Genomic DNA, 57,671 nt, shown 5'->3' on the forward strand with positions numbered 1-57,671 from the left:
GTAACATTTTTTCCCTTTTCATCAACTTCGTAGTCTTTCCACATTTCTTCAGGGAAATTCATTTCTTTTTTCTTTTTAATATCAGTTATTTTTTCAGTTTCTCTACTTCTTTCAAGCATTGTTGCTATTTGGAAGAAAGTCTGATAAAGTTTTGCAGTATTTGCAGCAGCACCTGAAATAATAAGAGGTGTTCTTGCTTCGTCAATAAGAATTGAATCAACTTCGTCAACAATACAGAAGTTTAGTTCTCTTTGAACTTTGTCTTCAAGTCTTGGTACCATATTATCTCTTAGATAATCAAAACCAAACTCAGAGTTTGTTCCGTAAGTTATATCAGCCTGATAAGCTGCTTTTCTTAAGTCATTATCAAGTCCGTTAATAATAACTCCAGAAGTAAGACCTAGGAAAGAATATAATTGTCCCATTTGCTCTCTATCTCTTTGAGCAAGATAATCGTTTACTGTGATTACATGAACTCCTTTTCCTGTAAGAGCATTTAAGTAAATTGCAGTAGTGGCAACAAGAGTTTTTCCTTCCCCTGTTTTCATTTCTGTTATTTTTCCCTCGTGAAGTACAATTCCTCCAATAAGCTGTACATCATAATGTCTCATTCTAAGAACTCTTTTTGAACCTTCTCTTACAACAGCAAAGGCTTCAACAAGAAGATCATCAAGAGTTTCTCCTGCTGCAAGTCTTTTTTTGAACTCATCAGTTTTTCCTCTAAGTTCTTCGTCAGAAAGTTTTTCATATTCAGGTTCAAGAGCGTTGATTTTTTCAACAGTTTTTCTCATTCTCTTTACTTCTCTGTCATTTTTTGTTCCAAAGATTGCTTTTAATAAACCCATTTACCTGTTCCTCTCTATATTTAGTTATTTATTTTATACAACTTTACATTCTAAATACTACCATAAAGTAAGCTCTTAGTCAAAATATTTATTGCTTGTTATCCTTGTATAAGCTGGAAAAATTCTTCTTCTGATAATATTTTTATTGTACCAATATCCTGAGCTTTTTTTAATTTGCTTCCTGCATCTTTTCCAACAATAAGATAATCAAGATTTTTACTTACAGCAGAAAGATTTTTTCCTCCAAATTTTTCAATTTCTTCTTGAATTTCTTTTCTTGAAAATCTTTCTAGCTTTCCTGTAACAAGGAAATTCTTTCCTTGAAAAATATCTTTCTCAATTTTAGACTCTTTAAGAAGAGAAAAGTTTACACCAAATTCTTTTAAACGATTTATAGTTTCTATATTATTAGAATCTCTCATAAAAGAAAAAACAGATTTTGCAACTTTTTCTCCCACTCCATCTATCATAAGAAGTTCTTCCTCAGACATTTTCATAAGTGTATCTATGTTTTTACTTTTTTCAGCTAGAAGATTTCCTAAGAATTTTCCTACATAAGGTATTCCTAGTGCATAAAGAGTTTTTGAATAATCTCTTTTTTTACTTTCTTCAATGGAATTTAAAAGGTTTTCAACGCTTTTTTCTCCCATTTTTTCTAAGCCTGCTATATCTTGTCTGTAATTTTTAAGATTGTATATATCAGTTATATTTGTTATAAATCCAAGTTCAAGAAATCTTTCAATAATTTTTTCTCCAAGTCCTACAATATTCATTGCATCTCTTGAAACAAAATATTCAATTCTTCCTTGTACTTTTCCCATACAATGTTTATTTGTACATTTTAAATCTACAAGTCCCTCTTCTTTTTCAAGCAGAGAACCACATACAGGACAATTTTCAGGAGGAACAACAATTTTTTCTTCTCCTGTTCTTACTTCTTTAATAGATTTTACAACCTGAGGAATTATTTCAGCAGCTTTTTCTATTATCACTCTGTCACCAATTCTTATATCTTTTCTTTTAATTTCATCAAAATTATGAAGGCTTGCTCTTTTTACTTTACTTCCAGAAACTTCAGCCTCTTCAAGCTCAGCAACAGGAGTAACTTTTCCTGTTCTTCCTACCTGCCATGTTATATCAAGAAGCTTTGTAGAAACTTGTTTAGCAGGAAATTTATATGCTATTGCCCATCTTGGACTTTTAGTAGTACTTCCAAGAATATTCCAAAGATCAAGGCTATTTACTTTTATAACCATTCCATCTGTTTCATAATCAAGTTTTTCTCTTTCATCTTTCCAAAACTCTATTCTTTTTTCAAGTTCTTGAACAGAGTTAATGACTTCTCCTATTCCTGTGGTTTTAAGACCAAGTTTTTCAATATAATTAAGTGCTTCTCTGTGAGTTGAAAGATTATATTTCTCGCTGTTTACTATAAAATAGAAATAGCAGTCAAGTCCTCTTTCTTTTACAATTTCAGCATCTATTTGTCTTAAAGTTCCACTGGCAGCATTTCTTGGATTGGCAAAGGTTTCCTCCCCTGCTTCCATTCTTTTTTTATTAAGTTCTTCAAATCTGCTTATAGGAAGAACAATTTCTCCTCTTACTTCAATATCTATATTTTCCTTTAAAAACTTAGGAACAGATTTAATCTGCATAACATTTTCAGTAACATCTTCTCCAATAACTCCGTCACCTCTTGTTACTGCTTGAACAAGTTTTCCTTTTTCATAAGTTACACTTATAGAAAGACCATCAAGTTTAACTTCAAGGACATAGTCAATTTTATTTTTAACAGAGCTCTCCTGAGAAATTATTTTTTCAGCTCTTTTTATAAAATCTTCAATATCTCCTATATTGTAGCTGTTTGAAAGGCTAAGCATAGGGCTTTTATGTGTTACTTTTTCAAATTTTGTATCTTTTAAACTAGAACCTACATTCATGCTTGGAGACATATTATCTGCAAATTGTGGATATTCTTTTTCAAGACTTTCAAGCTTTTTTAAAAGTTTATCGTATTCAATATCAGATATTAAACTTTCATTTTTAGAATAATAATAGTAATTATATCTTTCCAGTTCTTCTCTTAAATTTTTAATTTGTATTTCTATATTTTCCATTAAATTAACACTCCCGAACTTTTATTTTTTCAAATTAATTATAACTTTTTTATCTGTAAAATGTCTATGATTTGTTTTATTAAGAAAGTTTTTTGACAAAAAATAAAAAAGGCTGCTTTAAAATTATTTAATAAAAATTTTTATAATTTTTCAGCAGCTTTTATTTATTAATTATTTTTTTTACTCCAGAAAACAAGAGAAACAGCTATAACAGCAAGACATATTCCAAAATAAATAATTGTCATAGGATTTTGAAGACCTCCTATTATAATAAGAAGAGATCCGATTATAGCAAGGACAGGAATAATTATTCCTCTTATTTTTCCTTCAACCTCTCCCTTTAAATATAACTGTATAACACAAACATAAAGAATTATATAAAGTATATAACTTGCTACTATAGGAATTTCAGAAACATCAGAATTTGGTATAAGATTATTTTTCTGAACATAATAGTTTATATATTCCCATACACAAGCAATAATAAATGCAACAAGTGCAGAATATTCAGGAAGATGTGTTTTTTCATTTACTTTTTTTAATTTTTCTTCCATAGGGAACATACCTCTTAAAGCAAGAGAGTAAGGAAGACGGATAAATCCAAGTATAAATCCATTAAGAGTTCCAAGAACAGAAATAATTACAAAAATAAGAATAATTTTTGCTCCCATTTCTCCAAATAGTTTTAAAGCTGCAGCATTAACATGCTGATCTCCCATTTCTATAATTTGAGCAGGTCCAATTAAAAAACTTATTCCTGTAAAATAGAATATATATGCAGCAAGAACAAATATAGGTCCTACTATAAGTGCAATGGGAAGATTTCTCTTTGAGTTTTTAATCTCATGTGCTATTGAAGTGGAAACAACCCATCCGTCATAAGAAAAGGCTATAGGCCCAAGTGCTGCAAACCAATTTATTGAAGAAGGAACTGAAGCTGTTTTTTCAGCTATAGGCATTGCTGCATATGGATCTCCATAAATAAATCCAGCTGCTGCTATTATTATAAGTGGAATCATTTTTATAATTGTTGCACAATTTTGAAAATATCCTCCAAGAGTTGCAGAAAGGGCATTGATAATAAAATATATTATTGCTGCTATAAGTCCTATAACTCCTATAAGTTCAGGTGCAGCATTTATACCAAAAAGCATACATATATATACTCCAACTACCCAAGAAACCACAACAGTTACAGCAGGATAATATATAAATACCTGAAACCATCCAAAAGCACAGGCAGTTTTCTTTCCTGAAAATTCATCAGCATATGTGATAAGTCCTCCAGCTTTTGTAGTTTTTGAAGCAAGAACTCCAATGGCAAGACTTCCAAAGATAATTCCTATAGCTGCCAGAGAAAATAATAAAATACCATCTCTGATACTTCCATTAGTATATACTAAAATATTGTCACTCTTAAAAAATATTCCCGAACCTATTACTGTTCCAACTATCATAGCAATAGCGGTGAATAAACTATATTCTTTTTTCTGCATATTGTCTCCTTGTTTCTATACATTATATATAGATTAAATTTTTTAATGAAAATTTTTTGATACGATAAATTATACAATATAATTTGAATTTTGAAAATGAAAAAATAAAAAAATCGGAACTGTTAAATTTATATTTACAGCACCGATTTACTTTCAATTATAAAAGTTTTTAAATATTAATAAAAATTCTTTTTAAGTTCAGAAATCCAGTTCATAACTCTTTCAGGAGTTTCGTCATCCTGATTATTTTCATCAATAGCAAGACCTACAAATTGATCTCCTATAACAGCATTACTTTCTTCATAACGATATCCTTCATTTGAAGTGAAGCCAATAACTTCTCCACCATTTTTTATGACAACATCATAAAGGACTCTCATTCCTCCTACAAATGATTCCCCAAAAGCAAATTGATTTCCAAGACCAGCAACAGCTACTTTTTTTCCAGTGAAATCAATTTTCTCAAGTTGAGGCATAACAGCTGCCCAGTCTTCTTGAACTTCTCCCACACCATAAGTAGGTGTTAAAAGTATAAGATTTTTAAATTCCTCTATCTTATCAATACCATCAGCTACATTTATAGTTTCATAATTATCTTTTCTAAGATTGAATTCTATTTCTTCAGCAATTGCTGCTGTTTTACCTGTGTTTGAACCGTAAAATATTCCTATTTTTTCCATGATTAATTTCCTCCTGAATTTTTTAAACCACATATGTCTTTTATTACTTCTCCACCTATAATAAGTCCAGCAACAGAAGGAACAAAAGAAATACTTCCAACATTTTTTGACTTTTCTCTGCTCCCATCTTCATTTAATGGTTTCATAGGCAGTTCTTTTGAGTAAATAACTTTAAGTTTTTTTATTCCTCTTGTTTTAAGTTCTTTCCTCATAACTTTTGCCAAAGGGCATACTGAAGTTTTAGTGATATCACTTACTTCAAGCATAGTGGGATTAATTTTATTTCCTGTTCCCATAGAAGAGATTACAGGTATATTTTTTTTAACAGCTGTTTCTATTAAATCAAGTTTTGATGAAACAAGATCAATAGCATCTACAACATAGTCATAACTTTTACCTTCAAAGAAGAAATCTCTTGTTTCTTCATTATATTTTTCCTTATAAGCATGAATTTTTATATTTGGATTTATAGAAAGAGCTCTTTCTTTTATAAGTGTAACTTTATCAAGACCTATTGTATTTTGCAGGGCAATTATCTGTCTATTGATATTTGTAATATCAACAGTGTCATAGTCTACAACAGTAAGTTCTCCTATTCCTCCTCTTACAAGAGCTTCAACAGTAAAACCTCCCACTCCTCCTGTTCCGAAAACAATGACATGAGAATTTTTTAATTTATTAAGATTTTCTTTACCTATTAAGAGTTCTTCTCTTTGGAAAATCATAAATACCCCCGCTTATATTTTTTACTAAATCAATAAAGAAATTATAACCTTATACAGATTAAAAATCAATATTTTTTTATTTTCTCAAAATCTCTGTATCTAAAATGTACACAGAATTTTATAAAAAACTAGTTAAAAAAATACAAAAAAATGAATAAAAACCCTTGACTTATAAAGTAAAGTATAGTATTATATTTTAAGTTACGCATGATGAAGGTCGTCAGCAACCTGTCATCAGCGATTAATACTTTTGGAGGTGTTAGAATGTACGCAGTTATAAAAACTGGTGGTAAACAGTACAAAGTTGCAGAAGGTGATGTTTTAAGAGTAGAAAAGCTTAATGCTGAAGTTAATGAGACTGTAGAATTAACTGATGTTCTTTTAGTAGCTAATGGAGAAGATGTAAAAGTTGGAACTCCAGTAGTAGAAGGAGCTAAAGTTGTTGTAGAAGTATTAAGCCAAGGTAAAGGGGCTAAAGTAGTTAACTTCAAATACAAGCCAAAAACTGGAAATCACAGAAAAAAAGGTCACAGACAACTTTTCACTGAGATTAAAGTTACAGCAATCAATGCATAGTTAAATGACAGAGATTGAAGTTTTAAGAAAAAACGGCAGAATTATAAAATATAAAGCTGCTGGTCATGCAGAATATGACGAATATGGATCAGATATAGTGTGTGCAGCGCTATCTACAGCATTACAGTTTCCTCTTGCAGGATTTCAGGATGTTTTAGATATCTATCCAAGATTTGAAATATCATCTGAAGGTCTTTTATCAGTAGATTTAGCTGATATGGACTTGAAAGGTAAAGAAAGAGAAGTGCACACTCTTTTGGAAAGCATGTTGGTAATTGTAAGGCAATTATCAAAAGATTATCCTAAAAATATAAAGCTTGTAGAGAAGGAGGAAATTTAAATGTTATTTACATTAAATATACAATTATTTGCCCACAAAAAAGGACAAGGTTCTGTTAAAAACGGAAGAGACTCTAATCCTAAATACCTAGGAGTTAAGAAATATGATGGAGAAGCTGTTAAAGCTGGAAACATCATCATCAGACAAAGAGGTAACAAATTCCATGCTGGTGTAAACATGGGAGAAGGTAAAGACCATACATTATTCGCTTTAATAGACGGATATGTAAAATTTGAAAGATTAGGAAAAGACAAAAAACAAGTTTCTGTTTACGCAGAAAAATAGTTCTTTAAACTAAGAAATTAAAAGCCCTGAATTTTCAGGGCTTTTTTACTTTAACATATCTATTTTTATTTTAAAATAATTTTATCAATATCAATTCTATTTTCTTGTAAACCATTTTTTAAGAGAAATTCCTGTGTATTTTTTAGTTCAGCTATATCTTTTTCAGTTATTTCAGGAGAAAAATCATAAATTTCTTTTAATTTTTTTATATCATCTTTTGAAAGTCCTGTTTCAGCACTTACAATTTCAGAAGTTTTATCAAAATTATTTTCAATAAAATCAGCAGTTCTTTTATTAAGATTTATAAATCTTTTTACCATGTCTGGATGTTTTTTATAAAAATCAGAACTTACAGCAGTAACAATTACTCCTTGTATAAGCCCTTCTCCTGAAGTAATAAGTTTTGCTCCATGTTTTAAAGAGTTTTCAGCAGCAGGACCTGTAAGAAGAGCAGCATCAATAACCCCCTTTTCAAGAGCAGCAGCACAGTCATTCACTTTCATATTTATAAATTCAACATCATTTATATTCATATCTTCTTTTTCAAGAGCAGCAGCTAAAAGTTGATGAAGAACAGTTCCTTTAGGTCCTCCCACTTTTTTTCCTTTTAAGTCTTTTGGAGAATTAATTTTATCAGATTTTGTAACAAGAATAAATCCTTTTGGAGAACGGCTGTAAATATTTGTAATAATAAAATCAGCTCCATTTGAAGCAGAAATTATTGCAGAAGTCCCTCCAAAAGCATGAAGGATATCTAAGTCTCCTGCCATAAGAGCCTGAACTTGCTGAGGACCTGAAGTAACATCATGGAAATTTACTTTTACTTTATCGTCTTTAAACTCTTCCTGAGCAAGATTAAGATTTTTTATAAGTATTGAAGGAATATTTAAAGGTCCTTTAGCATAACTTATATTTATTTCTTTTAACTCTTCTTGTTTACTTTTACAGCCTGTGAAAGTAAAAACAGTAAGAATTAAGCTTAAAGATAAAAAAATTTTTTTAATATTCATTTTTAACTCCTTATTTTAATGTTTTAGTTTTATAAATCTTCCATTCTATATGAAAGGGCTTCTAAAATATGTATTTTTTCTATATTTTTTGAATTTTCTAAATCACTTATTGTCCTTGCTGTTTTAAGAATTCTATCAAAACTTCTAGCTGAAAGATTAAGAGTTTTAACTGCAGCTTTTAAAATATTTTTACATTCTTCATTTAAAATACAAAATTTTTCAATATCGTTTCTAGTCATACTGCCGTTTAATTTGTCATAACCAAATCTTTTTCTTTGTATTTCTCTAGCTTTTATAACTCTTTTTTTAATTTCAGAAGATGTTTCACGAGGAGGGTTTCCAATAAGTTCATCTTCACTCAGTCTTTTTATTTCTATTTTTAAATCAATTCTATCCAAGATAGGCCCTGATAATTTTTTCATATATCTTGAAATTTCTCCTGAAGAACAAGTACATAAATCTCCTGGCTCAAAAGCATAACCACATTTACAGGGATTACATGCTCCTATAAATATAAGGTCAGCAGGAAATACAGCTTTATAAGAGGCTCTTGTTACAGAAACCTTTTTTTCTTCCAGTGGTTCTCTTAAAGCTTCCAGAACATCTTTTTTAAATTCAACTATCTCATCAAGGAAAAGCACTCCTTTGTCTGCAAGTGAAATTTCTCCAAGAGAGGGATTTTTTCCTCCTCCTATTATTGAAACACTGCTGCTTGTATGATGAGGGCTTCTGAAAGGTCTTTTATTAATTATAGGATTTTTTTCATCAAGTTCTCCTGAAATACTGTAAAGTTTTGTAACTTCTATTTTTTCTTCTTCACTCATTGGAGGAAGGATTGTCATTATTCTTTTTGCAAGCATTGTTTTTCCAGAACCTGGAGTTCCGACCATAAGGAGATTATGTCCTCCTGCTGCACAAATTTCTAAAGCTCTTTTAGCTTTTTCCTGCCCTTTTACATCATAAAAATCAATTTCTACTTTATTGCTTTCGTCTTCTTCAGGAAGTTTGTATTTTTCATACTCTCCTGTTTCAAGGAATTTTACAGTATCTTTAAGATTTTTTACAGGAATTATTTCAATTCTTTTTATAAGACTTCCTTCTTTTAAATTTTCATATGGAATTACAATTCCTTTATACCCTTTTTCTTTTGCAAGAATTGCACCATTAACAATTCCTTGTGTTCTTTTTATTTCTCCAGTAAGAGAAATTTCTCCCATAAAAAGATAATTTTCTAAAATATTTTTTTTAATATTTATAATTTTATTTCCTTCCATTATTCCAACTGCAATAGGAAGATCAAAGTGAGTTCCCATTTTTTTTACATTGGCAGGAGTAAGGTTTACAGTTATTTTTTTAGGTTCTGATTTGTAACCACTGTTTCTTATTCCAGCTCTTATTCTTTCTTTGCTTTCATTTATGGCAGTATCTCCCAAACCTACTATATTGAAAGCAGGAAGTCCTTTTGAAATATCAACTTCAACATCAACCAAGAATGGTTCAATACCAAAGTATCCAAGACTTTTAATTTTTGTTATCATATCCCGTCACCCATAAATTATTTTTAAAAATATTAAATTAATAAAAAAAGATTTTATAATCCTCTATAAAGAGATTGTATATTTTTATTAAAAAACTGTAAAGTGTTAAATAATTCTTTTTTCTATGATAAAATGATTTTATGAAATATTTTCTTATGAAAGGAGCAGTTTATGAAAGCAGATGAAAAAATAGAAAAAATAAGAAAATTAATGGCAGAAAATAAAATAGACATTTATATTATTCCTTCATCAGATTATCATCAAAGTGAAGATGTAGGAGAATATTTCAGATGCAGAGAATTTGTTTCTGGATTTACTGGATCAGCAGGAACTCTTTTAATTACGAAGGAAAAATCATATCTTTGGACTGATGGCAGATATTTTATTCAGGCTGAAAAAGAGATTTCAGATACAGAAATAGAATTATGCAGAGCAGGTACAGAGGGAGTTCCAACAATTACAGAATTTTTAAAAAATAATTTAAAAAAAGATGAAGTTTTAGGATTTGATGGAAAAACAGTAGCATGCAGAGAAATGCTTAATTATAAAAAAATATGTGATGAAAAAAATGCAAAGTTAAATACAGAATATGATTTTGTAGGAGAAATATGGGATAAAAGACCTTCTCTTTCAAAAGAAAAGATTTTTCTTTTAGATATAAAATATTCAGGGGAAAATACTCATAATAAACTTAAAAGAGTCAGAAAAGCAATGAAAGAAGAGGGGGCAGATATCCATATTATTTCATCTCTTGATGATATTGCATGGCTTTTTAATATAAGAGGAAGGGATATTCCATGTAATCCTGTTGTTCTTTCTTATGCTGCAGTTACTGAAAAAGAAGCTTTTATATTTATAGACAGAGAAAAAATAACAGAAGCTGTTGAAGAATATTTTAAAGAAAATAATATTGAAATAAAAGAATATTCAGAATTTTATGATTTTCTTAAAAATATAGAAAGAGGAAAAAAAGTACTTCTTGATTATGAAAGAATAAATAGTTCTGTATATATGAGTATTCCTTTTTATTCAGAAAAAATAAACAGAACAAATCCTACTCAGGAATTAAAAGCAGTAAAAAATGAAACAGAAATAAAAAATATTATAAATGCTCATATAAAAGATGGAACTGCTTTTACAAAATTTATGTATTGGCTGAAAAATAATATAGGAAAAGAAGAAATAACAGAAATAAGTGCATCTAACATGATTGAAAAATTTAGAAGAGAACAGGAAGGATTTATTGAACTTAGTTTTGATACAATTTCAGCTTATGGAAGTAATGCTGCTATGATGCATTATACAGCTGGAGAAAATTCAAATGCTGTTCTTAAACCTGAAGGACTTCTTCTTGTAGATTCTGGAGGACAATATTTTCAAGGAACAACAGATATAACAAGAACAATAGCACTTGGAAATATAAATGAAGAAATAAAGACACATTATACAGCAGTTTTAAGAAGTCTTATTGCTCTCTCAGATACAAAATTTCTTTATGGAACAAAGGGATATAATTTAGATGCTATTGCAAGAAGACCAATATGGGAAATAGGACTTGATTACAGATGTGCTACAGGACATGGGGTAGGATATCTTTTAAATGTTCATGAAGGGCCGAATATTTTTAGAATGTCAGCTCCTTTTGTTATGGAAGAAAATATGATTACAACAATAGAGCCAGGTATATATATAGAAGGCTCACATGGAATAAGAATAGAAAATGAAGTTTTGAGCAAAAATTGGATAAAAAATGAATATGGTCAGTTTATGGAGTTTATTCCAGTTACTTTTGCTCCTATTGATCTTGATGCAGTTGATGTATCAATGCTTTCAAAAAGAGAGAAAGAATGGCTTAATAATTATCATAAACTTGTTTTTGAAAAAATTTCACCATTTTTAAATCAGAAAGAAAAAGAATGGCTCAAAATTTATACAAGAGAGATATAAAAATATAAAAGATATAAAAATCCCTGAAATAAATCAATAGCTGATTTTTCAGGGATTTTATTAATAATTTGCAAGAGCCTCAAGAAAATCTTTTTTCATTTCCTCTCTCAGTTCTTTTGGTTCAAGAATTACAGCTTCCTTTGAAAATTGCCTGAAATAAAGTTTTGCATTTTCATTTGAAGCTTCAAATATATATATATCCTCATTTTTTTCTATAAGTTTAGGACGATAGTTTGTAAGCCCTTTTATCATCTTCATTCCCTCTTCTGTAAGACGGACTTTTATAAAATTTCCATTTCCAAGAAAGGGATCAAAATTTTTTCTTACACTTTCAATATATTTTTTATCTTTACCCTTTATTTTTTCATCAAGGATAGAAATAACTTCTAAGTCTTTAAGTTTATAATTATAATAAGTTTTTTCAGTTTCACAGTAACAGAAGAGAAAGTTTTCATCTCCCTGTTCATCTCTTTTTATAAAATAAGGTTCAACAGTTGTAAGTTTACTACCATATTTTAATTTTATTTTTTTCTTTTCTCTTGTTGCCTCAAGAATTTGTTTCACAGTATCCTGAAAGACAAAAAGTTCTCTTATATACTTAAATTTTGAGCAGTATTTTTCAAAAAGATCTCTGAAAAATTCAGCCTCCACATCAACACCATTGTCACGAAGAACATCATAATATATTTCTTTGTTTGAAACATTAAGATCAAACTGAATTATTTTTTTTAAAGGACGCCCCTGACTTTCAAGTTCTTTTTCAACATCAATTTCTTTTCTATATTTTAATTTTTCAAGAATATAATTACATAATTTGTTATTATTTATCCCGAATTCTTCAATATCGTTTTTCATCATACGCCAAATATCTTCAGGGACTGTTACTCTTATCTTTTTCACTTTGATTCCTCCCGAAAGTCTTTTGGCTATTATATCACAAAACAGTAAAAAAATCTAAGCTGCAAAAATATCTTTATCGTTTATATTTCCTTTTACTGTTTGGAATTTTTCTAAAAGTTTTTCAGGAGTAAGGTGTTTTTTTTCTTCACCAGCAACATTTAAAACTATATGTCCATTATGAAGCATTATTATTCTATCTCCATAAGTAATAGCATCTTGAAGATTATGAGTAATCATAAGAGTTGTAATATTATTTTTTCTTACTATTTCATCTGTTTTATCCATTATTATTTTAGATGTTTTTGGATCAAGTGCTGCTGTGTGTTCATCTAAAAGAAGAAGTTTAGGTTTATTTAAAGTTACCATAAGAAGAGCAAGACACTGTCTTTGTCCTCCTGATAAAAGACCTACTTCTGTATCCAGTTGTTCTTCAATTCCAAGTCCAAGTTCTTTTAAAAGGCTTCTGTAGTATTCTTTTCTTTTTTTATTAAGCCCAAGTGTGAAGTTGAAACTTTTTCCTTTATTGTCAGCCATAGAAAGATTTTCAAAAACTGTCATTGAAGGAGCTGTTCCAAGAGATGGATTTTGATATACTTTTGAAATGAAAGTATTTTTTTTATAAGGTTCAATATTTGTAATATCTTTGTTTTCAAGAGAAATTGTTCCACAGTCAGGCTCTATGCTTCCCATAACAAGATTTAGAAGTGTAGATTTTCCTGCTCCGTTGCTTCCTATAACTGTAACGAATTCTCCTTTATTAACTTGTAAATTTAAATTTTTAAAAACTTCTTTTTTACTCCCAAGTTCTGATAAAAAAGTTTTTCCTATACAATTTAAGCTAAGCATTTTTCTTCACTCCTTTTCTTAATTTAATGAAATTTGTATTTTTAACTGCAAGTATTCCAACTACAATTATAGATGTTATAAGTTTTAAATCACTGGCATTGAATCCTATTTTAAGTGCTGCTGTGATAACTGCTCTATATAAAATAGTTCCTATTATAACTGTTGTTGTCATTGCAAGCATTCTTTTATTTCTTATTATTGATTCACCTATTATTATTGAAGCAAGCCCTGTAACAATTATTCCTGTTCCCATTCCCACATCAGCAAATCCTTGATACTGAGCATAAAGTCCTCCAGCAAGAGTGACTATTGCATTTGAAATCATAAGTCCATATATTTTTAATCTGTCTTTATTTACTCCAAGAGAAACAACAAGAGTTTCATTATCTCCAAGAGCTTTTAAAACAAATCCAAATTTTGTTTTAAGTAAAAAATCAAGTACGATTTTACAGATTATTACTGCAATCCCAATTATAATTATAGGTTTTATTCCTGAACTGAAAAGATGATCTGTTTTGAATAAAGATATATTTGATCTTCCCATAATTTTTATATTTATACTGTAAAGACCAGTCATAACTATTATTCCAGCAAGAATATTTGCAATTTTAAATTTAACATGAATAAATCCTGTTATAAATCCAGCAAGTGCTCCACCAAGACATGCTATTGCAAGAGCAAGTACAGGATTTATTCCTTTTATAAGACAGCTTGCAACTATAGCTGCTCCCATAGGGAAACTTCCATCAACTGTCATATCTGGAAAATCAAGTATTCTAAATGAAATGTACACCCCCATAACCATTATGGCAAATATCAGGCTTTGTTCTATAGTTCCTAGTAACATCTGTAAATCCCCCTCTTCTGTAAATCTTAAATAAGTTCAGCTCTTTCTTTTAAATTTTCTGGTATTTCTATATTTAATCTTTCAGCTGCTGCCTTATTTATCATTAATTTTGTATTTTTTAGTGTCTGAACAGGAATATCTTTTGGTTTTTCACCATTTAAAATTCTTACAGCAATTTCTCCTGTTTGGTATCCTAATTGTTTATAATCTAAAGTTTCAGTAGCAAGAGCTCCTTGTTTTATTTGATCATCAATACATCCTATAACAGGTATCCCTGCTTCATTTGCTTTTTCTAAAACTATAGGTGTTGAAGCAACTATTAAATTATCAGTAGGAGTATAAAGAACATCAATTTCTTTTAAAATAACATCAAGAGCATTTCCTACTTCATTAATATTTGTTATTCCTTTTTCAATAACTGTATAACCATATTTTTTACTTTCTTCTTTTAATTTTTCAACAAGAACAAGGGAATTTTCTTCACTTGTATTGTATACAACTCCGATTGTTTTTGTTTCAGGAAGAAGTGTATTTATAAGTTCAACCTGTTTATCAACAGGAGCCATATCACTTGTTCCAGTAATATTTTCTCCAGTAAGTCCTACTGAAACAGGATCTGTAACAGCAGTGATAAGAATTGGAATATCTTTAGAAGCATTATACATTGCTTGTGCTGAAGGTGTTGAAACAGCAAGAACAATATCTTTTTTACTTTGAGCATAAGAAGAAGCTATTGTTTGTGCAGTTCCGAAATCTCCTTGTGCATTTTGATATTCTATATTAATTTTATCTTCTCCATATCCTTTATCTTTAAGAGCTTCTTTAAATCCTTCAACTGTTGCATCAAGAGCAGCATGTTCTATAATTTGAGTTATTCCTACATTTACTTTCTCTTCTTTTGTTCCTCCACAGCCAGTAAGCATTAAAGCTCCCACTAGTAAAATTCCTAATTTTTTTATGTTTATCATAATCTATCATCTCCCCTTTTGTTGAAACTTTATTTTGTATGTGTTAATGATATCACTTTCCCAAAGAGTTTTGTAGATAACAATAAAAACATTCTTTTGTTCCTATTCAGACATATGTAATTTAAAAAAAGCCTTGTATTACAAGGCTTTTTGTTTTTAGAATTTGTTCGGTGCAATATTCTTTTTTGTTCTTTTTTTATTTTAATCATGAAAAATTGCTTAAAAAATAACTTTAAATTTACAGAACAGCTATCATTTTTAATGATTTTTCTTTTTATATTTTATAAAAATTTTGTAAATAAAAAAGGAACTGTCTAAGCAGTTCCTTTATGTTTTAGTAGATTATTTTTGGCTTAATTCAGCAGAAGGCATAAATTCTACTTTTTCAAGAATAGTTGCTTCTCTTGCAACTTCTGATAAGCTTTCTTTTGAATATCCACTGATATTTAATCCATAATTTTCAGCTTTCACTGTTTCTGTTCTGTTTTTTCCTTGTAAACTCAATGCTAGTACTAAAAGACCGATAACTACTGCTACTTTGTTCATAAATAAACATCTCCTTTATATATCAAAAATTTTTATAAATAATAGAATAAAGACTAATCTTTTAGCCCAAGAACAATTATAGCACTTTAAATATAAAAGTCAACAAAACGGGAGTTTAAGATGGAAATAAGAGGTTTTTTGTTCAAATTACAAATGTTGTATATATTTTTCAATCAAAAAAATAAAAAAAGATGACTTAATTTTTAGTAAGTCATCTCTATTTTGTATAAAATTTAATTACTGCTTTCAATCCATTGATTATTTTTATAAATTTTAACTTTTGGAATATAACCAGTTGAATCAGTTTCAACCTTATGAGTTTGTATAGTATTTTCTTGCTCTATAAAGTTAAGATAATCTTCATTATTTACAATAATTTCTATTTGATCAGTATCTTTTTCAATATCTCTGAATCTTTTTAAAAGATATTCTTTATCTTCATATGAAAGTTTTTCATTTGAATTTATTTTATCTAAAATTTTAAGTGTAGGTTCTGCGTTTAAAGCAGCATAGAAAAGACTTCTTTGAATACGGTGCAAAATATTATTTTTTGCAGTTGTTTCAGTAAAATATGAATTATCTATAATATTTAATTTAACTTCTCCTACAGTTTTAATATCATCTAAAAGGAAAAGAGAGATAGCTTCAGTGTTTGTTATATATTCTTCAATATCAATTTTATCTATATCTTCAGTAAGAATAATTATATTAATACTGACAGCTTTTATATAATCATATTTTGAAAAGCTTTTTTCATTTTTGGAAAATTTTTCAATTTCATCTGAAGAATTTTCAGGATAAACAAGAATCACAGTAGCTGGATCATCTATAATTTTTTCAATAGTTTTTTCAACTCTGTCTCTTGCTTCTATGAATTTAATATTTCTATTGTAAACATCAGTTTCAATATAATCTTTTTTTAAATTTTCTTTTATATCAGCTTTTTTTTGGTAATTTATTTCAAGTACAATAGGAATATCTCTGTTTTCATTAAGTTTTTCACTGTATACAGCTGCAACTATTTTCATATTTCTGTTTTCATCTTCAACATAATAAGGAGACTGAACACAAAAAAAGTTATCATCCTTATATTTTCTTTCAAATTCTTTTATAATCATCTTTTCTATATTTTCATCAAAAGCTCCAAAGCAACCAAAACTTAATATAAATACAACAAAAATTGTCAGAAATTTCCTCATTGTCACACTCCTGTTTCTAATACTTTAAATAATATATCAATTATAAGAAGTTCTGTAAAGAAAATTTTAAAGTCAAATAAAAAATATTTTATATGAAATATTCTTTTGTGAAGGTTACATAAAATGTTCAGTGAAAAGAGTTATTAATAAAAAACCTCTTTTTTATTAAATATGTTCGTGGTATAATTACAAAATAGGCAAAAATTTTGTTATATAAAAAATATTAAAATATAAAAATTAAATCTAAAGGAGGAACAAGGTAATGCATATATCAAACAGAGCAATGGAAATGAATTATTCGCCAATTAGGAAATTGATTCCTCTGGCCGATGATGCAAAGAAAAGAGGAATAAAAGTATATGCTCTTAATATAGGGCAACCTAATATAGTAACACCTGATACATTTTTTACAGGACTTCATAATTATAGTGAAAAAATTGTAAAATATTCTGATTCAAGAGGAATTGAAAAATTAATAGAAAGTTTTATAGAAAGTTATAAAAAGAATGATACTTTTTTCAATAAAGAAGATATACTAATTACTCAAGGTGGAAGTGAAGCTATATTTTTTACACTTATGGCTATTTGCAATGAAGGAGATAATGTTTTAGTTCCTGAGCCATTCTACTCAAACTACAGCAGTTTCTGTCATTTTGCTGGAGCTGAAATAAATCCTATAGAAACAAAAATAGAAAATAATTTCCATCTTCCATCAAGAGAAGAAATTGAAAAATTAATAACTCCAAAAACAAGAGCAATACTTCTTTCAAATCCATCAAATCCAACAGGTACAGTATATACTAAAGAAGAAATTCTTATGATAGGAGAAATTGCTAAAAAATATGATCTTTATATTTTAGCTGATGAAGTTTATAAACAATTTATTTATGATAATACTCCATATACTTCATTCACTCATATAAAAGATTTAGAAAACAGAGTTGTTCTTCTTGACAGTATTTCTAAACACTATAGTGCTTGTGGAGCAAGAATTGGTCTTATTGCAAGTAAAAATAAAGAACTTATGGCTATGATATTAAAATTCTGTCAGGCAAGACTTTGTGTGTCTACAATAGAACAACATGCAGCAGCAAATCTTATTAATACAATGGAAAGTTATGTTGAAGATGTAAGGGAAAAATATAAAAACAGAAGAGATCTTCTTTTTGCATATTTAGATACTATGCCTGAAATAATTTGTTCAAAACCTGCTGGAGCTTTCTATGCTTTTGCAAAACTTCCTGTTGACAGTGCTGAAAAATTTGCTAAATGGCTTTTAACAGAATATTCATATGATAATCAAACTATACTTATAGCTCCAGGGCCTGGATTCTATCAAACAGAAGGAAAAGGAGAACAAGAAATAAGATTTTCTTTCTGTACAAGTGTAGATGATATAGAAAATGCTATGATAGTTTTAAGAAGAGCATTAAAAGTATATAGAAGAGAAGTAATGGGAATAGAAGAGTAATGAAAGAAATAAAAAAAGTTGATTTTAAAGGAAGTGTAATTCTTAATCCTGTTCCTGCAGTGCTTATTACAAGCAGAAACAAAGAGGGTAAAGATAATGTTTTTACAGTTGCATGGATAGGAACAGTGTGTACTAAGCCTCCTATGCTTTCAATATCAGTGAGACCAGAAAGACTTTCATATGAATATATAAAAGAGAGTATGGAATTTACTGTAAATCTTCCAGGAAAAGATTTAGTAAAAAAAGTTGATTTTTGTGGAGTTCGTTCAGGAAGAACAGTAGATAAAATAAAAGAGATGGGATTCGTTATGAAAGAGGGAAAAGAAGTTTCTTCTCCTTATATAGATGACTGTCCTGTAAGCATAGAATGTAAAGTAAAACAGATAATACCTTTGGGAACACATGATTTATTTATAGCAGAGGTTGTTTCATCTCATGTAAATGAAGATTTAATGGATGAAAAAGGAAAGATTCATTTTGAGTGGGCAGACCTTATAACATATTGTCATGGAGAATATTTTCCAATGACAAAAAATGCTATAGGAAGTTTTGGTTATTCTGTAATGAAGGAAAAAACTAAAGCCAGAAAAGCAGAAGAAAAAATAAAAGAGACAACAAAGAAAATAAAATCTTCTGTCAAAAAAAGTTCTGATAAAAATAAAGGAAACGGAACTTTTAAGACAAAATCAAAGAAAAAGAAAACATTCAGAAAGGCTGTATCTGAAAATAAATAATATTTATATATCTGAAATCGGGAGGAAAAAATGGATACTATAAAATCAGCAAGAGATTTGTTTGATTCAGAAATAAAAGAACTGCAGAGAGTAAGAGATAAAATAGATGAAAATATTGAAAAAACTGTTGAACTTATTTTAAATTCCAAAGGAAAAGTTGTAATAACAGGAATTGGAAAATCAGGACTTATAGGGAAAAAAATTGCTTCTACTCTTGCTTCAACAGGAACACATGCAATTTTTATGAATTCAGCAGAAGGACTTCATGGGGATTTGGGAATGATTTCTCCTGAAGATGTTGTTATAGCTATATCAAATAGTGGAAACAGTGAAGAAGTTCTTTCACTTCTTCCATCTATAAAGAGAATAGGTGCTTCTCTTGTTGCTATGACAGGAAATGAAAATTCACCACTTGGAAGAGCAGCAAAATATATTCTTAATATAGGAATAGAAAAAGAAGGCTGCCCTCTTAATCTTGCACCAATGGCATCTGCAACATCAACTCTTGTAATGGGAGATGCTCTTGCAGCGATTCTTATAAAAAAAAGAAATTTCAAACCTGAAAATTTTGCAGTTTATCATCCTGGTGGAACTCTTGGAAGAAGACTTCTTATGAAAGTAAAAGATGTAATGCATAAAGAAGATGAACTTCCTCTTGTTCAAAAAGATTCAAGTGTAGATGAAATAATTCTTGCAATGACGAAGAAAAGACTTGGCGCTGTGTGTGTCATGGACGGAGAAAAAATGACAGGAATAATAACAGAGGGAGATTTAAGAAGAGCCCTTGCTCATAAAGAGAAGTTTTTCTCTCTTAAAGCTGAAGATATTATGACTAAAAACTTTACAGAAGTTGAAGAAAATATAATGGCAATAGAAGCACTTGATGTAATGGAAAATAGGGAAAGTCAAATTTCTGTTCTTCCTGTAATGAGAGATGGAGAACTTGTAGGTATTGTAAGAGTTCACGATCTTCTTAATGTAGTTGGAAGATAATTTCTTATTAAAAAGATAAATAATTGACAAACAAAGAAAAGTTTTATATACTAAGAGTACAGAATATAAAATTAATATTTTAAGGAGTGATTATAGATGGTAACTAAAGATAGCAACATATTAGAAGCAGCAAGACAATATCCAGTAATAGGAATGATATTCAGAAAATATGGATTAGGATGCATTGGTTGTATGGTAGCATCTGGAGAAACATTAGGAGAAGGGCTTGCAGCTCATGGATTAAATGCAGATGCAGTTATAGCTGAAATTAATATGTTAATTGAAGAACAAGAAAAATCAGCAAAATAATTAAAAAAATAAATAATTTTAGAACTGCTGTCAAAGTAAAGATGGCAGTTTTTTTTATTTTTTAGTAAAAAATTATAAAAAACAAAACTGCTAGTAATTCTAAAAAATATTTTGTAAGATACAGCAGACATGAAGAAATTTTTCATGGGGAATTTTTTCTTGTGAGAGAAATATATATAATCAACTATAGAGTAATCTATTATAGAATAATCTTTGTCATGACATTTTGTCATGAGGGGCATGACAAATTGTCGTGAGGGTTATGACAAAATGTCATATGAGTTTTTGGGACATGCCCTTTATATATTTATTTATGATTTTACTAGTATGATTATTACTAGAATGATCTTTGGTATGAAAATTTTTCATAGGGGGGCATGAAATTTTTTCATTACCCCCTTGAAGATTTTTCATGGGGTAAGGTTATAAATATTTTTAATGAATTATATAAAAAATTGTTAAAAAAGTCAAAAATAAAAACGGTCAAAATTTACACAAAACGCCTTATTTTGCACAAGAATTCACCAATTTCAAAAAGTGAACATTTATAAAACAAGAAAAAATTTGAAATAAAAAAAATTATAAAAAAATTTTAAGAATTTTAAAAAACTTAGATTTGAAAAAAAGTGCTTGACATTTAAAAAGTGCAGGACTATACTTGAATTGAATATATTTAAAAAATATAGAGTGAATTTTACAAAAAATAGTATAAATAATTTTAACTAATTAAACAGTTTGATTTCCCCTTGAATCAGACTGCTTTTTTATTACTCTTGCATATAAAAGTAATAGAAAAAAAGTCCAATTACCATATCTCCAAGATGTAGAAAAATTTAAAAGTAATTATACAATATTAAAGGGGGGATAAAATATTGTAATTACTTTTGAAAGGTCAAAAAAGAGGTCAAAAAAGAAAGAATTTACAGGAGGGATTTTGGTATGGGAAAAAATTATGTAGAAAATTCACTTAAAAGATTTCTTAAAAGAAAAGTGAAAATCACAATGGGATTTGTGGTTGCTTTTATGATTATGGGGACTGGGGCATTTGCTGAAGCAGACTATTATGCTAAAGATAAAGATATAACAGCAGAAAAAACAGGAGATATAACAGTTGAAGTTAATACTTCTGTATCAGCTGAAAATAATAATAGATATACGACTCTTGGTGCTGAAGCAGGAAAAACTTTAACTTTAACAACAGATGGAAAAATAAATATAGTTACTGACTCTGAAGTTACAAATCCACAAAGATTATATGGAATAACTTTAAATGGAAAGGCAAATGCTAATATTACAGCTAGTGAAATTAATTTTAATATTATTGCTCCGAATGATGGGATAAGAGTTGTAGGAATAAGAAATAATGGGGGGAATCAATTAAATATAAAAAGTGATATAACAGGAAGTTTAAGTAGCAATAATGATTATTTAATTGGTTTTGATACTTGGTCTGGGGGAAGTACAACTGTTGATGGAAATGTAAATTTAGTATTAAATAGTAGCAATGGGCAAAGAGTAATGGGAATTCAGCAAAGTTCTTCAGATGGAAAAACTGCTTTTAACGGTAATTTTGCAATGAATATAACTAGTAGTGCTAATATGGTTCAAGGGATTTATAATAATAAAGGAACAGTTGATTTTAATAAAAATGTAAATTTAACAATAAATTCTAATTCCTTTGGAGAAACTTATATAATTAATGGAGAAAGTGATAAAGGGCAACCAGCTACAATAGTAAATTTTAATGGAGATAGCACAACATTCACTGTAAATTCTACAAAAACAGATGATGGAGGACATATTTTAGGACTTTCTGCAAGTGGAGAACCAGTTGTTTTTAATTTTAAAGGACAAGAAACAAATATTTTTATTAATGCTAATAATGTACAAACTGCTATGGCTCTAAATAGTCAATATTCAGGAAAAATAACTAGTGATGAAGGTACAAAGATAAATATTAGAGTAATAAATAATAGTAATAATTCTAATTCAAATACTTATGGACTTTATTTATCAGAATATGCTGATGCTAATGGTAATATAAAATTAAATGGTTCTGCTGATATTGTTGTTCAAGCAAACGCTGGATTCTCAGGAGGTATTGTAAATATTGCTGATGATAGTGTTACTAGTACAGATGATGGAAAAGTTTCAATAGGAGAAAATTTAAATATTTTAGCAACATCTAAAACAGGACAGGCTGTTGGAGTTCAATCTACAGGAAAATATGGCGAAACAACTTTAAATGGAAATACTATAATAGAAGTAAAAGGAAATAATGATTCTTATGCTTTAAGTTCTTCTAATAGTGGAAAGATTGATATATTAGGAAAAGATAAAGTTATTCAAATAACAGGAAATGTTAATGCTGAAACAGAAGGAACTATTTCAGTAAATCTTTCTACATCTGATTCTTTTATAACAGGAACTATTACAGATAATGATGCTGATGGAACTGTTAATATTGGAATGGACAATGGAGCAACTTGGAATAATACAGGAAACAGTTCTGTGACAAATTTAACTTTAAACAATGGAATAATTAATAATGATTCTGTAGATAATAATATTTCAGTTGGAACTTTATTAGGAAATGGTGGAACTGTAAATATGGCTGCTGTTATTGATGAAACAACAGGAAAAGCAACTTCAGGAAAAGTTACAATAGATAATATAGAAAAAGAAAATGTAAAATTAGATGTTAACTTTAAAAATAGTGGAACTGTTGAAGCAAATGGAGATAAGGCTCAAAAATATTTTGAAGAATTAGCAAAAAATATAGAAACTACTGATACAGATAGTAAAATAACAGGAACAGCAGCTCTTGATGAAGGATTTGTTTCTGGTGGATATGAAGCAGATATTACAATTAATAAAGATGGAAGTAAAGTAGAAAATGTAACTTATACAGGACTTAACTCAATGGTTGAAGGAATAAGAGACCTTGCAACAATCAATCTTTTAACTTGGAGACAAGAAATGAACTCTCTAAATAAAAGAATGGGAGAATTAAGAAATTCTACTGGAGAACATGGAGTTTGGTCAAGAGTTTATACTGGTAAAATTGAAAATGGAAGTAAATATGATAATGATTATCAAACTTACCAAGTTGGATATGATAAAAAATATACTGTTGATAATGGTGTAATGTTTGTTGGAGGATTAGTAAGCTATACTGATGGAGAAACAGATTATGCTTTAGGACATGGAGAAAACTATTCAGTTGGTGCAGGAATCTATGCAACATGGCTTAATAATGATGGACAGTTTGCAGATGTAGTACTAAAACAAAGCAGACTTCATAATAAATTTGATGTAACAAGCAAAGATGGAAATAAATCTCAATCAGGAGATTACAATAACTGGGGAACAAGTTTAAGTGGACAATATGGAAAGAGATTTGACTTAAACGATAAATTCTTCCTTGAACCAAGTGTAGAATTAACTCTTGGAAGAGTAGAGGACACAACTTATACAACAAGTGCAGGAGTAGATGTTCATCAAGATACAATGTATTCTCTAGTAGGAAATGTTGGAACATCAGTTGGATATAAATTCAGCGATAAAGGAAATATCTATGCAAGAGCAGCTCTTGTAAAAGAATTCCAAGGAGATATTGACACAGAATATGAAAAAGATGGAGCATTAGAAAGAACTTCTGAAGACTTAGGAGATACTTGGGCAGAATTTGGAGTTGGAGTAAACTACAGATTTGTTGAAAATATGAATGTATATGTTGATGTTCAAAAAACAGGAGAAGCAACAGTTGACAATAAATGGCAGGCTAACTTAGGATTTAGATATGAATTCTAGTTTATAAATAAGCACCCAAATAAAATCCTTAATAAAAACAGAACTCAGCTTTGGTGTTAAAACCGAGGCTGAGTTTTGTTTTTGCATTTATATTTGAAAAAGAATAAAGGAACAGCTATAATATAGAAAAATATATTTAAAAAAGAATAAGGGGCAGATATGAAAAAAATAGGGGATTTTGAAACAAATCTGGAAAATATAGATGAAATTATAGGAAAACTTGAATCAGGAGAGCTTTCTCTTGAAAATTCAATAAAAGAGTATGAAAAGGCTATGAAGCTTATAAAAAGTTCATCAGAAATTCTTGACAGAGCAGAAGGAAAAATAATAAAAGTTTCAGAAAATGATGGAGAAATAACTTTTGAAGAGGGAGATGTATAAGATGTTAAAAGAATATCTTAAAGAAAAAAAAGAACTTGTAGAAAAAACAATAGATAGTTATTTAGGAGAATTTGACTATCCTTATGCAATAGCAGAAGGAATGAAGTATGCAGTTCTTAATGGAGGGAAAAGAATAAGACCAGTTCTTATTTTAATGACACTTAATCTTTTAGGAAAAGATGAAAAACTTGGACTTCCTTCAGGGGCAGCACTTGAAATGATACATTCTTATTCTCTTGTCCATGATGATCTTCCAGCTCTTGACAATGATGACTATAGAAGAGGAAAGCTTACAACTCATAAAAAATTTGGAGAGGCAGAAGGAATTTTAATAGGAGATTCTCTTCTTACTCATGCTTTCAATGTTTTTACAGAAAAAAATGAAGGGGTTATATCTGATAAAAAAATAGTTGAAATAGTAAGACTTGCTTCAAGCTATGCAGGAATAAATGGAATGATAGGTGGACAGATGATTGACATTGAAAGTGAAGGAAAAAAAGTTGATATGGAAACTTTAAAATATATTCACAAAAATAAAACAGGAAAACTTTTAAGACTTCCTATAGAAATAGGTTGTATTATAGGAGATGCTTCAAAAGAGATAAGAGAGAAATTAGAAGAATATGCTGATTTAATAGGGCTTGCTTTTCAAATAAAAGATGATATTCTTGATGTTGAAGGAGATTTTGAAAAGCTTGGAAAACCAGTTGGAAGCGATGCAGAACTTGAAAAATCAACTTATCCTGCTCTTATTGGAATGGAAGAAAGTAAAAAACTTCTTAATGAAATTATAGAAAAAGCAAAAAGTATAATAAAAGAAAACTTTTCAGAAGAAAGAGGAATGATTCTTATAGAGCTTGCAGATTTCATAGGAAATAGAGACAATTAGGAAAAATATATTTCAATTCTAGTTGAAATATGCTATTATAAAAAGAGAAATATGAAAACAAGACAGGGGGAAAACATAATGACAGTAAAAAGCATAGTAGTTGCATATAAAGCACAAATGAATCAACAGATGGGAGGGGCAGTTGATATCTATGGTTCTTTTGATAATATGATACAGCCTATGTTCCCAGTTCCTATGAGACATATGTCAATAGTAGTGACAATAGAAGGAATAGTTAAGCCTACAGCTTTTGAAGTAAGAATAAATGGTGTTAATGACGATCTTATAACAAAAGGAGAATTTGTTCCTATGGTTGATCCATTTGGAGTAGGAAAGAAAATTCTTGACCTTGAAAATATTTTAATAAAAGACAGAGGAAGATATACAATAGATGTTCTTGAAAAAACAGCAGATGGAAAATGTAAATTTATATCTTCTCACACATTATTTATAGCAGATTATCCACCTCAAAGACAATTTACTCCAGAGATGGTTGAAAAAATTCTTGCAGCAGATGATGTTATAAAATTAGTAAAAACTGAATTTACACCAGCAGGACTTGACAGAAAAATAAAAATTCAACATAATCTTGATAAAAACGCTCCAGTAGAAGAGGGATATATAACTATTCCTGAAGGAGATAAAATTGTTGTTGATGGAAAAGAATATGATCTTATAGGTCTAAGAAGACAAATAGAATGGATGTTTGGAAATCCTCTTCCTAAAAAACCTGAAGAAAAGAAAGAGGAAGCTTCTGAAAAACCTCAGGCATAATTAAAAAGTAAAATTATAAAATCGGTGTATTGTAACGCCGATTTTTTATTTTCCTGAACAGTTAGATGTATAATAGTTTGTAAATTAAAATATGTATATAAAGAAAACAAAAGATACCTTAATAAGAGTAAAAATTCTATAAAAAAATAAAAATAATGTTCAAAAAGTAAAAAAAAGGCATAAAAGATTAAAAAATAAATTAAAGTATGATATAATCCTTTTAAGATTCAGAGGAACAGAAGGTGAAAAAAATGCTAAGAACAGAAATATTTAGACAGTATAATAATGATGAAGATTTAAGCAGAAAAGAAGCTGAATTAAGGGTAGCTCTTCTGATGGAACCAGAAAATCTTACATATTTAAAAGAGCTTGGAGCTTTAGTTTATTATAAAAGAAATTGTAAAAATGCTAAGGTTATTTATAAAAAACTTACAGAGTTAGAGCCAGGAAATGGAGATAATTTTGCTTTTTTAGGTTTTCTTAATTATGAACTTGAAGAATATGAAGAGGCAATAAAAAATTTTAACAAAGCAATTTTTCTTTTAAAAGAGCCGTCTTTTGTATGTTTCCTTCTAGGAAATGCTTATTCAAGAACAGGAAGAATTATGGAAGCAATAAAATATTATGATCTTGCTATATTTAATAATTTGGATATTTATAATATCCATGTTGACTTTGCAAAGAAATATGAAGATATGGGAAGATTTCAGAAAGCTCTTCGTGAGTATACAGCAGCTTACGAAATAGATCCAAGAGATAAAGAAATAAAACAAAAAATTACAGAAATGAAAGAAAAAATAAATAATGATTGTAATTTATAGTGATATACATTAAAATAATAGGAGAGGGTTTTTTTACCCTTTTCTATTATTTTTTTATTAAATTATTTTAAAATTAAAAAAGGAGAATTAATGGAATTAGCGTTAATAATAGCAGCAGTTTTATTTTTTGTAATAGCTGGTTCTGCAGGAATTCAGAGAGCTGTAACTTTTATTCCAGCTTTGCTTGTTTTAGCTGTTTTATTTATGTTCTTTGGATATATAGTTGTAACTTTTTTCCCTTTAATACTTATATATCTTGTTTATGTAATGTTAAGAAATAAAAAACAACCATATTCAAGAACTAGAACTTATTATTACAGAACAGGAAATGCTCAAGATTTTGAAGAATTTTTCAGAGGCTATACTTCAGGAAATCAGTCTAGTGGATATTATAATCAAAATGGAGGATATTACAATAACAGTGGAAATGGATACAGTAATCCATTTGAGGACAAAAGTAAATATTATACAATTCTTGGTGTTCAGCCTGGGGCAACACAAGATGAAATAAAAAAAGCTTACAGAGAGCAGGCTAAAAAACATCATCCTGATAGATTTGCAAATGAAAGTCAGGAAGTTAAAGATTATCATGAGAAAAAATTTAAAGAAATAAATGAAGCTTATGAAAAACTTCATGGATAATTAAAAATCTTTAATAACTTTTGAAAGAATGGTCATATAATAATACTTTTTATATGTAAAAAATTATGATATAATAAAATGTAAAAATTACATGAAAAGAGGATGGTTATGAAATTAAAAACTCTTATTTTGGCAGCGGGAAAAGGAACAAGAATGAAATCTGATCTTCCAAAAGTAATCCATAAAGTAAATGGAATACCAATGGTAAAAAAGATTTTAAATGAACTAGAAAAATTAGGAACAGAAGAAAATATATTAATTCTTGGACATAAAAAAGAAGAAATATTAAAAGAACTTGGGGAAATAAAATATGCAGTTCAGGAAGAGCAGCTAGGAACAGGTCATGCAATAATGCAGGCAGAGAATCTTCTTAAGGATTATGAAGGAGATGTAATGATTTTATATGGAGATACTCCACTTTTAAGACATGAAACTTTAAAAGCAATGTATGAAGCTCATAAAAAATCTGGAGTAGCTACTACAATTCTTACATCTGTATATGAAAATCCATTTGGATATGGAAGAATAGTAAAAAATGGAGAAAAAGTAACAGCAATAGTTGAAGAAAAAGAAGCTGATGAAGAAACTAAAAAAATAAAAGAGGTTAATGCAGGGGTTTATTGTTGTAATGCTAAAGAACTTTTTGCAGCTCTTAAAAAAGTTACAAATAATAATGAAAAAGGTGAATATTATCTTACAGATATAGTTGGAATTCAAGTAGGAGAGGGAAAAACTGTAGCAAGTTTTGTTCTTGAAGATAACAGAGAAATACTTGGAGTAAATTCAAAAGTTGAACTTGCAGAAGCATCAAAAATTTTAAGAGAGAGAAAAAATACTTCTCTTATGGAAGAGGGAGTAATCCTTATAGATCCTGCTTCAACTTATATAGAAGAAACAGTAAAAATAGGAAGAGACACAGTTATTTATCCAACTGTAATGCTTCAGGGAAATACAGTAATAGGTGAAAACTGTGAAATCATAGGCTGCACAAGAATAATAGACAGTACTTTGGGAAATGATATAAGAATAGAATCATCTGTAATAGAAGAAAGTATAGTTGATGATAAAGTTACTATGGGACCATTTGCTCATTTAAGACCAAAATCTCATCTTAAAGAAAAAGTTCATATAGGAAACTTTGTTGAAGTTAAGAAATCAACTCTTGAATATGGAGTAAAAGCAGGTCATCTTACATATTTAGGAAATGCAACAGTAGGAAAAGATACTAATATAGGTGCAGGAACAATAACATGTAACTATGACGGAGTTAATAAATTTGATACAGTAATAGGTGAAAATGTATTTATAGGAAGTGATACAATGCTTGTGGCTCCTGTAAATATAGGAGACAAGGCAATAACAGGAGCAGGTTCTGTAATAACAAAAGATGTAGCTCCAAGAGCTCTTGCAGTTGAAAGAAGTAAGCAAATAATTAAATTTGAATGGAGGAAATAAAAAAAATGCAAAAAATGGAAATGAAAGAAGTTAAAATTTTTTCAGGAACATCAAATGTAGAACTAGCTGAAAAAATAGCTAGAAAACTTGATTTAGCTTTAGGAGATGTGCAAATCGTAAGATTTAAAGATGGAGAAGTTTATGTAAGAGTAGACGAAACTGTAAGAGGAAGAGATGTATTTGTTATTCAACCTACTTCTGGACCAGTAAATGAAAACTTAATGGAACTTTTAATCTTTATTGATGCATTAAAAAGAGCATCAGCAAAAACAATCAATGTATTGCTTCCATATTATGGATATGCAAGACAAGAAAGAAAATCAAGCCCAAGAGAACCAATTACAGCAAAATTAGTTGCTAACCTTTTAACAAAAGCTGGAGCAAACAGAATAGTAACAATGGATTTACATGCTGATCAGATTCAAGGATTCTTTGATATTCCTGTAGACCACTTACAAGCATTACCATTACTAGCAAAATACTTTATCAATAAAGGTCTTACTGGAGATGATGTTGTAGTTGTTTCTCCAGATATCGGAGGGGTAAAAAGAGCAAGAAAATTAGCTGAATGGCTTGACTGTAAAATTGCTATTATTGACAAAAGAAGACCAAAACCAAATATGTCAGAAGTTATGAACCTTATAGGAGATGTAGAAGGAAAAACTGCTATTTTCATTGATGACATGATTGATACTGCTGGAACTATAGTAAACGGAGTAGAAGCAATTATGAAAAGAGGAGCAAAAGAATCTTACATCTGTTGTTCACATGCTATTCTTTCAGGGCCTGCTGTTGGAAGATTACAAGATTGTTCAGTAAAAGAAGTAATCATAACTGACTCAATAAAACTTGCTGAAGAAAAGAAAATAGATAAAATTAAAGTTTTATCAGTTGATGGATTATTTGCAGAAGCAATAAAAAGAATCGTAAATCACGAATCTGTATCTGAATTATTTGAAAGCTTTGAAAATATCTAAAAAGCATAAAACTAAGAAATTATATGAAAAAGCTAGTCTTTAGACTAGCTTTTTATTTTATTTTATGTTAAAATATTTTGAAGTTACATTTATTCACAGCTGTATTTTTAAATGAAGGTGGAAAATGAAAAATAACGAAATAGATTATAAAAAATTAGGAACTGAATTAAAAGAGGGAAAACTTATTATTTATCCTACAGATACTGTTTATGGAGTAGGTGGAGTAATAACTAATGAAGAAACTATAAAAGATATTTATAAAGCTAAAGACAGAAGTTTTTCATCTCCTCTTATAGCACTAGTAAGCAGTGCTGATAAAATAGAAGATATAGCTTTTATAAATGAGAAAAACAGAGAAAAAATTGAAAAACTTATCAGAGAGTTTTGGCCTGGTGGCCTTACAATAATTCTTGAAAGTAAGAATATAGTTCCTCCTATAATGATTTCAAATGGAAAAACAGTAGGAGTAAGAATGCCTAATCATGAAACAGCACTTAAAATAATAGAAAGTGCAGGAGGAATCCTTCCTACAACAAGTGCTAATATTTCAGGAGAAGCAACACCTCGTTCTTATGAAGAACTTGATGAGGAATTTAAAAAAAGAGTTGATATAATTGTAGATGGAGGAAAATGTCCTATAGGAACAGCTTCTACAATCATAGATATGAGCAGTGAAAATATAAAAATACTGAGAGAAGGGGCTATATCTCAGGAAAAAATAGAAATGATAATAGGTAAAATATAAAGTCGGAGGTTATAATGAAAGGGCAAAGAGTAAATCCAGAGAAATTAAATCCTATGGAAATGAACAGTATGTCATCAATGATGGGAATGATGAGTCTTTTACAAAAAATAGGGAAGGGAAAAAGAAAATATTCTGTAAAGCTGGAAAAAAATCATAAGAAATTCTTAGTAAGATTTATGACAGATATAAAGAAACAATTTTCAGAAACTTATGCAGACAGTCAAATGAAAGGTGTACTTACATTTTTTGATTATGTGAAGTCAGCTTGTGAAAATAAAGCTACAACTGAATTAAAATTAAGTTATGAAGAATTTGATTTTTTAAAAAGACTTTTAACTGATTCATTAAAAGGTATAGAAGCAATGCAGCTTAAATGGTATAACCTAATTAAAAAAGCTACTTTAAAAATGATGAAAGTTCAGTATAAAGAAGTTTTAAAACAAATGAAGTAATATAACAGAAAAGTTAATACAATAAGAGGCTGGAAAATAAAATTTTCTACATAAAAAATTTTATTTTCCAGTTTTGTTTTTAAGAGAAGGAAATGAAGAGAAAAAAGAGAATAAAATATAAAATAAATATTTTACTTTTTACAAATAACATAGTATACTAAAATTATATTATGGTATAAGTATTTTTTTGAGATGAAGGAGAGTTTTATGAAGATAACTAAAGAGACAGATTATGCTTTTAGAATAGTTTTATTCTTAAGTATGAATCAAGGAGATAACAAAAGATTCAGCGGAGATGAACTTGTAGAAATAAATGAAATACCTAAAAATCTTGGAAAAAGAATTTTAACAAGACTTGTTGATGGGAAAATAATTAATTCTAAAAAGGGAATTGGAGGAGGGTTCTGTCTTGAGCGTGACAGAAAGACAATTACTCTTCTTGATGTTATGAATATAGTAGAGGTTATGGATTTTAAAGATTGTGTTGCCAGCAATGAAATCTGTGGTTTTAAATCTGGAAGATGTGCTATTCATACAACAATGGAAAGAATTAAAAAGGTATTGTTTGATGAGTTTGCAGCAGTAACTTTTGAAGATCTTGTGGCTATTGAAAATGGTCCTTGTAAAAGAAAAGCAAAAAAAAATAAATAATATTAAAAAACTGAAAGGTGAATTTAAAAATTTGTCTTTCAGTTTTATTTTTTTATGTGTCATTAAATAACCTTTCATTTTAAAGAAAATGTGAAAAATAAAATAAGACAAAAAATATATTTTTCTATTGACAAGATACAAAAAAGGTGCTATACTTAAAACATAATTGAAATGATTACAAATTATTTTTTTAAAGTACGGAGGATAGAATTATGAAAAAATTTAGATGTAAAGTATGTGGAGAAATAATTAACGAAGGTGCAGTAAAATGTCCTGTATGTGGTGTAGGACCAGATAAATGGGAAGAAATAGTTGAAGGAGCTGAAAAAATCTGGGCAACTGAACATAAAATCGGTGAAGGAATGGAATGTGGAGATGAAGAAATAATCGCTGGTTTAAGAGCAAACTTTGAAGGAGAATGTACAGAAGTTGGAATGTACTTAGCTATGTCAAGAGTTGCTGACAGAGAAGGATATCCAGAAGTTGCAGAAGCTTACAAAAGAATAGCTTTTGAAGAAGCTGAACATGCTGCAAAATTTGCTGAATTATTAGGAGAATGTGTAAGTGCTTCTACAGAAGAAAACTTAAAAGCTAGAGTTGAAGCTGAATATGGAGCAACAGCTGGTAAATTTGATATTGCTAAGAGAGCAAAAATGTTAGGATTTGACGCTATCCATGATACAGTTCATGAAATGGCTAAAGACGAAGCTAGACACGGAAAAGCTTTCACTGGATTATTAAACAGATACTTCGGAAAATAATAAAATATAAATTAGAGCCGGCTTTTATGCCGGCTTTTTTATTAACAATATTAAATAATTAAAAGTTGACAAAATGAGTAAAAAATGTTATTATTTTTACATAAGAAGTATATAAATTTATATAAATTTGCAAATTAATTAGTGAGGTGAAATATGAACTTTGAAAATATAGCAGAGCAAGTTTATCAAGAAACTTTTGATAAAATGTTTGATGCGTTAGTAGAAGAATACAAAAGAGGTGAAATAGATTTAGAAACTTTAGAGGCAAATGCTGAAGAGCAGTCTCAAGTTCTTCTTAATGGAATGTTTGAAGGGGAAACTAAATTTGCATATACAAATGCAATTGTAGATGCTCACCAATTTGTTATCTCTAGAATTAAAAATGGAACATTAGTAGTAGAGTAGAGCTTTAATAAAATATTAATTAAAAGATATTAATAAAAAAGAAACTGAATTTTCAGTTTCTTTTTTTGTATTATTAAAAGTTTTATGAAATAAGAAAGATAAATAAAGGTGCTATAAGGAATGTAATAATTCCTGAAACAACTATTGAAAGAGCACTCATTGCTCCTTCCACTTCTCCCATTTCCAAAGCTTTTGAAGTTCCTACAGCATGGCTTGAAATTCCTATTCCTATTCCTTTTGCCACTGGATGCTTTATTTTAAAACATTTACATACAGCAGGTGCAAGAACATTTCCAACTATTCCTGTAACAATTATTGCAAAGATTGTAATTGCGGGAACTCCTCCAAGAAGTTTGCTAAGTTCAATTCCTATAGGTGTAGTTATTGATTTAGGCATAAAAGAAACAAGAAGTAATTTATCTATTCCTAAAAGCTTTCCAAGAAGTATAGTTGATACTATTGCAGTAGCTGCTCCAACAAGAGAACCTATTATTATAGGCAGGAAGTTCTGTTTTAGTTTATCAAGCTGCTTGTAAAGAGGAAGAGCTAAAGAAATTGTAGCAGGTGCAAGAAGAAATGTCATATAGTCTCCCCCTCTTCTGAAGTAATCAAGAGGAATATTAAAGAAAGACATAACTCCCATTGCAATTACAATTCCTATAAGTAAAGGATTAAAAATAGGAAATTTAGTTTTTTTGAAAACAAAAAGTCCTATATGAAAAGCAGATATTGTAAGAATTAATCCAAAAAGTGGTGTATTTAAAATTGATATATCCATTATTTTTTCTCCATTTTTTTTATGCAGTATTCAACAGTTTTTCCTGTGACTACCATAGTGATAACAGTGGTAACAATTAACAGAATAAGGATTTTGAAAAATCCTGTTTTAAGCAGTGTCATGTATTCTAAAAGTTCTACAGCAGGAGGAAGAAAAAATATAATCATATTAAGTATAAGAAAATCACATACTTTTTCCACACTTTCAACTTTAAGAACTTTTGTCCAAAGCAGAATAAAAAGAATAAGCATTCCCAAAATCGTACCTGGAAGGGGAAGATGGAAAAGATTCTGAATAATAACTCCTGCAAAGTTTATAACTAGCAGAATTAAAAATTGTTTAAACATAAATTATTCCTTTCCTTTTTTGTAAAAAATAAAATTTTACACTCTGAAAGCTCTTTCAATTTCTTAAAACTTTATTTTTTACAAAATTTTTATTAGTTGTATTTTAATAATAATACTTTGCTATTATAGTACCTTTATTAGCAAGGTGTCAATGTTTTTACAATAAAAATTACTAAAGTGTACCAAATGTGATATAATAAACTGTTATAAGTTTTTACATATTTGGGAGGTTTTATGAAACATATAAAAATGGGAGAATATTTGCTGAAGGAATATCTTACACTTATTTTCCTTATGGGAATTTGCAGAGGATTGTTTATATTTTTTAACAGAGAGGGAACAGCTGGAATCCCAAAATCAATTATAGGAAAAAGTTTTTTATATGGTTGGATATTTGACAATTCAGTTACATGTTATTATATTGGAATTCTTTTAATTTTTCTTTTAATTTATAGTTTTTTAAGAGTGATATGGCTAGGGATAATAGGAAAAATTATAGTAAATATTTATAAAATATTCGTATCTTCAATAATATTTTTTATTCTTCTTAGTGATATAGAGTATTACAGAGCTTTTAATTTTCATCTTAATGCTACAATCTTTGATTATACAGACCATATGGATGAAATAGGAAATACAGTATTATATGGTGACTATAATATTTTTTCTATACTTTTAATTTTTATAATTATAGAAGGAATTTATTTATATATATCATTAAAAGCATTTAATAATGATGTTTACAAAGACAGAGAAAAAGGAATAACTTTTTTTAATGATATAGGAACAATATTTCTTGTTGGGATATTATCTGTTTTTGGTGCAAGAGGAGGATTTTCTCAGAGCACACTTAACTGGGGAAGAGCTTATTTCAGCAAATACAGTTTTGCTAATCAAACAGCTATAAATGGAGTATTTGCTTTAGGAAAATCAATGGATCTTGCAAGAAAAGATAGAAGAAATGGAAAATCTAATATAAGTAAAATTTTCACTTCTAAAGAATTGAAGAATAATATGAGAGAATATATAGGAACAGAAAAAGATAATTTTATTTCTGATAAAAATATACTTTTAAGAGAAACGAAAACGGGAAAAGAAGTAAAAAACTATAATGTTGTTATAGTTCTTATGGAAAGTTTTATGGGAGATACTGTAGGAGCTTTAGGAGGAAGTCCAGATCTTACTCCAAATTATAATAAGCTTGCAGAAGAGGGAGTTTTATTTACAAATTTCTTTTCTAATGGGAACAGATCTAATAGAGGTATTTTATCAGTTCTGACAGGTTTTCCTTCACAGTATGGGAAATCTATTTTAAAGAAACCTGTAGGACAAAAGCCTTTTGTTTCTTTAGCTCAGATTCTTAAAGAAAGAGGATACTCAGCACATTTTATGTATGGAGGAGATATAGAATTTGATAATATGAAAGGATTCTTTGAAACAAATGGAATAACAAATTTTGTTTCAAGAGATAATTTTTCTAAGAAAGAGAGAACTATAAAATGGGGAGTTCCTGATGACAAGCTTTTTGACAGAGCAGCAGAATATCTAGGAACACTTAAGCAGCCTTTTTTCTTTGAAGTTTTTACTTTAAGTAATCATGCACCATTTGATATAGATGAGAATTTCAAAGAATTTACAGAAGAAGATTATCCTGACTATGAAAGATATAATGCTTTTAAATTTGCAGATTATTCAATTGGAAGATTTGTAAATGCTGTGAAGGATAAGGAGTGGGCAAAAAATACAATTTTTGTTTTTGTAGCAGACCATGGAGAAAATAGAAGAAAGGCTATTGAAATTGACTGGAAAAAGTTTTCTAATCCACTTGTAATTTGGACACCAGGAGGACAGCTTAAACATGAAATAATTGATAAGGCTGGTTCTCAGCTTGACCTTCTTCCTACAATAATGGGGCTTCTTGGAGGAGACTATATTCATTCAGCATGGGGAAAAGATTTACTTTCTGAAGAAAATAAAGATGGATTTGCCTATGTTGTGGAAAATAACTTTATAGGTATTATAGATAAAGAAAATATTTATATTGATGGAATAAATATAGAGGGAGTTCTTAGAAAAAAAAGTGATGATAGTATAATAGAGGATAGAGAACTTACAGAAAAATATAAAAAAGCTGCAAGAACTTATTTAGAACTTTCTATTCAGCAAGAGAAGAATGGAACATTTGGAAAATAAAAATAAAAATAAAAATAAAAAAAGACTGAGCAGAAAAAATTATTTATTTCTGCATCAGTCTTTTTAATTTAAATTAGTTTTGTTTTTTTAATGTAGGGAAAAGGATAACATCTTTAATTGTAGGGCTTCCAGTAAGAAGCATAACAAGTCTGTCAATTCCTATTCCAAGTCCTCCTGTAGGAGGTAATGCACATTCAAGAGCTTCAACGAAATCGTCATCAATTTCAGGAGTAGCTTCATCGTTTCCTAACATAGCTTCTTCAATTTGAGCTTCAAATCTTCCTCTTTGGTCAGCTGGATCATTAAGCTCAGAGAATGCATTTGCATATTCTCTTACATCAATGAAAAGCTCAAATCTTTCTGTAAATCTTGGATCATTAGGGAATCTCTTAGAAAGAGGAGAGATTTCAACTGGATGACCGTAAACAAATGTCGGTTGAATTAAATGTTCTTCACATTTTTCTTCAAAGAATTGGTTTATAATATGTCCAACTCCTGTCATGTGAGGAAGTACTTCAACATGATGTTCTTTTGCTATTGCTTTAGCTTCTTCAAATGTCATTTCTTTCCAGAAGTCAACACCAGTATATTCTTTTATTAAGTCAACCATATGTGCTCTTTTGAAGTTTCCAAGATCTAAAGTTTTTCCATTGTATTCAACAGTTAAAGTTCCAAGAACAGATTTAGCAACATGTTGTATGATTTCTTCTGTTAAGTCCATCATAGTTTCATAATCAGCATAAGCCATATATAGTTCTACTGTTGTAAATTCAGGGTTGTGTCTTGTAGAAATTCCTTCATTTCTGAAACATCTGTTCATTTCATAAACTCTGTCAAATCCTCCAACGATAAGTTTTTTAAGATATAACTCAGGAGCTATTCTTAAATATAATTCCATATCAAGAGCATTGTGATGAGTTATGAAAGGTTTTGCTGCAGCTCCTCCAACGATTGGATGAAGCATAGGAGTTTCCACTTCTAAGAAGTGTTTTGCATTTAAGAAGTTTCTGATTTCAGTAACAATTCTAGTTCTTTTTATAAATGTATCTTTAACTTCTCTGTTCATTATTAAGTCTACATATCTTTTTCTGTATCTAGTTTCTACATCTGTAAGTCCATGGAATTTTTCAGGAAGAGCTCTTACATTTTTAGAAAGAAGAGTAAATTCATTTACTCTTAGAGTTTTTTCTCCAGTTTTTGTAATGAAAAGAGTTCCTTTTACTCCTACGATATCTCCTGTTCCACATTTTTTAACAAGAGCCCATATTTCTTCTCCAAGATTATCTTTTCTTAAATATAACTGAATACTTCCACTCATATCTTCAAGTCTTACGAATCCTGCTTTTCCTTGAATTCTGAAAGCCATAAGTCTTCCAGCAGTTTGGAATTCAGTAGTGTCGTCTTCTCCTGTAACTTCATGTGCAAGAAGATCAGCAATCATATGTTTCTTATCATATTTCTTTCCAAAAGGATCAAATCCCATTTCTTTTATTTCTCTGATTTTGTCCCATTGTTCAGCAATAAGACGGTCTTCAGCGACCATATCTGCATATCTTTTCATAATTTCTCCTTCCAAATTTTATATTTTAAATAATTATTTTAATTTTAATAGATAAATACTGCTTTTTCTACCCCATACAGTTCCAGGGAAGTTATCTCTGTTTTGTTCAAAAGTTTTAATTGCTAAATCTTTTTCTCCGTTTTTATAATAAAGCTCTCCTAATTTATACATAGCTTCAGGAAAAAATTCATTTGTATTTTTAAGAAAAAGGAAATTTTCTTTAGCCTTTTCATAATTTCCTGACATCATATATGAATCTCCAAGATAGAAAGGAATATTTTCTTTTTCTCTGAAATCTCCTTCAGCAGATGCACTTTTCTCAAGAAGAAGAATTGCTTCAGCATAGCTTCCATCTTTATAATATGAAATTCCATTTTGATAATTATTAAGGAAATCAGAATAACCTAAATTTTCTTCTGTTGTTTCTCCAGAATTCTCTCCTTGAATATTATTTTCGTTTCCTGTAATAAGAGAATTATTTAAAGGAGAAGGAAGTACTCCGTTCGTTGAATTAGAATAGTGAGTTCCTTTTATAACATTTCCAGCTCTGAAGTATAACATTCCAATTATATCAGCAAGATCTTTTGTAGGACTTGCTGCATAGACATTTTCAAGGAAAAGAAGTTCATTGTTTGTAGGATTGCTTCTTTTTATAATGTTTCTCATAACATAATCATTAAGTTCTGGAGAGTTACTGTTAAAGTCCAGATACTTATCAGAAAGGTTATAATCATTTCCTAAAGTTTTTTCTTTTCCTGCTATAAGTCTCATTTTATCCTGAGAAGAAAGTGGATAATTTTCCTCAAGAAAAGCACTTTCTGTTCTTACTATATTTGCATTTCCATCTATAACAGCAAGATTGAAAAGTAAAGAAGCTGCTTCTTGATTATCTGTACTGTCAGGAAAAACAAGTTTAAATAAAGTGACACTGTTTTTTAAAGTATCAATGTTTTTATTATTATAGTCAGTATAAACTATATTTTTTAAATCTTTTTCAGAAATTTTATATTTTGATTTATTGTTTACAGTAATAGTTCTTCCTGTTACTCCTTCTTTAATAAGGCTGAAAGTATAAACTCCTTGGTAAAGACTTCTGAAATAGAAGCGTCCATTTTTTATAAAAGCATCATAGGACTGTATATTTGGTGCTAGTATAAGAGCTGGAGTATCAGCATCAGTACATGGAACAGAAAGATATTCTCCCATATAAATATCAAAATAGTTTCCACTTTCATATTCTCTTACAGCATTAGATTTTATATTTTGAGATAATATATCTAAAAGATATGCTGTTCCTGAATCATTTAAAAAGAAACTTTCCTGTGCAAGTGTATTTTCCTGATAAGCAGGAACTGTAAATCCCTTGTTGGCTGTAGGCATATTTTCACAACCATAAAACAAAGAGACAAGAGCTGCTAAAAGTAAAAGTTTTTTCATAATGCCCCCTTTTTTATTTTTCATATACAGAGAGTTTTATTTCATTTATAAGATTGCCATTTTGATACATTACATAAACAGCTTTAAATCCATTTTCTGAAAGTTCAAACTCTTTGGTGAAAAGATCAAAAGATGTATTAAGGTATTCTGAAATATAATCAAAGGGAGTATTTATCCCTTTTTTTAAAATCATAGAACATTTTACAGAACCTTCTCTAGATATTATAGCAGAATTTTTAAATATTTCTATGGAAGTTTTTCCAAGTTCATCAATAAATTTGTATGAAACAGAATCTCCATCTGTTTTTTTTATGGCAGTGACTGCTCTCACATCAGGATTTCCACCTAATTCATGAGATTCCATAATTAAATTTATTTTCATTAATATTCCTCATCGTAGTCTTCAAATTTGTCATCTATATTAACATGATCTTCACGGTCGTAATATTCATCTTCGTCCCAGTCACCTATATCAGCTTTGTCAAGATACTCCTCTTCCCAGTATTCTAAAATTTCATCAGCAAGGTCTTCATCTTCTATAAGCTCAACTTCTTCCTCGTCATCATTTGAAATGAAAACATATCTGTCTCCATCCTCGTTTTCAACGATGATATACTCATCATGGTCATAAGTTAAATTTGCTAAAACCTCAAATTCAGTTCCAAGATCTTCGTAATAAAAAAATTCTCCTGGTGAATACATAATCTCCTCCTAATTTATTTGTGATACTTTATATTATTTATAATGCTAAACCATCTGTAAATCTGTTCCATAAGAATTAACCTCATAAGCTGATGAGGGAAAGTCATTTTGGAAAAACTTAAAGACAGATTAGAAACTTTTCTTATGTCATCAGAAACACCATAAGAGCCTCCAATGATAAAATTAACAGTGCTGAATCCTTTGATTCCAATATCTTCAATTTTCTGAGCCATTTCTTCAGAGGAAAAGTTTTTTCCTCCAATATCAAGAAGAATATTAAAACCTTTCTTTTTTTCAAGGGTAGCCAGAATGCTTTCAGCTTCTTTTTTTATAGAAAGTTCTCTTTCAAAATCGTTTCCAAATTCTTTAAGTTCAATTATTGAAAGTTTTCCAAAAGCCTGCATTCTTTTTGAAAATTCAGCTATACCATCATTAATATATTTTTCTTTAACTTTTCCTATACAAATTACATTTATATTCATAAAAATTTATTCCTTATTTTCTTTTAAAATTTTTTTCAATATCAAGAGTAGTCAACTTCAAAATAATAGGTCTTCCATGGGGACAAGTATATTCTTTTATAGAATAAAATTTATTAAGAAGTATCTCTATTTCTTCATTTGAAAGAGCTTGATTTGCTTTTATTGCATTTTTACATGAAGCTGTAATAATAGTTTCTTCAATAAGAGTACTTTTAATTTTTGTATTTTTTAAGTCCTCAATAATTTCTCTTACAAGACTTTCTATACTTGAAGAAAATTTTAAATTAGGGACAGCTCTTACAAGGATATCATTTTTTCCAAAAAAATCAATCTCAAATCCAAAGTTTTTTAAAGATTCTTGATGTTCTTCAACAATTTCTCTGTCTTTGTTAGATATATTTATTTTAATAGGGACAAGAAGATTTTGTGTAGAAATTTTTTTATTATGATATTCCTCTTTAAATTTTTCATAGAGAATTCTTTCATGTACAACATGTTGATCGTAGATTTCAAGAACTCCTTTTCTTTCAATAAGAATATATGAATTGGCAAACTGTCCTATAACTCTGTAATCTTTTTTATCTTTCTGAACAGAAATTTCATTTGCCATAGAATTTAGTTTATCAGTTTTTTCATCATTTGAGAACTCTTTTTTTGAAAAATTATATTCTTTAGTTTCTTTTTTTTCAAAAAGATATGAATTTTTATTTGAAGAAACAGAATATTTTTCAGGTTCTCCGATGTTTGAAGCTTTACTTTCTTCAGAAATATTATGAATAATTTCAGTTTTTTCTTTTTCTCTAAAAGTATCTTTGAAGGTTTCAAAAATATCAGGTTCTTTTACTTCGTATTTTTCTTCAGGCTCTGGTATGTCAAAGGATATAGGCTCTGATTTTATAATTTCTTCTTTAAATGTTTTAGGAGTGAAATTTGTAAAATCATTTATATCCAGAAAATTATTTTCTGTTTTTGAATCAAGAGAAATAGAAGGAGAAACAAAATCTTCATCTCCTGTAAGTTTATCTCTTACAGCATCATAAACATAGTTATAAATATATTTTTCATCAGAAAATTTAACTATTTTTTTTGAAGGGTGAACATTTACATCAACTTCACTAGGATCTATTTCTATAAAAAGAATTGCAAATGGGTATCTTCCCTTCATAAGCTTTGTATAATATCCGTCAATTAAAGCTTCTTCAATAATTTTAGATTTCACAGGTCTGTTATTTATAAAAATAAAAATTCCGTCTTTATTTGAACGATTAAGAGAAGTATTTCCTAAAAATCCTAAAGGGAAAGAAACAACATTTTGAAGAGTATTTTTTCCAAAAATCTCAAGAATTGTATTTTTCATTCCTCTTCCACTTGTTCTCAAAATCTCCTTATCTTCAGAAGAAAGAATTATTGAGATATTGGGATTTGCTAAAGCTTCTTGAGTTACAATATCTTTTATATATCTTAACTCTGTGGATTCTTTTCTTAAAAACTTAAGCCTTGCAGGAGTATTAAAGAAAAGATCTTTAATTTCAATTTCTGTTCCCTTTTCTCTTTGGACTTCTTTAAGGTTTGTAACTTTTCCTCCTGAAAGAGTAATTAAGGTTCCTGTTTCATCATTTGCTGTTTTAGAAGAGATACTCATTTTTGAAACAGCTGAAATGGAAGAGAGAGCTTCACCTCTGAATCCATAAGTAAGAATATTTGAAAGATCTTCTTTTGTTGATATTTTACTTGTTGCATGTCTTTCAACAGAAAGAAGGACATCATCTCTTGTCATTCCTTTTCCGTTATCAGAAATTTTAACATATCTGTTTCCGTTTTTTACATTGATTTTTATATATGTGCTTTCAGCATCAATGGAGTTTTCTAAAAGCTCTTTTATCATACTTGCCGGGTTCTCTACAACCTCGCCGGCAGCAATCATATTTGACACTTTTTCATCTAATATTTTAATAATTCCCATGCTTACCTCCAAAGTTATAGTGAATAATATGTATCAGATAAATTATACTTCATTGGAAGAAAAAATTCTATAAATATATAATAATTTTAACATATAGCACCTATTGCTATTTAATGATTAATTTGAGATAATTTAATATAGGAACATTAATTTTCTGAAAAGAAAGAAGAGGACAGAAATGAGAAATACAAGATGGATATACAAAGAAAATAAAAAAAATTATACTATAAAAAAATATAGTCAAGATATGCTTTCAATTCTTGAGAGCAGAGGACTTACTACAGAAGAACAAATTGAAAAATTTATTGAATGTAGTACTTCAGATTTAAGAAATCCTTTTGATCTTGCAGATATGGAAAAAGCTGTTAATTTTATTTTAGAAAAAAGAGAAAAAAAAGAAACAATTTGGATATATGGAGATTATGATGTAGATGGAATAACTTCTACTTCTCTTCTTTATTTGGGATTTAAAGAGATAGGAATAAATACTGAATATTATATTCCTTTAAGAGATGAAGGATATGGGCTTAATAAAAACGCCATTAAAGAGATAAAAGATGCAGGAGGAGATACAGTAATAACCGTTGACTGTGGAATATCATCTTTAGAAGAAATTGATTATGCAAATGAACTTAGAATGAATATGATAATAACAGATCACCATGAGATAAATAATGAACTTCCTAAAGCTTATTGTGTTATAAACTGTAAAAGAGAAGATAATAAATATGATTTTAAAAGTCTTGCAGGAGTTGGAACAGCTTTTATGCTTCTTCTTGCACTATATAGAAAACTTAATATAGAAGATTCAGTTTACAAATATCTTGATATTGCAGCTATAGGAACTGTAGCAGATATTGTGCCTCTTGTTGAAGATAACAGGATAATTGTAAAGCAAGGTCTGAAACAGCTTCGTAAAACAAAATGGAATGGGCTTAATACTCTTCTTAGAAAAATATTCCCAGATTTTAGAGAAAAAGAATATGACACTTATGATGTTGGATTTATAATAGCTCCTGTTTTTAATGCTGCAGGAAGACTTGAAGATGCCAAAATGGGTGTAGAACTTTTTACAAGTGACAATAATAAAGTGTGTGATGAACTTTCATATGCTCTTATGGAAAAAAATGCAGAGAGAAAAAATATACAGTCAGATATTTATGAAAGTGTTGTAGATGAAATTGAAAGAAAAAAACTTTATGAGAAAAATATAATTGTTGCAGCAGAAGAAAATTTTCATCATGGAGTTATAGGAATAGTAGCTTCAAAAATTATAGACAGATATTATAAACCTGCTGTTATAATGGAAATTAAAAAAAATGAAGGGATAGCTACAGCTTCCTGCAGAAGTATAGAAGGCTTTAATATTATAGAAGCACTTAACTCAATGAAAGAGCTTTTTGTAAAGTATGGGGGACATGCAGGTGCTGCAGGTTTTTCAATTCCAATAGAAAATATTGAAATTTTTACAGAGAGAATGGATAAGTATATTGAAGAAAATATGGATAAATCTTATTTTATGAAACCTGTAAAAATAGATAAAGAAGTGCAACTTCAAAAAATTTCATATGATTTTTTAGAAGAAATTTCAAAATTAAAACCTTTTGGCTTTGGGAATCCTATTCCACTTTTTTCAATGAAAAATTGCTCTCATTCAAATTTAAGAAAAATAGGAAAAGATCAGAGCCATATTATGATGAATATTATAAAAAATGGTGTAGAAATTAAAAATTGTATATGGTTTGGGGCAGAGGATATGTTTCAGGATATAGATAAAAATCCTGTTCTTGATATTGCTTTTAAATTGAAATTAGAAATTTTTAAAAACAGATATCAGTATAAAATATATATTGAAGATGTAAAAAAAACAGATACAGAAAAAATAAGAAATACTTTTGAAGAAGACTTGGAACTTTATAATACAAAATTTCCAATAGAAACAGTTTTTTATACAAGAAGAAAAATAAGTGAGAATATAAAACTTATTTATTCAGAGGGAATGGTTTTTGTCACAGATAAGAAAATTACAATAGGTGAGTTAGATGCCCCTGTATCATATCTTCTTACTTCTCTTCATGAAAAATATAATTATAATTTTAAAATAGAAGTTTCAAAAATAGTTCTTACAGATGAAAATTATAATGTGCATATAAAAATAAAAAGAGATTATAATTTTGAATGCTTTAAAATAAAGGCTAATGAAGTATTTATTGAAATAAAGAAATTTCTTATTGGTGAGCTGCCTTATAATAGTTTTCAGAAAAAAATTCTGTCAGGAATATTTAAAAATAGGAAGGCTGTAACAGCAGTGTATGAAGAAAACAGAGGAATAGGAGTTACAGCAAAAACAGTTGCACTTTATTTTAAAACAGCAGGAAAGAAAGTTTTATTTGTAGGGAAAAATATTCCTGATGAAATAAAATATTTTGGTGATATTTCAGAAGAAATTATAAAAGATTATGATTTTTATATTTTCTTTAATGAAAATTTAGAAACTTATCCTGATAATTCTCTTGTATTTTTAAATGAAGAACCCTTAAACAAAGAAAGAGAAATAATAAGAGACAGCTATAAGATTCCTGAGAATGTAATAATAACATCTGAAGAAAATATTTTCTTTAAAGAAAATATTTGGTCTAAGAAAATTTCTCTTAAAAAAAGATATGAAATGCTGGAAAAAATAAAAGCTGGAGAAACAGTTTATGCCAGTGAAGATGTAAAAGAGATTTTCTAAAAATCTGTTGCTTTTAAAGAAAAAAAATGATATTTTAAAAATAGTATATAAAGAAATTGAAATAAAAATTTATTGAAAAGGGGAGGAAAAGAGTGGAAAAAGAAACAGCTGATAAAGCACTTAAAACTCACCACAGTTCACATTTGAGCCTTTATTTTTATGGGGCAGTAGTTGGAATAATAACAGGAATTGTGATTGTGGGTTATAGAGTTTCACTTAGTTTTGCTCAAAAATACAGAGAGATGTTTTATGAATATGTAAGACATACTCTTTTTGATGCTCAGACTATTTTTGTTCTTGCTGTCCTTATTCTTATAACTTCTGTTTTTCTTGGATATGTTGTAGCAAAATATCCAATGATAAAAGGAAGTGGAATTCCACAGGTAAAAGGAGTTCTTATAAGACAGATGGATTTTTCATGGGCAAGGGAACTGGCTGCAAAATTTGTTAGTGGAGTTGTGGCAGTGGGAAGTGGAATGTCTTTAGGAAGAGAAGGACCTTCTGTTCAGCTTGGAGCAGAAGTTGGAACAGGAGTTTTTAAAATTTTTAAAAGAAATGAATACGATAAAAAATATTTAGTTTCATGTGGAGCAAGTGCAGGGCTTGCAGCGGCATTTGGAGCACCTCTTGCTGGTGTTGTTTTTGCAATAGAGGAGCTTCATAAATTTATGTCCCCTCTTCTTGTAACTTGTGTATTAATATCTTCTGTGTGTGCTGAATTTGTTTCAAAATATTTCTTTGGATTCAGCCCAAGTCTTAATATTCATGTTGACACAACTTATCAGTTAAAATATTATTTTTTAATAATTATTTTTGCTCTTCTAATGACAACAATAGGAAAGCTTTTTGAAGAAGCACTTTTAAAAGGACAGGTACTTTACGGAAAAATAAAAATAAATCCAATATTTAAACCTGTTGTCATTATTACAATAACAGCTTTTATGGGAATATTTTTTGCCGATGTAACAGGTGGAGAACATACCCTTGCAGAAAAAGTAATGTATGGAAGTTACACTTATAAAACTCTTATAATTCTTTTTGTGCTTAAGTTTTTATTTACTGCAGCTTGTTTTTCATCAGGAATTCCAGGTGGATTATTTCTTCCTATGATTGTTCTTGGAGCACTAGCAGGAAAAATTTATGGAATGTTTGTGATAAACCTTATTCCAGATGTAACTGCTGGATATGAAGTTTATTTTATAGTTCTTGGAATGGCTGCTCTTCTTACTGCTGTTATGAAGTCACCAATTACAAGTACGATACTTATGCTTGAAGTTACAGGTTCATTCTCTCATTTCTTTCCACTTGTAACAGTGTGTATGATTACTTTCCTTATGACAGAAGTTATAAAGATGAGATCTATAAATGATATTCTTCTTGAGAATATGCTTCCAAAAGGATTGGATGAAAATGGAGATGAAGAGAAAAAAGTTACAATAAAAATTCCTGTAGGGCTTGACAGTTCTATTGACGGAAAAAAAGTAAAAGAAATTGCATGGCCTGAAAGATGCTTGATTGTAGGAATTGACAGAGGAGATAGAGAGATAATTCCCCATGGGGAAACTAAGATACTTGCAGGAGATTTGCTTGTATTTTTAATGGACGAAAGAACAGCTTCAATTGTAAAACCTGTATTGATTCAAATGGGAGAAGAATAAAAAGTACAGGAGGAAAATTTATGAAAACTTTAAAAGAAGCCTGTGTAGAATCTTTTTTTGAAGCAAAAGAAGCAGAAAAAAGAGGAGCAGACAGAATAGAACTTTGTGACAATCTAAGTATGGGAGGAACAACACCTTCTTATGGAACGATAAAAAAAAACATTGGAGAAATTAAAAATTCCTGTTTTTCCAATAATAAGACCTAGAGGAGGAGATTTTTGCTATTCTTCTGATGAAATAGAAATAATGAAAGAAGATATAAAAATTTGTAAATCCCTTGGAGCAAAAGGTGTAGTCCTTGGAATGCTTACAGAAGATAAAAAAATAGACTTTGAACTTGTAAAAGAATTTGTTTCTCTTGCAGCTCCTATGGAAGTAACTTTTCATAAGGCGATAGACGAACTTGAAAATCCTGTTGAAGCAATAGATAGTCTTGCAGAAGCAGGAATAAAAAGAATTCTTTCATCTGGAACAAAGGCAACAGCCCTTGAAGGAGCAGATATTCTAAACAAGATGATAAATAAAGCTGGAGATAGAATAACTATTGTTGTAGCAGGAAAGGTTACTTCAGAAAATTTTAAAGAAGTTTCTGAAAAGATAGTTTCTTCAGAGTATCATGGGAAAATAATTGTCTAAAATATAAAAAAAATTTTGAAAATTAATTTCAGATAAATTCATAAGAAAACTATAAATAAAAAAATTTTGAAAAAGAATTTGAAAAAATATGGTTGACAAAGATGAATTATAGGAGTATCCTTAACACAAGAAATTAAATTTAAATCAAAAGGAGATAACAATGTTAGTAAAAGTTTCATCAGTTATGAAAAACACAATACATCATCACCATAGATAGAGAGTTTGTTTTTATGACGAAGGTTCATAGATGCAGACTCATATTGAAATACAAAAATTTGAGTCTGTATCTATGGCAAGCAATGAAACTTAAATGTTTATCCTGTATATATAAAGCCATCTGATACATTCAGGTGGCTTTTTTATATAATTAATAAATAAATTAAAACTAGGGAGGAGAAAATTATGAAAAGATTACTTATGATTGTTATGATGTTAGTTACTTTAGTTACTGGTGTTTTTGGAGCAGATAAATCTTTTGAAAAGATTCAGAAAAATGGGAAATTTATAGTAGGTCTTGATGCAACATTTGCTCCTATGGGATTTAGAGGAGAAAATGGAGAAATAGTAGGATTTGATATAGATCTTGCAAAAGAAGTAGCAAAAAGATGGGGTGTTGAAGTAGAATTTAAACCATGTGAGTGGGACGGAATAATATTTGATTTAAACAGTGGGAATATTGATATGGTATGGAATGGAATGACAATGACAGAAGAGAGAAAAAGACAAGCAGCTTTTTCTGAGCCATATTTCACTGATGGACAGCTTATTTTTTCTAAAAGAGAAGCAAAAGTAAATAAAGTTGCAGAACTTGAAGGAAAAGTTGTAGGACTTCAGCTTGGAAGTTCAGCAGATTATGCAGTTCAGAAAAGTGATGTATTTTCTAAAATAAAAGAAGTTAAAAAATATGCAACAAATGTGGAAGCTTTAATGGATCTTGAAGCAGGAAGAACAGATGCTGTTGTTGTTGATACAGTTGCAGGAAAATATTACAATTCAAAAAGAGCAACACTTACTTATTCAGAGGAATCTTTAACTAAAGAATATTATGGTGTTGCAATGAGAAAAAATGATAAAGCTCTTGTTGAAAAATTAAATGAGACTTTAAATGAAATGAAAGCAGACGGAACTTTTGAGAAAATTTCTGAAAAATGGTTTGGAAAAGAGGAGAAATAATATGCAGAATGACATTATATTCATACTTAAAGGATTAGGACTTACAGTAAACTTATATGTTTTAACTATGGTTTTTTCTCTTCCTTTGGGAGTTCTTTTATCACTTGGAAGATTGAAAAACAAAGGAATTTTAAATAATATAATTTTATTTTATACTTCTGTTTTCAGAGGAACTCCACTTCTTCTTCAGTTGTTTTTTGTATACTATGGTCTTCCTATGGTATTGGGACTTAGATTTACACCATTTACAGCAGCTGTTGTAACATTTGTGATAAATTATGCTGCATATTTCTGTGAAATATTCAGAGGAAGTATTTTAGGAATAGATAAAGGGCAGTATGAGGCTGCAAAAGTTCTTGGAATGTCATATTGGCAGACAATGAGAAGAATTATTATACCTCAGTCTCTTCTTACAGCACTTCCACCTTTATCAAATGAAGCAATCTCTCTTATAAAAGATACATCTCTTGTATCTGCAATAGGAATGGCTGAGATTTTAAGAAATTCAAGAGAACTTGTAACTCGTGATTTTTCTGTAGTGCCCTTTATAATCTGTGCAGTACTTTATCTTTTAATGTCTGTTGTAGTAATAGGAATTTTTAAGAAACTGGAAGAAAAGGTGATGATATAATGTCTTGCATAAGTGTTAGAAATTTACATAAGCAATATAAAGATGATGAGATTTTAAAAGGGATTGATTTAGATATTGAAAGAGGAGAAGTTATTTCCATAATAGGAGCTTCTGGAGGAGGAAAATCTACATTTTTAAGATGTATGATAGGACTTGAAGATATAAATTCAGGAACAATAGAAACACCAGATAAAAGTAAAATGGGAATGGTTTTTCAGTCTTTTAATCTTTTCCCTCATAAAACAGCTGCACAAAATATAATGGAATCTCTTATTGTGGTTGATAAAATGGATAAGAAAGAAGCTAGGGAAATAGCTCTTAATCTTCTTGATAAGGTAGGTCTTAAAGATAAGGCTGATGTATATCCCAAAACACTTTCAGGAGGGCAGAAACAGCGTGTAGCAATTGCAAGAGCCCTTGCAAAAAATCCTGAAGTTCTACTTTTTGATGAGCCAACTTCTGCTCTTGATCCTGAGATGGTAAAAGAGGTACAGAATGTTATTTCTTTTTTAAGAGATACAAGCAATATTACAATGGTTATTGTAAGTCATGAAATAGATTTTGTAAATCAGATTTCAGATAGAATTGTTGTAATGGAAAAAGGAAAAATAAAAGAGATAATAAAAAACAGATAGCATTATGCTATCTGTTTTTTGTTTTCAGAAATTGAAGAAAATACAGGTGCAAATCTTTCAAAGATTTCATGTACACTTACAATATCATTTATTTTCCAAGCATCTTTTCCAGCAAAGAAAAGTCCCTTTTCTAAATCTCCTTCATGTCCAGCAATAAGACTTTTACTTACACAGAAATTTCTTTTACAATGTTTAAGACATCCAGTACAGCTTTTAGGAGTAAGAGTTTCTTCAGCTAGAAGCTTTTCAGCGAAGGGACTTATAATTGCATTTGCAGGAAGTCCTACAGAACTCATTATTTTGACAATATCCCCTTCTTTACAGTTAATATACATATTTTTAAATTCATCACTTACACTACATTCATGAGTGGCAACAAAACGGCTTCCCATTTGAACACCTGTTGTTCCTAGAGAAAGCATTCTTTCTGCATCATTAGGAGTAATAACTCCTCCAGCCCCAAAAACAGGGATTTTTACATTTTTTGTAATTTCTTCCATAATATCCCAAGAATCAAGGTCAGTTCCAAGATGTCCTCCAGCATTTCCACCTTCAACAACTATAGCATCTGCTCCAAGTTTTTCAGAAATTTTTGCAAGCTTAAGAGATGAAACAATAGGAAAAAGTTTTATACCAGTTCCTTTTACCATTGAAAAAATATCTCTTGAAAAACCAGCACCACATATTATGACATCAACTTTTTCTTCAATACATACATTAACAAGATTTACAAAGTCAGAAGCAGCAAACATTATATTTACTCCAAGAGCTCCCCCTTTGTTTGTTATAAGTTCTCTTGCTTTTCTTATTTCTGCTCTCAGTTCTTCAAGAGGAAGAGCTGTTCCAGCAATAACTCCAATTCCTCCTTCATTGGCAACAGCAGCAGCTAGTTTTGACATAGAACATCTTATTGCCATTCCTCCTTGAATGATTGGAACATTTATTTTTAATCCATTTATATTTAACATTTAAAAACCTCCCTAAATTAAATTACATATGTATTATAACATTGTTATGTTATAAAAGAAAGAATTAAATTACATATGTTTTTTTAAATTACATGAAAGTTCTCAAAAAATTAATTTAAATGATTTAAATTTAAAATATTAAAAATAATAAAATTTCATAGAAAAGTTGAAAAAATTTTTTAAAAATATATTTAAAAGTTAATAAAATATGGAAAATAAAACAAGATTTTGTTATGAAAATATAAAATAGATAAAAATAAAAAAATCTGCTGTAATTTAATATATTACAGCAGATTTAGTATCTGAAAAATATTATTTATTGTTTAAAGAACTGTTATAATCTTCAAGTCTTTTATAAAGCATTGTAGCAGCTCCCTGCATAAGTCTTTCTTTTATATATTCATCATCAGGCTCATTATCTGCAGGGAAAAATCCTGTTGCAATGAGAGTTGATAAACCATGGGCATAAGTCCAGCAGTCAAAGAAAAGCATATCTTTAAATTCATTTGAAAGAGAGTTAAATCTGCTGTCTTTATTCATTTCTACTTTTATAACATCTCTGAATTCTCTTATAAGATCAGAGAAAGATTGTTCTCTTAAGAATATAGATATAAAAAGCTGTTTGTTTTCTTTGGCAAAAGTACATATACCTATTCCAATGTTAAGATAAATTTTATCTGTAACAGGTCTTTTTAAATATTCAAGAAATCTGTCTTTTGCAACAGATATAAGTTCATTTTTCAGTTGTGTAATAGAGTCATAATGTGCATATATAGGTGCAGGAGATGACGAAAGAGCCTTCCCGAGATTTCTTGCAGTAATAGCTTCCAGACCCTTAGTTTCAAAAAGAGCAAATGCCTGATCAAAAATTTGCTTTTTTGAAAAAACTGCTTTTTTAGGCATAAAGTTTACCTCCGTATTAACATTAAACTATAGTCAACCTATTATAGCACAAAATTCTAGAATTTTTTAGTATAGCTGAATCCAATTGAAGAAATATTTTTATCATATCTTTGAGCATTTTCAACACCGGCATATTTTTCTCTAAAGTCTCCATCTGTTGCTTCATAGAAGTAATGACTTGTTGATACAACCCATTCAGTATCTTCATTTGGTCTATATTTAACCCCAAATCCAACTAAGAAAGAATCAAGTGCATATTCTACATCCATATAAGATTCTTTAGGAGCTCCAGTTTTAGCATAGTTTACTCCACCAAGTACAGCCCATTTTTCATTTAGCCAGTATTCGGTACCAACAGATATTTCCCAACCATTATCATATTCAAGTCCAGTAGATTTTATTTTATTAGTTAATAAATCTCTATATTTTACATCTTTATCAATTTTAGCTGATTCGTTAAAGTAATAGTTTGCTCCATAGAACATTGTCCATTTATCTGTAACTTTTTGTGAAGCTCCCACAGCTAAAATAGCTGGTAAATCTCTTCTATGTTTTGCTCCATCAGCATATTGAGGGAAAAAGTTTTCAAATCCTTTATTTCCTAATAATCCACCTACAGGTGAAGTTTGAGCAAAATGTAATTTATCAGAAGTTGCATCAGCTTCAAATTCCATTTTTACTTTAGTATCATATCTCATTGCAAAATTCCATGTATCATTATAAGCATAGTTTAAACCAATCTGTCCTCCAAATCCCCATGCAGTTCTTTCAGAATCAATATCAGCTCTAAGGTTTTCATTAACAGGTAAGTTCATGCCAGTATTATTATCCATAGCTCCATTAGGAATTACTCCAGTTAAATCAGCATTTAAATTAGCTTTTAAATTTCTCCAACCATAAACTACTCTACCTGCAACAGACATTGAAAGTTTATTATTAATATTCCATGCAGTACCTATAGTAGTTTGAGCATACATATTTTCTCCCTCTGCCCAAGAACCTTTATCCTTTGCATTAAGAAGATTATATGTCATTCCAGGAATAGCATCTTCTAAAACTTTTATTCCTGCAACACCATCTTTATATTCTAGGTCTCCTCCCCCTGCAATTCCACCAAATGTCCAGAAGAATGCTCTGTCATCTTGTTTTTTAATTAAAGCAAAGTTTGGAATAGGAGCTAATAAATCAGCAGAATATTCTCCTCCATCTCCTTTATTTGTATGGTATTTCATAGTTTCTTTACCAAATGCAAGCTGAACTCCTCCAGTAAAGTAAGTTCCATTTTCAAGTCTCATAATTCCTGCAGGGTTATAATATGCAGAAGTAGTAGGGCTGATTGCAGCCTGCTGAGCCATATTTGCATTGTACTCAGCTGTATAGTTTTGAATGTGGTCTATTGATGCACCAAAAGCTGTAGTTCCAAGAGCAGCAATCAGTGTAATAAGTCCAAATTTTCTTAAATTCATTTTTTAAAAAACCTCCCCAATAAAATAACAAGTGTAATAATAACAGTAGTAATATAACACTTGTTTTTTAAAAATGCAAGAATTTTTTTAAAAAGCATTAAAAATTTTTACTTAAAAAGCTTCTCAAAACAGCTTTAAAGTATTATTTAGAAGAAATAAAAAAACAGAGCAATTATATATCACTCTGTTTTTTATTATATTTTTATTCAGCATCAGAAAATTTAAAACCAGTTTGTCTAAGAGCCTCATAAAGAATAATGGCAGCAGAATTTGAAAGGTTAAGAGAACGCCCCATAGGAATCATAGGAATAGTTATACATCTGTCTGCATATTTATCAAGAATTTCTTTTGGAAGCCCTCTTGATTCAGGTCCAAAAATTATAAAATCATTTTCATGGTATGTTACATCAGAATATTTGTTTTTGCATTTTGTTGTGGCAAAATAGAAATTTCCTTGAGGATTTCCTTTAACAAAATCTTCAAAACTTTCCCATACAGTAAGATCTACAAGATGCCAGTAATCAAGTCCAGCTCTTTTAACTTCTTTTTCATCTATAGAAAATCCAAGTGGCTTTATAAGATGAAGCTTTGTATTTGTAAGAACACAAGAACGCCCTATATTTCCTGTGTTGTAAGGTATCTCAGGTTCAAATAAAACTATATTCATAAATTCCTCCTTAATTATCTTCTTAAATTATATTTAACAAAGATAATTTTATCATATTTTTTAAATAAATCCCATAATAATATTTTGATTTTTTTTGTAAAAAATGTTAATTTATAGTTGAAAGACTAAACAGGAGGTTACTGAATGAAAGTAAAAAGATTTCATACTGGACCATTCCAAACAAACAGTTTTCTTGTATGGAATGAAAATAAAGAGGCATATTTCTTTGACTGTGAAGGAGAAAGTTTAAATAAAGTTTTTGATTTTATAGAAGAAGAAGGATTGAATTTAAAATATATAGTTTTAACTCATGGACATGGAGATCATATAGCAGGTCTTACTAAACTTAAAAATCACTATCCAGAGGCAGTTGTATATATAGGTGAAGAGGAAAGAGAATTTTTCCATAATCCTCAGCTTAATCTTTCTCCATATATAGGAGGAAGGGAATATGTATATGAAGACAGTTTTAAAACTGTAAGAGAAGGAGATAAAGTAGGAGAATTTACAGTAATGGATACTCCTGGGCATACAATAGGTTCAAAATGTTTCTATAATAAAGAAAATAAAATTTTAATTTCAGGAGATACTATGTTCAGAAGAAGTTTTGGAAGATCTGATCTTCCTACAGGAAATGGAACACAGCTTTTTAAAAGCCTTGCAAAATTATGTGCAAGACTTCCTGAAGATACAGTTGTATACAATGGACATATGGAGCCTACAACTATAGGAGAGGAAAAAAGATTTTTAAGTTCTCAGGGGATTATTTAAAATTCAGGGAAATTAAGGAGGCATCAAATGGAAAAAATATATGATTTAGTAATAGTTGGAGGAGGACCTGCAGGTCTTACATCAGCAGTATATGCAGGGAGATCAAATCTTTCTGTTCTTGTAATAGAAAAAGAAAATGTAGGTAGTCTTTATATGGCACACCTTGTAGATAATTATCCTGGATTTCCAGTTGGTATAAGTGGAAAAGGATTGCAGCTTGAAATGAGAAAGCAAGCTCTTAAATTTAATACAGAATTTTTAAATGCAACATTTCTTGGAATAGATATTTATTCAAATCCTAAAATTGTTAAAACAGATAAAATAAATGTAAAAGCTAAAGCAATTATTATTGCTACAGGAACAGGAAAATTTGGTGGAAAGAAAATTTCTGGAGAAAAAGAATATCTTGGAAAAGGTGTTTCTTATTGTGCAACTTGTGACGGGGCTTTTACAAGAAATATGACAGTTTCTCTTTTTGGAAATGGAGATGAGGTAGCCGAAGAGGCACTTTTCCTTACTAAATATTCAAAAGAAATTCTTATATTCACAAAAGATGAAACTCTTCAGTGCAAAAAAGAACTTCTTGATACTTTAACTGCAAATGAAAAAGTAAAAATTATAGGAAATGCAGAGCTTCAAGAATTAAAAGGACATGAATATCTTGACTTTGCTACTGTAAAAGTAGGAGAAGAAATAAAAGAATACACAGTTCAATATGCTTTTATGTATCTTGGAACAAAAAATCTTTCAGAACTTTATGGAGAAATGGCTAAACTAGATGATGAAGGATATATAATTACAGATGAAAATATGAAAACTTTTACAGAAGGAATTTTTGCAGCAGGAGATGTAAGAAGCAAAAGAATAAGACAGGTAACAACAGCTGTAAGTGATGGAACAATAGCAGGCATGGAAGCTATAAAATATATTCTTATGAATAATAAAAAATAAAGTAAAGAAGGGGCTATTGCAGATCTATAAAAATAAAATTTTATTTTTATAAATTAGAAAATGCAACAGCCCTTATTGATTTTAATATTTAAATTTAAACAGCACTTAAATTAAAAATAGAAATACATAAAGTTACAAGAAAAGGAACTGCTGTTGTAAGAACTATTCCTGAGAAAAATGCAACTATTGATATGTCAGCTGAATTATTTCTATTTATAATAGGAAGTAGAGTATCCATAGCTGTAGCACCTGCCACTGAAACAGATTCAAGAGAACCTATATATTTAGCAATAAAAGGAACAGAAAAAATAGCTAAAAGTTCCCTTAAAACATTAGTAAGAAATGCAAGGCTTCCAAGTTCTGCACTTATTTTTGAAAGTTCAATAGCTGAAAGAGAATACCATCCAAGACCAGCACTGACAGCTATTCCCTGACCTGTAGTCAGAGTAGTGAAAATAGAACCTATATATCCTCCTATAAGAGAACCTATTATTGTGCTTATGGGAAGAAACCAAATTTTTTTACCAAATTTTTTAAGTTTTGGAAAAATATCTCCACTGTCTCCTATATCCATTCCTACGAAAAAAAGAAGAAGACAAAGACCTAAACTTACCACTCTGTCAGAATTTGCAATTAAGATATCACTTCTGAAGAAAAATCCTGAAAGAGCTCCAATAATAATAGCAATAGTAATTCCAAGCATTATCTGACCTCCTTTTTATTCTTTGATGAAAAAAACTTTATCCCCATAAAACATATATATGTAAATAAAACACTTCCTCCTGCTGTGCATAAAGCAAAGATTACAGATTGCTTTCCAATAATTTTAAAGTTTAAAAGAATACTGTCGTCAACACCTATCTTGTATCCCATAGTTCCAAGAAGAATAAAAAGAGATATAGACTGTAGAGTTCCCAATCTTTTTTTTACAGCCTGAGGTATCAGTTTTTTCTTGGCAAGAAAAGCACCTAAAGACATTATCACTACATAAAACAAAATTTGTCCCATATTTAAAATCTCACCCCACATAAAAAATGATTATTTCATACAAGGATATAGTATAAAATTAAGTTTGTCAATAAAATCTTTAGAAATACATTGTTAGTATTTCATAAATGTGTTATAATTTTTAAAATTACATGTGTTATATTTTTTAATATAAAAGGAGAGATAAGGGTTGATATTTTTAAAAGATTATAATAAAACAGCCATAATTTATGACGACAGGGAATATTCGTACAAAGAAGTTATTTTGAGTGCTAAAAGTTTCAGTGAAAGAATATCCATAAATAAAGAAGACAGAGTAATAATTTTTATGGAAAACAGACCTGAACTTTTATTTAGTTTTTTAGGTATATGGAATAAACAAGGAACATGTGTATGTCTTGACGGAAGTTTTTCTGGAGAAGAACTTACATATTATGTAAAAGATTCACAGCCAAAATATATTTTTACTTCAAGCGCAAATTATGAAGAAGCAGTGAAAGCTCTTAAAATATCAGAAATGGAAAATTCTGTTGAAATACTTGTAGTTGATGATATACCAGTTGATTATAAAGGAGAAGATCTTACAATAGAGATAGAGGATAAATATTTTGTTTCTCTTATTCTTTATACATCAGGTACAACAGGAAATCCTAAAGGTGTTATGCTTACTTTTGATAATATTTTAATAAATATGGAAGGGCTTGATGAATATAAAATGTTTAGAACAACAGACAGAGTTCTTGCTCTTCTTCCAATGCATCACATTTTCCCTCTTCTTGGAGCAGGTGTTGTTCCTTTAGGAAAAGGATCTACAATAGTATTTTTAAAAGAAGTTTCTTCTCAAGCAATGGTTGAAGCTCTTCAGAAATATAAAGTAACATTTATAATAG

Annotated in this window: 56 protein-coding genes and 2 pseudogenes (2 of these 58 running past the window's edge); 31 read left to right on the forward strand and 27 right to left on the reverse strand. The window is 29.2% G+C overall.

The window, feature by feature from the left end:
- The 5 genes from secA to I6E17_RS01640 form a co-directional block, all read right to left on the reverse strand.
- Nucleotides 1-845, reverse strand: partial view of a preprotein translocase subunit SecA gene (gene secA / locus I6E17_RS01620; protein WP_235235116.1) — the start only. Its footprint begins 1,765 nt before the window's first position; only the first 845 of its 2,610 coding nucleotides appear in the window; its start codon is at nucleotides 843-845; its stop codon lies beyond the left edge, outside the window.
- Nucleotides 846-943: 98 nt separating this feature from the next.
- Nucleotides 944-2,962 carry an NAD-dependent DNA ligase LigA gene (ligA, locus tag I6E17_RS01625; protein WP_235235117.1) on the reverse strand — a complete coding sequence of 673 codons (2,019 nt, stop codon included), beginning with the start codon at nucleotides 2,960-2,962 and terminating at the stop codon, nucleotides 944-946.
- A gap of 167 nt (nucleotides 2,963-3,129) precedes the next feature.
- Complete coding sequence (locus I6E17_RS01630; protein WP_235235118.1) at nucleotides 3,130-4,458, reverse strand: APC family permease; 1,329 nt, start codon at nucleotides 4,456-4,458, stop codon at nucleotides 3,130-3,132.
- Nucleotides 4,459-4,634: 176 nt separating this feature from the next.
- Nucleotides 4,635-5,138 (reverse strand): flavodoxin, encoded by a 504-nt coding sequence (locus I6E17_RS01635; RefSeq protein WP_176828618.1) that lies wholly within the window; start codon nucleotides 5,136-5,138, stop codon nucleotides 4,635-4,637.
- A 2-nt stretch (nucleotides 5,139-5,140) separates the two neighbouring features.
- Nucleotides 5,141-5,863 (reverse strand): tRNA threonylcarbamoyladenosine dehydratase, encoded by a 723-nt coding sequence (locus I6E17_RS01640; protein ID WP_176828619.1) that lies wholly within the window; start codon nucleotides 5,861-5,863, stop codon nucleotides 5,141-5,143.
- A 264-nt stretch (nucleotides 5,864-6,127) separates the two neighbouring features.
- On the opposite strand from I6E17_RS01640, the gene rplU reads away from it, so the two are divergent.
- The 3 genes from rplU to rpmA are packed head-to-tail and all read left to right on the forward strand — an operon-like array spanning nucleotide 6,128 to nucleotide 7,064.
- Nucleotides 6,128-6,439, forward strand: a complete 312-nt coding sequence (gene rplU, locus I6E17_RS01645) for a 50S ribosomal protein L21 (protein ID WP_176828620.1) — start codon at nucleotides 6,128-6,130, stop codon at nucleotides 6,437-6,439.
- A gap of 4 nt (nucleotides 6,440-6,443) precedes the next feature.
- Entirely contained in the window at nucleotides 6,444-6,779 is a 336-nt protein-coding gene (locus I6E17_RS01650; protein WP_176828621.1) for a ribosomal-processing cysteine protease Prp, read from the forward strand.
- Nucleotides 6,780-7,064, forward strand: coding sequence for a 50S ribosomal protein L27 (rpmA, locus tag I6E17_RS01655; RefSeq protein ID WP_176828622.1), 285 nt, complete (start codon nucleotides 6,780-6,782; stop codon nucleotides 7,062-7,064).
- Between the two features lie 65 nt (nucleotides 7,065-7,129).
- Here rpmA and I6E17_RS01660 read toward each other — a convergent pair whose 3' ends face one another.
- Both I6E17_RS01660 and I6E17_RS01665 read right to left on the reverse strand, forming a co-directional pair.
- A complete protein-coding gene (locus I6E17_RS01660) occupies nucleotides 7,130-8,074 on the reverse strand; it encodes an NrtA/SsuA/CpmA family ABC transporter substrate-binding protein (RefSeq protein ID WP_176828623.1) in 945 nt (314 codons plus the stop codon).
- Between the two features lie 29 nt (nucleotides 8,075-8,103).
- On the reverse strand, nucleotides 8,104-9,612 hold the full coding sequence (locus I6E17_RS01665; protein WP_235235119.1) for a YifB family Mg chelatase-like AAA ATPase: 1,509 nt from the start codon (nucleotides 9,610-9,612) through the stop codon (nucleotides 8,104-8,106).
- Nucleotides 9,613-9,783: 171 nt separating this feature from the next.
- On the opposite strand from I6E17_RS01665, the gene I6E17_RS01670 reads away from it, so the two are divergent.
- Nucleotides 9,784-11,559 carry an aminopeptidase P family protein gene (locus I6E17_RS01670; RefSeq protein ID WP_235235120.1) on the forward strand — a complete coding sequence of 592 codons (1,776 nt, stop codon included), beginning with the start codon at nucleotides 9,784-9,786 and terminating at the stop codon, nucleotides 11,557-11,559.
- 60 nt (nucleotides 11,560-11,619) lie between these two features.
- Here I6E17_RS01670 and I6E17_RS01675 read toward each other — a convergent pair whose 3' ends face one another.
- The 6 genes from I6E17_RS01675 to I6E17_RS01700 all read right to left on the reverse strand — a co-directional run bounded on the left by I6E17_RS01675 (nucleotide 11,620) and on the right by I6E17_RS01700 (nucleotide 16,865).
- Nucleotides 11,620-12,459: a WYL domain-containing protein gene (locus I6E17_RS01675; protein WP_235235121.1), complete on the reverse strand. Its 840-nt coding sequence runs from the start codon at nucleotides 12,457-12,459 to the stop codon at nucleotides 11,620-11,622.
- Between the two features lie 54 nt (nucleotides 12,460-12,513).
- The gene (locus I6E17_RS01680) at nucleotides 12,514-13,305 is read right to left on the reverse strand and encodes an ABC transporter ATP-binding protein (protein WP_235235123.1); all 792 of its coding nucleotides are present in this window, start codon (nucleotides 13,303-13,305) and stop codon (nucleotides 12,514-12,516) included.
- On the reverse strand, nucleotides 13,298-14,152 hold the full coding sequence (locus tag I6E17_RS01685) for an ABC transporter permease (RefSeq protein ID WP_235235125.1): 855 nt from the start codon (nucleotides 14,150-14,152) through the stop codon (nucleotides 13,298-13,300). The genes I6E17_RS01680 and I6E17_RS01685 overlap by 8 nt, the downstream gene beginning before the upstream one ends.
- Before the next feature lie 26 nt (nucleotides 14,153-14,178).
- The gene (locus tag I6E17_RS01690) at nucleotides 14,179-15,111 is read right to left on the reverse strand and encodes an ABC transporter substrate-binding protein (protein WP_235235177.1); all 933 of its coding nucleotides are present in this window, start codon (nucleotides 15,109-15,111) and stop codon (nucleotides 14,179-14,181) included.
- A gap of 351 nt (nucleotides 15,112-15,462) precedes the next feature.
- Nucleotides 15,463-15,666: a hypothetical protein gene (locus I6E17_RS01695; RefSeq protein WP_235235126.1), complete on the reverse strand. Its 204-nt coding sequence runs from the start codon at nucleotides 15,664-15,666 to the stop codon at nucleotides 15,463-15,465.
- Between the two features lie 233 nt (nucleotides 15,667-15,899).
- The gene (locus I6E17_RS01700; RefSeq protein ID WP_235235127.1) at nucleotides 15,900-16,865 is read right to left on the reverse strand and encodes a hypothetical protein; all 966 of its coding nucleotides are present in this window, start codon (nucleotides 16,863-16,865) and stop codon (nucleotides 15,900-15,902) included.
- A gap of 262 nt (nucleotides 16,866-17,127) precedes the next feature.
- Here I6E17_RS01700 and I6E17_RS01705 point away from each other — a divergent pair, with 262 nt between their 5' ends.
- The 17 genes and pseudogenes from I6E17_RS01705 (at nucleotide 17,128) to I6E17_RS01785 (ending at nucleotide 33,138) form a co-directional block, all read left to right on the forward strand.
- Complete coding sequence (locus I6E17_RS01705; RefSeq protein ID WP_176828631.1) at nucleotides 17,128-18,336, forward strand: pyridoxal phosphate-dependent aminotransferase; 1,209 nt, start codon at nucleotides 17,128-17,130, stop codon at nucleotides 18,334-18,336.
- 8 nt (nucleotides 18,337-18,344) lie between these two features.
- Nucleotides 18,345-18,923: pseudogene (locus I6E17_RS01710) on the forward strand (flavin reductase family protein); the annotation flags it as partial.
- Between the two features lie 177 nt (nucleotides 18,924-19,100).
- On the forward strand, nucleotides 19,101-20,063 hold the full coding sequence (locus tag I6E17_RS01715) for a KpsF/GutQ family sugar-phosphate isomerase (RefSeq protein WP_176828632.1): 963 nt from the start codon (nucleotides 19,101-19,103) through the stop codon (nucleotides 20,061-20,063).
- 96 nt (nucleotides 20,064-20,159) lie between these two features.
- Entirely contained in the window at nucleotides 20,160-20,372 is a 213-nt protein-coding gene (locus tag I6E17_RS01720) for a DUF1858 domain-containing protein (protein WP_176828633.1), read from the forward strand.
- A gap of 939 nt (nucleotides 20,373-21,311) precedes the next feature.
- On the forward strand, nucleotides 21,312-24,185 hold the full coding sequence (locus I6E17_RS01725) for an autotransporter outer membrane beta-barrel domain-containing protein (RefSeq protein WP_235235128.1): 2,874 nt from the start codon (nucleotides 21,312-21,314) through the stop codon (nucleotides 24,183-24,185).
- Nucleotides 24,186-24,344: 159 nt separating this feature from the next.
- Entirely contained in the window at nucleotides 24,345-24,566 is a 222-nt protein-coding gene (gene xseB / locus I6E17_RS01730; RefSeq protein ID WP_176829580.1) for an exodeoxyribonuclease VII small subunit, read from the forward strand.
- A gap of 1 nt (nucleotide 24,567) precedes the next feature.
- A complete protein-coding gene (locus tag I6E17_RS01735) occupies nucleotides 24,568-25,455 on the forward strand; it encodes a polyprenyl synthetase family protein (RefSeq protein WP_176829579.1) in 888 nt (295 codons plus the stop codon).
- Between the two features lie 78 nt (nucleotides 25,456-25,533).
- Nucleotides 25,534-26,229, forward strand: a complete 696-nt coding sequence (locus I6E17_RS01740) for a hypothetical protein (protein WP_235235129.1) — start codon at nucleotides 25,534-25,536, stop codon at nucleotides 26,227-26,229.
- Between the two features lie 251 nt (nucleotides 26,230-26,480).
- Nucleotides 26,481-27,050 (forward strand): tetratricopeptide repeat protein, encoded by a 570-nt coding sequence (locus I6E17_RS01745; RefSeq protein WP_235235131.1) that lies wholly within the window; start codon nucleotides 26,481-26,483, stop codon nucleotides 27,048-27,050.
- Nucleotides 27,051-27,140: 90 nt separating this feature from the next.
- A complete protein-coding gene (locus I6E17_RS09960; protein ID WP_328225441.1) occupies nucleotides 27,141-27,692 on the forward strand; it encodes a DnaJ domain-containing protein in 552 nt (183 codons plus the stop codon).
- Between the two features lie 108 nt (nucleotides 27,693-27,800).
- Nucleotides 27,801-29,147 (forward strand): bifunctional UDP-N-acetylglucosamine diphosphorylase/glucosamine-1-phosphate N-acetyltransferase GlmU, encoded by a 1,347-nt coding sequence (glmU, locus tag I6E17_RS01755; RefSeq protein WP_235235132.1) that lies wholly within the window; start codon nucleotides 27,801-27,803, stop codon nucleotides 29,145-29,147.
- A 14-nt stretch (nucleotides 29,148-29,161) separates the two neighbouring features.
- Nucleotides 29,162-30,124, forward strand: a complete 963-nt coding sequence (locus I6E17_RS01760; RefSeq protein WP_176829581.1) for a ribose-phosphate diphosphokinase — start codon at nucleotides 29,162-29,164, stop codon at nucleotides 30,122-30,124.
- A gap of 124 nt (nucleotides 30,125-30,248) precedes the next feature.
- The gene (locus tag I6E17_RS01765; RefSeq protein WP_235235133.1) at nucleotides 30,249-30,869 is read left to right on the forward strand and encodes an L-threonylcarbamoyladenylate synthase; all 621 of its coding nucleotides are present in this window, start codon (nucleotides 30,249-30,251) and stop codon (nucleotides 30,867-30,869) included.
- A 14-nt stretch (nucleotides 30,870-30,883) separates the two neighbouring features.
- Nucleotides 30,884-31,321, forward strand: coding sequence for a hypothetical protein (locus I6E17_RS01770; protein WP_235235134.1), 438 nt, complete (start codon nucleotides 30,884-30,886; stop codon nucleotides 31,319-31,321).
- 207 nt (nucleotides 31,322-31,528) lie between these two features.
- Nucleotides 31,529-31,972, forward strand: coding sequence for an RrF2 family transcriptional regulator (locus I6E17_RS01775; protein WP_176829574.1), 444 nt, complete (start codon nucleotides 31,529-31,531; stop codon nucleotides 31,970-31,972).
- Nucleotides 31,973-32,184: 212 nt separating this feature from the next.
- Nucleotides 32,185-32,733: a ferritin family protein gene (locus I6E17_RS01780; protein ID WP_176829573.1), complete on the forward strand. Its 549-nt coding sequence runs from the start codon at nucleotides 32,185-32,187 to the stop codon at nucleotides 32,731-32,733.
- A 153-nt stretch (nucleotides 32,734-32,886) separates the two neighbouring features.
- Entirely contained in the window at nucleotides 32,887-33,138 is a 252-nt protein-coding gene (locus I6E17_RS01785; protein ID WP_176829572.1) for a hypothetical protein, read from the forward strand.
- A gap of 82 nt (nucleotides 33,139-33,220) precedes the next feature.
- Here I6E17_RS01785 and I6E17_RS01790 read toward each other — a convergent pair whose 3' ends face one another.
- Entirely contained in the window at nucleotides 33,221-33,916 is a 696-nt protein-coding gene (locus tag I6E17_RS01790) for an LrgB family protein (protein WP_235235135.1), read from the reverse strand.
- The gene (locus tag I6E17_RS01795) at nucleotides 33,916-34,263 is read right to left on the reverse strand and encodes a CidA/LrgA family protein (protein ID WP_235235136.1); all 348 of its coding nucleotides are present in this window, start codon (nucleotides 34,261-34,263) and stop codon (nucleotides 33,916-33,918) included. The genes I6E17_RS01790 and I6E17_RS01795 overlap by 1 nt, the downstream gene beginning before the upstream one ends.
- A gap of 234 nt (nucleotides 34,264-34,497) precedes the next feature.
- On the opposite strand from I6E17_RS01795, the gene I6E17_RS01800 reads away from it, so the two are divergent.
- On the forward strand, nucleotides 34,498-36,456 hold the full coding sequence (locus tag I6E17_RS01800; protein WP_235235138.1) for an LTA synthase family protein: 1,959 nt from the start codon (nucleotides 34,498-34,500) through the stop codon (nucleotides 36,454-36,456).
- A 73-nt stretch (nucleotides 36,457-36,529) separates the two neighbouring features.
- Here the strand turns inward: I6E17_RS01800 and lysS are convergent, their stop codons facing one another.
- Genes lysS through mutL form a run of 6 tightly spaced genes read right to left on the reverse strand, consistent with a single transcriptional unit; the run spans nucleotide 36,530 to nucleotide 42,601 of the window.
- Nucleotides 36,530-38,017, reverse strand: a complete 1,488-nt coding sequence (gene lysS / locus I6E17_RS01805) for a lysine--tRNA ligase (protein WP_235235139.1) — start codon at nucleotides 38,015-38,017, stop codon at nucleotides 36,530-36,532.
- Nucleotides 38,018-38,050: 33 nt separating this feature from the next.
- Nucleotides 38,051-39,454: a tetratricopeptide repeat protein gene (locus tag I6E17_RS01810; protein ID WP_235235140.1), complete on the reverse strand. Its 1,404-nt coding sequence runs from the start codon at nucleotides 39,452-39,454 to the stop codon at nucleotides 38,051-38,053.
- A gap of 13 nt (nucleotides 39,455-39,467) precedes the next feature.
- Nucleotides 39,468-39,836 (reverse strand): DUF1934 family protein, encoded by a 369-nt coding sequence (locus tag I6E17_RS01815; RefSeq protein WP_176829566.1) that lies wholly within the window; start codon nucleotides 39,834-39,836, stop codon nucleotides 39,468-39,470.
- Nucleotides 39,836-40,156 (reverse strand): hypothetical protein, encoded by a 321-nt coding sequence (locus I6E17_RS01820; protein WP_176829565.1) that lies wholly within the window; start codon nucleotides 40,154-40,156, stop codon nucleotides 39,836-39,838. Before I6E17_RS01820 ends, I6E17_RS01815 begins: the two co-directional genes overlap by 1 nt.
- 14 nt (nucleotides 40,157-40,170) lie before the next feature.
- Entirely contained in the window at nucleotides 40,171-40,638 is a 468-nt protein-coding gene (rlmH, locus tag I6E17_RS01825; RefSeq protein ID WP_176829564.1) for a 23S rRNA (pseudouridine(1915)-N(3))-methyltransferase RlmH, read from the reverse strand.
- A gap of 13 nt (nucleotides 40,639-40,651) precedes the next feature.
- Nucleotides 40,652-42,601: a DNA mismatch repair endonuclease MutL gene (gene mutL / locus I6E17_RS01830; RefSeq protein ID WP_235235141.1), complete on the reverse strand. Its 1,950-nt coding sequence runs from the start codon at nucleotides 42,599-42,601 to the stop codon at nucleotides 40,652-40,654.
- A gap of 178 nt (nucleotides 42,602-42,779) precedes the next feature.
- Here mutL and recJ point away from each other — a divergent pair, with 178 nt between their 5' ends.
- The 6 genes and pseudogenes from recJ to I6E17_RS01860 all read left to right on the forward strand — a co-directional run bounded on the left by recJ (nucleotide 42,780) and on the right by I6E17_RS01860 (nucleotide 50,068).
- On the forward strand, nucleotides 42,780-45,335 hold the full coding sequence (gene recJ, locus I6E17_RS01835) for a single-stranded-DNA-specific exonuclease RecJ (RefSeq protein ID WP_235235142.1): 2,556 nt from the start codon (nucleotides 42,780-42,782) through the stop codon (nucleotides 45,333-45,335).
- A gap of 92 nt (nucleotides 45,336-45,427) precedes the next feature.
- Nucleotides 45,428-46,993, forward strand: coding sequence for a ClC family H(+)/Cl(-) exchange transporter (locus tag I6E17_RS01840; RefSeq protein WP_176829561.1), 1,566 nt, complete (start codon nucleotides 45,428-45,430; stop codon nucleotides 46,991-46,993).
- Between the two features lie 20 nt (nucleotides 46,994-47,013).
- A pseudogene (locus I6E17_RS01845) lies at nucleotides 47,014-47,629 on the forward strand (copper homeostasis protein CutC).
- A 402-nt stretch (nucleotides 47,630-48,031) separates the two neighbouring features.
- Nucleotides 48,032-48,802: an amino acid ABC transporter substrate-binding protein gene (locus I6E17_RS01850; RefSeq protein ID WP_176829559.1), complete on the forward strand. Its 771-nt coding sequence runs from the start codon at nucleotides 48,032-48,034 to the stop codon at nucleotides 48,800-48,802.
- A gap of 1 nt (nucleotide 48,803) precedes the next feature.
- Nucleotides 48,804-49,433 carry an amino acid ABC transporter permease gene (locus tag I6E17_RS01855; protein ID WP_176829558.1) on the forward strand — a complete coding sequence of 210 codons (630 nt, stop codon included), beginning with the start codon at nucleotides 48,804-48,806 and terminating at the stop codon, nucleotides 49,431-49,433.
- Nucleotides 49,433-50,068 (forward strand): amino acid ABC transporter ATP-binding protein, encoded by a 636-nt coding sequence (locus I6E17_RS01860; RefSeq protein WP_235235143.1) that lies wholly within the window; start codon nucleotides 49,433-49,435, stop codon nucleotides 50,066-50,068. The genes I6E17_RS01855 and I6E17_RS01860 overlap by 1 nt, the downstream gene beginning before the upstream one ends.
- Before the next feature lie 2 nt (nucleotides 50,069-50,070).
- On the opposite strand, the gene I6E17_RS01865 is transcribed toward I6E17_RS01860, so the two are convergent.
- The 4 genes from I6E17_RS01865 to I6E17_RS01880 all read right to left on the reverse strand — a co-directional run bounded on the left by I6E17_RS01865 (nucleotide 50,071) and on the right by I6E17_RS01880 (nucleotide 54,072).
- On the reverse strand, nucleotides 50,071-51,036 hold the full coding sequence (locus tag I6E17_RS01865; protein ID WP_235235144.1) for an NAD(P)H-dependent flavin oxidoreductase: 966 nt from the start codon (nucleotides 51,034-51,036) through the stop codon (nucleotides 50,071-50,073).
- Nucleotides 51,037-51,348: 312 nt separating this feature from the next.
- The gene (locus tag I6E17_RS01870) at nucleotides 51,349-51,939 is read right to left on the reverse strand and encodes a TetR/AcrR family transcriptional regulator (RefSeq protein ID WP_235235145.1); all 591 of its coding nucleotides are present in this window, start codon (nucleotides 51,937-51,939) and stop codon (nucleotides 51,349-51,351) included.
- A 56-nt stretch (nucleotides 51,940-51,995) separates the two neighbouring features.
- Nucleotides 51,996-53,405 carry an OmpP1/FadL family transporter gene (locus tag I6E17_RS01875; RefSeq protein ID WP_235235146.1) on the reverse strand — a complete coding sequence of 470 codons (1,410 nt, stop codon included), beginning with the start codon at nucleotides 53,403-53,405 and terminating at the stop codon, nucleotides 51,996-51,998.
- Between the two features lie 202 nt (nucleotides 53,406-53,607).
- Nucleotides 53,608-54,072 (reverse strand): tRNA (cytidine(34)-2'-O)-methyltransferase, encoded by a 465-nt coding sequence (locus I6E17_RS01880; protein WP_176829553.1) that lies wholly within the window; start codon nucleotides 54,070-54,072, stop codon nucleotides 53,608-53,610.
- Nucleotides 54,073-54,216: 144 nt separating this feature from the next.
- On the opposite strand from I6E17_RS01880, the gene I6E17_RS01885 reads away from it, so the two are divergent.
- Both I6E17_RS01885 and I6E17_RS01890 read left to right on the forward strand, forming a co-directional pair.
- A complete protein-coding gene (locus I6E17_RS01885; protein WP_235235147.1) occupies nucleotides 54,217-54,843 on the forward strand; it encodes an MBL fold metallo-hydrolase in 627 nt (208 codons plus the stop codon).
- 27 nt (nucleotides 54,844-54,870) lie between these two features.
- Nucleotides 54,871-55,794 (forward strand): NAD(P)/FAD-dependent oxidoreductase, encoded by a 924-nt coding sequence (locus I6E17_RS01890; RefSeq protein ID WP_235235149.1) that lies wholly within the window; start codon nucleotides 54,871-54,873, stop codon nucleotides 55,792-55,794.
- Between the two features lie 94 nt (nucleotides 55,795-55,888).
- Here the strand turns inward: I6E17_RS01890 and I6E17_RS01895 are convergent, their stop codons facing one another.
- Both I6E17_RS01895 and I6E17_RS01900 read right to left on the reverse strand, forming a co-directional pair.
- Nucleotides 55,889-56,497: a lysine exporter LysO family protein gene (locus I6E17_RS01895; protein WP_235235150.1), complete on the reverse strand. Its 609-nt coding sequence runs from the start codon at nucleotides 56,495-56,497 to the stop codon at nucleotides 55,889-55,891.
- Nucleotides 56,497-56,802 carry a LysO family transporter gene (locus I6E17_RS01900; protein WP_235235151.1) on the reverse strand — a complete coding sequence of 102 codons (306 nt, stop codon included), beginning with the start codon at nucleotides 56,800-56,802 and terminating at the stop codon, nucleotides 56,497-56,499. The genes I6E17_RS01895 and I6E17_RS01900 overlap by 1 nt, the downstream gene beginning before the upstream one ends.
- Nucleotides 56,803-56,971: 169 nt before the next feature.
- Between I6E17_RS01900 and I6E17_RS01905 the strand changes: the two genes are divergently transcribed.
- Nucleotides 56,972-57,671, forward strand: the 5' end (the start) of a protein-coding gene (locus I6E17_RS01905) for an AMP-binding protein (protein ID WP_235235152.1). The gene runs 1,766 nt beyond the window's last position; the window shows 700 of its 2,466 coding nt (coding positions 1-700); the start codon lies at nucleotides 56,972-56,974; its stop codon lies beyond the right edge, outside the window.

Source organism: Fusobacterium perfoetens, assembly GCF_021531595.1.
Taxonomy (GTDB): domain Bacteria; phylum Fusobacteriota; class Fusobacteriia; order Fusobacteriales; family Fusobacteriaceae; genus Fusobacterium_B.

Coding starts and splice junctions, on each gene's coding strand:
- ligA (WP_235235117.1), bottom strand. CDS start 2,962: ATGGAAAATATAGAAATACAAATTAAAAATTTAAGAGAAGAACTGGAA.
- I6E17_RS01685 (WP_235235125.1), bottom strand. CDS start 14,152: ATGTTACTAGGAACTATAGAACAAAGCCTGATATTTGCCATAATGGTT.
- rplU (WP_176828620.1), top strand. CDS start 6,128: ATGTACGCAGTTATAAAAACTGGTGGTAAACAGTACAAAGTTGCAGAA.
- I6E17_RS01735 (WP_176829579.1), top strand. CDS start 24,568: ATGTTAAAAGAATATCTTAAAGAAAAAAAAGAACTTGTAGAAAAAACA.
- I6E17_RS01715 (WP_176828632.1), top strand. CDS start 19,101: ATGGATACTATAAAATCAGCAAGAGATTTGTTTGATTCAGAAATAAAA.
- I6E17_RS01740 (WP_235235129.1), top strand. CDS start 25,534: ATGACAGTAAAAAGCATAGTAGTTGCATATAAAGCACAAATGAATCAA.
- glmU (WP_235235132.1), top strand. CDS start 27,801: ATGAAATTAAAAACTCTTATTTTGGCAGCGGGAAAAGGAACAAGAATG.
- I6E17_RS01695 (WP_235235126.1), bottom strand. CDS start 15,666: ATGAACAAAGTAGCAGTAGTTATCGGTCTTTTAGTACTAGCATTGAGT.
- I6E17_RS01790 (WP_235235135.1), bottom strand. CDS start 33,916: ATGGATATATCAATTTTAAATACACCACTTTTTGGATTAATTCTTACA.
- I6E17_RS01890 (WP_235235149.1), top strand. CDS start 54,871: ATGGAAAAAATATATGATTTAGTAATAGTTGGAGGAGGACCTGCAGGT.
- I6E17_RS01785 (WP_176829572.1), top strand. CDS start 32,887: ATGAACTTTGAAAATATAGCAGAGCAAGTTTATCAAGAAACTTTTGAT.
- I6E17_RS01880 (WP_176829553.1), bottom strand. CDS start 54,072: ATGAATATAGTTTTATTTGAACCTGAGATACCTTACAACACAGGAAAT.
- I6E17_RS01780 (WP_176829573.1), top strand. CDS start 32,185: ATGAAAAAATTTAGATGTAAAGTATGTGGAGAAATAATTAACGAAGGT.
- I6E17_RS01630 (WP_235235118.1), bottom strand. CDS start 4,458: ATGCAGAAAAAAGAATATAGTTTATTCACCGCTATTGCTATGATAGTT.
- I6E17_RS01820 (WP_176829565.1), bottom strand. CDS start 40,156: ATGTATTCACCAGGAGAATTTTTTTATTACGAAGATCTTGGAACTGAA.
- I6E17_RS01895 (WP_235235150.1), bottom strand. CDS start 56,497: ATGCTTGGAATTACTATTGCTATTATTATTGGAGCTCTTTCAGGATTT.
- I6E17_RS01640 (WP_176828619.1), bottom strand. CDS start 5,863: ATGATTTTCCAAAGAGAAGAACTCTTAATAGGTAAAGAAAATCTTAAT.
- I6E17_RS01770 (WP_235235134.1), top strand. CDS start 30,884: ATGAAAGGGCAAAGAGTAAATCCAGAGAAATTAAATCCTATGGAAATG.
- I6E17_RS01765 (WP_235235133.1), top strand. CDS start 30,249: ATGAAAAATAACGAAATAGATTATAAAAAATTAGGAACTGAATTAAAA.
- I6E17_RS01865 (WP_235235144.1), bottom strand. CDS start 51,036: ATGTTAAATATAAATGGATTAAAAATAAATGTTCCAATCATTCAAGGA.
- I6E17_RS01860 (WP_235235143.1), top strand. CDS start 49,433: ATGTCTTGCATAAGTGTTAGAAATTTACATAAGCAATATAAAGATGAT.
- I6E17_RS01760 (WP_176829581.1), top strand. CDS start 29,162: ATGGAAATGAAAGAAGTTAAAATTTTTTCAGGAACATCAAATGTAGAA.
- I6E17_RS01885 (WP_235235147.1), top strand. CDS start 54,217: ATGAAAGTAAAAAGATTTCATACTGGACCATTCCAAACAAACAGTTTT.
- I6E17_RS01665 (WP_235235119.1), bottom strand. CDS start 9,612: ATGATAACAAAAATTAAAAGTCTTGGATACTTTGGTATTGAACCATTC.
- I6E17_RS01800 (WP_235235138.1), top strand. CDS start 34,498: ATGAAACATATAAAAATGGGAGAATATTTGCTGAAGGAATATCTTACA.
- recJ (WP_235235142.1), top strand. CDS start 42,780: ATGAGAAATACAAGATGGATATACAAAGAAAATAAAAAAAATTATACT.
- rlmH (WP_176829564.1), bottom strand. CDS start 40,638: ATGAATATAAATGTAATTTGTATAGGAAAAGTTAAAGAAAAATATATT.
- I6E17_RS01875 (WP_235235146.1), bottom strand. CDS start 53,405: ATGAATTTAAGAAAATTTGGACTTATTACACTGATTGCTGCTCTTGGA.
- I6E17_RS01660 (WP_176828623.1), bottom strand. CDS start 8,074: ATGAATATTAAAAAAATTTTTTTATCTTTAAGCTTAATTCTTACTGTT.
- xseB (WP_176829580.1), top strand. CDS start 24,345: ATGAAAAAAATAGGGGATTTTGAAACAAATCTGGAAAATATAGATGAA.
- I6E17_RS01680 (WP_235235123.1), bottom strand. CDS start 13,305: ATGCTTAGCTTAAATTGTATAGGAAAAACTTTTTTATCAGAACTTGGG.
- I6E17_RS01900 (WP_235235151.1), bottom strand. CDS start 56,802: ATGGGACAAATTTTGTTTTATGTAGTGATAATGTCTTTAGGTGCTTTT.
- I6E17_RS01650 (WP_176828621.1), top strand. CDS start 6,444: ATGACAGAGATTGAAGTTTTAAGAAAAAACGGCAGAATTATAAAATAT.
- rpmA (WP_176828622.1), top strand. CDS start 6,780: ATGTTATTTACATTAAATATACAATTATTTGCCCACAAAAAAGGACAA.
- I6E17_RS01720 (WP_176828633.1), top strand. CDS start 20,160: ATGGTAACTAAAGATAGCAACATATTAGAAGCAGCAAGACAATATCCA.
- I6E17_RS01670 (WP_235235120.1), top strand. CDS start 9,784: ATGAAAGCAGATGAAAAAATAGAAAAAATAAGAAAATTAATGGCAGAA.
- I6E17_RS01745 (WP_235235131.1), top strand. CDS start 26,481: ATGCTAAGAACAGAAATATTTAGACAGTATAATAATGATGAAGATTTA.
- I6E17_RS01815 (WP_176829566.1), bottom strand. CDS start 39,836: ATGAAAATAAATTTAATTATGGAATCTCATGAATTAGGTGGAAATCCT.
- I6E17_RS01850 (WP_176829559.1), top strand. CDS start 48,032: ATGAAAAGATTACTTATGATTGTTATGATGTTAGTTACTTTAGTTACT.
- lysS (WP_235235139.1), bottom strand. CDS start 38,017: ATGAAAAGATATGCAGATATGGTCGCTGAAGACCGTCTTATTGCTGAA.
- I6E17_RS01700 (WP_235235127.1), bottom strand. CDS start 16,865: ATGAGGAAATTTCTGACAATTTTTGTTGTATTTATATTAAGTTTTGGT.
- I6E17_RS01775 (WP_176829574.1), top strand. CDS start 31,529: ATGAAGATAACTAAAGAGACAGATTATGCTTTTAGAATAGTTTTATTC.
- I6E17_RS01635 (WP_176828618.1), bottom strand. CDS start 5,138: ATGGAAAAAATAGGAATATTTTACGGTTCAAACACAGGTAAAACAGCA.
- I6E17_RS01870 (WP_235235145.1), bottom strand. CDS start 51,939: ATGCCTAAAAAAGCAGTTTTTTCAAAAAAGCAAATTTTTGATCAGGCA.
- I6E17_RS01810 (WP_235235140.1), bottom strand. CDS start 39,454: ATGAAAAAACTTTTACTTTTAGCAGCTCTTGTCTCTTTGTTTTATGGT.
- I6E17_RS09960 (WP_328225441.1), top strand. CDS start 27,141: ATGGAATTAGCGTTAATAATAGCAGCAGTTTTATTTTTTGTAATAGCT.
- mutL (WP_235235141.1), bottom strand. CDS start 42,601: ATGGGAATTATTAAAATATTAGATGAAAAAGTGTCAAATATGATTGCT.
- I6E17_RS01705 (WP_176828631.1), top strand. CDS start 17,128: ATGCATATATCAAACAGAGCAATGGAAATGAATTATTCGCCAATTAGG.
- I6E17_RS01795 (WP_235235136.1), bottom strand. CDS start 34,263: ATGTTTAAACAATTTTTAATTCTGCTAGTTATAAACTTTGCAGGAGTT.
- I6E17_RS01855 (WP_176829558.1), top strand. CDS start 48,804: ATGCAGAATGACATTATATTCATACTTAAAGGATTAGGACTTACAGTA.
- I6E17_RS01725 (WP_235235128.1), top strand. CDS start 21,312: ATGGGAAAAAATTATGTAGAAAATTCACTTAAAAGATTTCTTAAAAGA.